This is a genomic window from Paraburkholderia rhizosphaerae (genome assembly GCF_004366595.1).
GTDB lineage: Bacteria > Pseudomonadota > Gammaproteobacteria > Burkholderiales > Burkholderiaceae > Paraburkholderia > Paraburkholderia rhizosphaerae.
On record NZ_SORE01000013.1, the window covers coordinates 173,015 to 214,802 of the forward strand.

The 41,788-nt window shown below is 63.6% G+C and carries 39 protein-coding genes and 1 pseudogene (1 of these 40 only partly in view); 8 read left to right on the forward strand and 32 right to left on the reverse strand.

Annotated features, from left to right (window positions below; all coding sequences use genetic code 11):
- Positions 1–214: the 3' end of a Dps family protein gene (locus BX592_RS18685; RefSeq protein WP_134193284.1), read on the forward strand. Its footprint begins 302 nt before the window's first position; the window shows 214 of its 516 coding nt (coding positions 303–516); its start codon lies beyond the left edge, outside the window; the stop codon is at positions 212–214.
- Between the two features lie 148 nt (positions 215–362).
- Here the strand turns inward: BX592_RS18685 and BX592_RS18690 are convergent, their stop codons facing one another.
- From BX592_RS18690 to BX592_RS18700, 3 genes are read right to left on the reverse strand one after another with little or no spacing between them, the layout of a single operon-like run.
- The gene (locus BX592_RS18690; RefSeq protein WP_134193285.1) at positions 363–1,877 is read right to left on the reverse strand and encodes an efflux transporter outer membrane subunit; all 1,515 of its coding nucleotides are present in this window, start codon (positions 1,875–1,877) and stop codon (positions 363–365) included.
- Complete coding sequence (locus BX592_RS18695) at positions 1,870–3,069, reverse strand: efflux RND transporter periplasmic adaptor subunit (protein WP_134193286.1); 1,200 nt, start codon at positions 3,067–3,069, stop codon at positions 1,870–1,872. Before BX592_RS18695 ends, BX592_RS18690 begins: the two co-directional genes overlap by 8 nt.
- The gene (locus BX592_RS18700; RefSeq protein ID WP_134193287.1) at positions 3,059–6,241 is read right to left on the reverse strand and encodes an efflux RND transporter permease subunit; all 3,183 of its coding nucleotides are present in this window, start codon (positions 6,239–6,241) and stop codon (positions 3,059–3,061) included. Before BX592_RS18700 ends, BX592_RS18695 begins: the two co-directional genes overlap by 11 nt.
- A gap of 466 nt (positions 6,242–6,707) precedes the next feature.
- On the opposite strand from BX592_RS18700, the gene BX592_RS18705 reads away from it, so the two are divergent.
- The 3 genes from BX592_RS18705 (at position 6,708) to BX592_RS18715 (ending at position 10,610) form a co-directional block, all read left to right on the forward strand.
- A complete protein-coding gene (locus BX592_RS18705; protein WP_134193288.1) occupies positions 6,708–7,100 on the forward strand; it encodes a hypothetical protein in 393 nt (130 codons plus the stop codon).
- A 19-nt stretch (positions 7,101–7,119) separates the two neighbouring features.
- Complete coding sequence (locus tag BX592_RS18710) at positions 7,120–9,000, forward strand: phospholipase C (RefSeq protein WP_134193289.1); 1,881 nt, start codon at positions 7,120–7,122, stop codon at positions 8,998–9,000.
- A 179-nt stretch (positions 9,001–9,179) separates the two neighbouring features.
- A complete protein-coding gene (locus BX592_RS18715) occupies positions 9,180–10,610 on the forward strand; it encodes a cytochrome-c peroxidase (protein WP_134193290.1) in 1,431 nt (476 codons plus the stop codon).
- A gap of 177 nt (positions 10,611–10,787) precedes the next feature.
- Here the strand turns inward: BX592_RS18715 and BX592_RS18720 are convergent, their stop codons facing one another.
- The 4 genes from BX592_RS18720 to BX592_RS18735 all read right to left on the reverse strand — a co-directional run bounded on the left by BX592_RS18720 (position 10,788) and on the right by BX592_RS18735 (position 13,030).
- Entirely contained in the window at positions 10,788–11,231 is a 444-nt protein-coding gene (locus tag BX592_RS18720; RefSeq protein ID WP_134193291.1) for a DUF3331 domain-containing protein, read from the reverse strand.
- A 28-nt stretch (positions 11,232–11,259) separates the two neighbouring features.
- Positions 11,260–11,448, reverse strand: a complete 189-nt coding sequence (locus tag BX592_RS18725; protein WP_134193292.1) for a hypothetical protein — start codon at positions 11,446–11,448, stop codon at positions 11,260–11,262.
- A 48-nt stretch (positions 11,449–11,496) separates the two neighbouring features.
- Positions 11,497–12,459, reverse strand: coding sequence for a helix-turn-helix domain-containing protein (locus tag BX592_RS18730; RefSeq protein WP_134193293.1), 963 nt, complete (start codon positions 12,457–12,459; stop codon positions 11,497–11,499).
- A 310-nt stretch (positions 12,460–12,769) separates the two neighbouring features.
- A complete protein-coding gene (locus BX592_RS18735) occupies positions 12,770–13,030 on the reverse strand; it encodes an H-NS family nucleoid-associated regulatory protein (RefSeq protein WP_134193294.1) in 261 nt (86 codons plus the stop codon).
- Positions 13,031–14,086: 1,056 nt separating this feature from the next.
- Here BX592_RS18735 and BX592_RS18740 point away from each other — a divergent pair.
- Positions 14,087–16,186, forward strand: coding sequence for a PAS domain-containing sensor histidine kinase (locus tag BX592_RS18740; RefSeq protein ID WP_243849619.1), 2,100 nt, complete (start codon positions 14,087–14,089; stop codon positions 16,184–16,186).
- The gene (locus BX592_RS18745; protein WP_134193296.1) at positions 16,183–16,881 is read left to right on the forward strand and encodes a response regulator transcription factor; all 699 of its coding nucleotides are present in this window, start codon (positions 16,183–16,185) and stop codon (positions 16,879–16,881) included. Before BX592_RS18740 ends, BX592_RS18745 begins: the two co-directional genes overlap by 4 nt.
- A 36-nt stretch (positions 16,882–16,917) precedes the next feature.
- Here BX592_RS18745 and ptsP read toward each other — a convergent pair whose 3' ends face one another.
- From ptsP to BX592_RS18795, 10 genes are all read right to left on the reverse strand, one after another.
- Positions 16,918–18,912: a phosphoenolpyruvate--protein phosphotransferase gene (gene ptsP, locus BX592_RS18750; protein ID WP_208327917.1), complete on the reverse strand. Its 1,995-nt coding sequence runs from the start codon at positions 18,910–18,912 to the stop codon at positions 16,918–16,920.
- 95 nt (positions 18,913–19,007) lie between these two features.
- Entirely contained in the window at positions 19,008–19,385 is a 378-nt protein-coding gene (locus BX592_RS18755; protein ID WP_134193297.1) for a PTS glucitol/sorbitol transporter subunit IIA, read from the reverse strand.
- An 86-nt stretch (positions 19,386–19,471) separates the two neighbouring features.
- Positions 19,472–20,530, reverse strand: a complete 1,059-nt coding sequence (gene srlE / locus BX592_RS18760) for a PTS glucitol/sorbitol transporter subunit IIB (protein ID WP_134193298.1) — start codon at positions 20,528–20,530, stop codon at positions 19,472–19,474.
- A 36-nt stretch (positions 20,531–20,566) separates the two neighbouring features.
- Positions 20,567–21,121: a PTS glucitol/sorbitol transporter subunit IIC gene (gene srlA / locus BX592_RS18765; protein WP_243849611.1), complete on the reverse strand. Its 555-nt coding sequence runs from the start codon at positions 21,119–21,121 to the stop codon at positions 20,567–20,569.
- Positions 21,122–21,297: 176 nt separating this feature from the next.
- A complete protein-coding gene (locus tag BX592_RS18770) occupies positions 21,298–21,762 on the reverse strand; it encodes a transcriptional regulator GutM (protein WP_166676397.1) in 465 nt (154 codons plus the stop codon).
- 194 nt (positions 21,763–21,956) lie between these two features.
- The gene (locus BX592_RS18775) at positions 21,957–23,408 is read right to left on the reverse strand and encodes an acetoin dehydrogenase dihydrolipoyllysine-residue acetyltransferase subunit (protein ID WP_134193300.1); all 1,452 of its coding nucleotides are present in this window, start codon (positions 23,406–23,408) and stop codon (positions 21,957–21,959) included.
- A 1-nt stretch (position 23,409) separates the two neighbouring features.
- Complete coding sequence (locus BX592_RS18780) at positions 23,410–24,408, reverse strand: alpha-ketoacid dehydrogenase subunit beta (RefSeq protein WP_134193301.1); 999 nt, start codon at positions 24,406–24,408, stop codon at positions 23,410–23,412.
- Entirely contained in the window at positions 24,389–25,453 is a 1,065-nt protein-coding gene (locus BX592_RS18785; RefSeq protein ID WP_134193302.1) for a thiamine pyrophosphate-dependent dehydrogenase E1 component subunit alpha, read from the reverse strand. Before BX592_RS18785 ends, BX592_RS18780 begins: the two co-directional genes overlap by 20 nt.
- A 27-nt stretch (positions 25,454–25,480) precedes the next feature.
- Positions 25,481–26,812, reverse strand: a complete 1,332-nt coding sequence (locus tag BX592_RS18790; RefSeq protein WP_134193303.1) for an NAD(P)H-dependent oxidoreductase — start codon at positions 26,810–26,812, stop codon at positions 25,481–25,483.
- Between the two features lie 322 nt (positions 26,813–27,134).
- Positions 27,135–28,124 carry a sugar-binding transcriptional regulator gene (locus tag BX592_RS18795; RefSeq protein ID WP_208327918.1) on the reverse strand — a complete coding sequence of 330 codons (990 nt, stop codon included), beginning with the start codon at positions 28,122–28,124 and terminating at the stop codon, positions 27,135–27,137.
- A 109-nt stretch (positions 28,125–28,233) separates the two neighbouring features.
- Here BX592_RS18795 and BX592_RS18800 point away from each other — a divergent pair, with 109 nt between their 5' ends.
- On the forward strand, positions 28,234–29,112 hold the full coding sequence (locus BX592_RS18800; RefSeq protein ID WP_134193304.1) for a hypothetical protein: 879 nt from the start codon (positions 28,234–28,236) through the stop codon (positions 29,110–29,112).
- Positions 29,113–29,190: 78 nt separating this feature from the next.
- A complete protein-coding gene (locus BX592_RS18805; protein ID WP_134193305.1) occupies positions 29,191–29,859 on the forward strand; it encodes a hypothetical protein in 669 nt (222 codons plus the stop codon).
- Positions 29,860–29,908: 49 nt separating this feature from the next.
- Here BX592_RS18805 and BX592_RS18810 read toward each other — a convergent pair whose 3' ends face one another.
- The 15 genes and pseudogenes from BX592_RS18810 to BX592_RS18880 form a co-directional block, all read right to left on the reverse strand.
- On the reverse strand, positions 29,909–32,320 hold the full coding sequence (locus BX592_RS18810; RefSeq protein ID WP_243849612.1) for a xanthine dehydrogenase family protein molybdopterin-binding subunit: 2,412 nt from the start codon (positions 32,318–32,320) through the stop codon (positions 29,909–29,911).
- The gene (locus BX592_RS18815) at positions 32,317–32,805 is read right to left on the reverse strand and encodes a (2Fe-2S)-binding protein (RefSeq protein WP_134193306.1); all 489 of its coding nucleotides are present in this window, start codon (positions 32,803–32,805) and stop codon (positions 32,317–32,319) included. The genes BX592_RS18810 and BX592_RS18815 overlap by 4 nt, the downstream gene beginning before the upstream one ends.
- Entirely contained in the window at positions 32,802–34,160 is a 1,359-nt protein-coding gene (locus BX592_RS18820; RefSeq protein WP_134193307.1) for a cytochrome c, read from the reverse strand. Before BX592_RS18820 ends, BX592_RS18815 begins: the two co-directional genes overlap by 4 nt.
- 141 nt (positions 34,161–34,301) lie before the next feature.
- Positions 34,302–34,702, reverse strand: a pseudogene (locus BX592_RS18825) (autotransporter domain-containing protein); the annotation flags it as partial.
- Positions 34,703–34,784: 82 nt separating this feature from the next.
- The gene (locus BX592_RS18830) at positions 34,785–35,969 is read right to left on the reverse strand and encodes an FUSC family protein (protein ID WP_134193308.1); all 1,185 of its coding nucleotides are present in this window, start codon (positions 35,967–35,969) and stop codon (positions 34,785–34,787) included.
- A gap of 154 nt (positions 35,970–36,123) precedes the next feature.
- Complete coding sequence (locus BX592_RS18835) at positions 36,124–36,534, reverse strand: hypothetical protein (protein ID WP_243849613.1); 411 nt, start codon at positions 36,532–36,534, stop codon at positions 36,124–36,126.
- Positions 36,531–37,184: a GNAT family N-acetyltransferase gene (locus BX592_RS18840; protein WP_134193309.1), complete on the reverse strand. Its 654-nt coding sequence runs from the start codon at positions 37,182–37,184 to the stop codon at positions 36,531–36,533. The genes BX592_RS18835 and BX592_RS18840 overlap by 4 nt, the downstream gene beginning before the upstream one ends.
- A gap of 112 nt (positions 37,185–37,296) precedes the next feature.
- Positions 37,297–38,181, reverse strand: coding sequence for a 4-hydroxy-tetrahydrodipicolinate synthase family protein (locus tag BX592_RS18845; RefSeq protein ID WP_134193310.1), 885 nt, complete (start codon positions 38,179–38,181; stop codon positions 37,297–37,299).
- Positions 38,181–38,522, reverse strand: coding sequence for a hypothetical protein (locus BX592_RS18850; RefSeq protein ID WP_134193311.1), 342 nt, complete (start codon positions 38,520–38,522; stop codon positions 38,181–38,183). The genes BX592_RS18845 and BX592_RS18850 overlap by 1 nt, the downstream gene beginning before the upstream one ends.
- Before the next feature lie 167 nt (positions 38,523–38,689).
- Complete coding sequence (locus BX592_RS18855; protein ID WP_134193312.1) at positions 38,690–39,067, reverse strand: DUF6697 family protein; 378 nt, start codon at positions 39,065–39,067, stop codon at positions 38,690–38,692.
- A 68-nt stretch (positions 39,068–39,135) separates the two neighbouring features.
- On the reverse strand, positions 39,136–39,483 hold the full coding sequence (locus BX592_RS18860) for an RHS repeat domain-containing protein (RefSeq protein ID WP_134193313.1): 348 nt from the start codon (positions 39,481–39,483) through the stop codon (positions 39,136–39,138).
- Between the two features lie 30 nt (positions 39,484–39,513).
- On the reverse strand, positions 39,514–40,137 hold the full coding sequence (locus BX592_RS18865; RefSeq protein ID WP_134193314.1) for a hypothetical protein: 624 nt from the start codon (positions 40,135–40,137) through the stop codon (positions 39,514–39,516).
- Between the two features lie 80 nt (positions 40,138–40,217).
- A complete protein-coding gene (locus tag BX592_RS18870) occupies positions 40,218–40,850 on the reverse strand; it encodes an RHS repeat-associated core domain-containing protein (RefSeq protein WP_134193315.1) in 633 nt (210 codons plus the stop codon).
- A 46-nt stretch (positions 40,851–40,896) separates the two neighbouring features.
- Entirely contained in the window at positions 40,897–41,139 is a 243-nt protein-coding gene (locus BX592_RS18875; RefSeq protein WP_134193316.1) for a hypothetical protein, read from the reverse strand.
- A 14-nt stretch (positions 41,140–41,153) separates the two neighbouring features.
- Positions 41,154–41,788: RHS repeat-associated core domain-containing protein (locus BX592_RS18880; RefSeq protein WP_208327919.1), on the reverse strand; the 635-nt coding region annotated here is incomplete at its 5' end.

Below are 41,788 nucleotides of genomic sequence, written 5' to 3' on the forward strand. Positions count from 1 at the left end.
ACGCATTCGCGATAACGATGACGCGTTCGTATCGGCTCAGCACATGCTCGAGGAACTGCGCGACGACAATCTCGCGCTGGCGTCGAGAATGCGCGAAGCGCACGACGTCTGCGACGAAGCTGGCGACGTCGCAAGCGCGAGCCTGCTGGAGAACTGGATCGACGAAACCGAACGCCGCGCGTGGTTCCTGTTCGAGGCGACGCGCACCGAATAACGGCGGACGGTGAGTGAACGAAGCGCGACGCCGCGCGCGTCGCGTCATCCATGAGCAGGCATATCTACGCGGCGCTTGCCGCGGACCGCGCGCGGCACGACGAGAGTCCACCCTCGCGTGCCCTTCCGGTCATGACATTAGCGTCGCGTCACTTTCCCGCGTTTTGCGGCGCGTGCGGGTCCGCCGCCGCAACGAGCGCCGGTGCCGTTGCCGCCTGTTCGAGCTGATCGGTCGACCAGCCGCCGCCTACTGCGTGAATCAGTTGCACATTCGCGCTCAGTTGCCGCGTCTGAATCTGGATGGCCGACACTTCAGCGTCGAGCGCAGTGGTCTGCGCGGTCACCACATCGAGATAACCGACCGCGCCCTGCTTGTACTGCGTGAGCGCCAGCGACAGCGCGCGTTCGGCCGCAGCGGCGGCATCGCGCTGCTGCTGCAACGCGGTGCCGAGATCCGATAGCAACGACAGATTGTCTTCGACCTGCTGGAACGCCGTCAGTACGACGCCGCGATAGCGCGCGCCGGCTTCGCTGGTCGCCGCCTTCGCCGCGTCCAGCTGACCGCGCCGGAACCCGCCGTCGAAAATATACTGCGCGAGTTGCGGACCGATCGCCCAGAAGAAGTTCGGTGCGCTGAAGAAGTTCGCATAGACCGAACTTTGCAGGCCACCCGCGGCCGTCAGCGTAATCGACGGGAAATACGCAGCGCGTGCGACGCCGATCTTCGCATTGGCCTCCGCGACGCGCCGCTCAGCCGCGGCAATATCCGGCCGCCGTTGCAACAGCACCGACGGCACGCCAACCGGAACCGTCGCCAACGGCAGCGACGCAGTCGATTCAGGCAGCGTGAATTCGGATGCGGACGCGCCGACCAGCACCGCAATCGCATGCTCGAGCAGCGCGCGCTGCGCGAGGGTCTGCGACAGTTGCGACTGCGCGGACGACACTTGCGTTTTCGCACGCTCGACGTCGAGTCCCGCGACAATACCGCCGCCGTGCAGCGCTTCGGTCAACTGCAGCGCCTTCGTAAACGCGACGACAGTCTGTCGCAACAACGCGGTCTGCTGATCGAGCCCGCGCAACTGGATGTAGCTATCCGCAAGCTGCACCTGCAAGCTCAATTGCACGGACGCGAGATCCGCCTGGGTCGCCAGCGCTTCATCCTTGCCGGCCTTCACCGAATCGCGCACGCGGCCCCACAAATCGAGGTCGTAGTCGACTTCGCCGCCGAGCGTGATCGCGTTGTAGTTGTTCGGGCCGCCGCTGCGCAATGGCCGCGTCGCCGACTGCCGCTGACGAAACGCCGAAGTCTCCGCGGTCACGGTCGGAAAGAGCCCCGCGCTCACCTGGGTGACAAACGCCTGAGCCTGCTGATAATGCGCGTACGCCGCTTCGAGACCGGTGTTGTTCGCGAGCAGCCGCTTTTCGAGGTCGTCGAGCGACGGTTCGTTATACATGGTCCACCAGCCGTCGCGGTTCAGCTGGTCGCCCGGCTTCGCGCTAACCCACGGCCCGGTGGTCCGGTACTCGGCGGCGATCGGCGACTCGGGCACCTTGTAGTCCGGCGCGAGCGAACAGCCGGCGACCAGCGCCGCGGCGGCAGCGATAAGCGGCGCGCTGCGCGTCAATGTCTTACCGACGGCCTTACCCCCAGCGTTACCCATGGGCCGCCTTCTTGCCAGTAGTCGCGATTTCGACCTTGTCGCCTTCCGCCAGACCGTCTGGCGGTGCATCGATCACACGATCGGTGGGCGCGAGACCGGTTCCGATCTCGACCGAATCGCCCAGATCGCGCGAGATCGTCACGCGCTTATACACGACGCGGCTATCGGCGCCGACCGTCGCAATGCGCAAGCCGTGGCTATCGAACAGCAGCGCGCTGGCCGGCACGCGCAGCGCGTCGGGCGCCACCGGCAGCTTGAACTGCACGCTGGCGAAGCCGCCCGGCAACAGCTTGCCGTCGCTGTTGTCGACCAGCAACTGCACGAGCGTCGAACCGGTCGTCGCATTCACCGCGTCGGCGGATGCCACCACGCGCGCGGCGAACTGCTGGTTCGGATACGCAGGCACCGTCAGCATCGCGATCGTGCCGTTGTGGACGATTGGTGCATAGTTCTGCGGCACCTGCACGTACACGCGCAACTGCTTGACGTCGGACACCTGGAACAGCTCCTGACCCACGCCGCCACTGCCCGCATTGATCAGCGCGCCGATATCGGTATCGCGCGCGGTCACGACGCCGTCGAACGGCGCGACGATTCGCGCGAAGCCCTTGGTCGCAACGAGCCGGTCGAGATTTGCCTGCGCGGCGTCAACCAGCGCCTTCTTCGCTGCATAGTCGCCGTTACGCGTATCGACGTCCTGCTGCGCGACCGCGTCGGTGCCGAGCATCGCGCGCCAGCGCTTCGCGGTGATCTCGGCGAGATCCGCATTGGCCTTCGCAGTCTGCAAGTCCGCTTTCGCCTGCACGAGCTGCTGGTCGAGTTCCGGCGTTTCAATCACCGCGAGCAGCTGCCCCGCCTTCACGTGTCCGCCGATATCGACATTCCACGACTTCAGATAGCCACTCACGCGCGCAAAGATCGGCGCGCGCGAATACGCCTGCAATTGCGACGGCAGCGTCAGCGTCGGGCCATGCGCGTCTTTGACCGGCGCGATGATGCTGACGGTTTGCACCGCTTGCGCATCGGTCCAGTTCGTCAGCTTGTGCGAATCGGACGCGCGCACCGCAAGCCCGGCGCCGACCACGACGACCACCAGCACGACGCCCGCAATGCCGGCCGTGACGAGCCGGCGGCGTGGCGGCGTACCCGCATATTTGGATTCAAAACCGGGTTCAACGGATTCAGACGACATGAGCAGGACCTCCCGAGGCAGATGCCGGGCTTGCCGCGCGCTTGTCGCGCGCGTGAATGAGGCTAAACACGATAGGAACGAAGAAAAGCGTCGCGGTGGTCGCGAAGAGCAGGCCGCCGATCACCGCGCGGCCAAGCGGCGCGTTCTGCTCGCCGCCTTCGCCGAGCGCGAGCGCCATCGGCAGCATGCCGATGATCATCGCGAGCGCGGTCATCAGCACCGGCCGGAAGCGCGTAAAGCCCGCTTCGATCGCCGCCTTGAGCGGATCGCCGTGTTCGGCGAGTCGCTCGCGGCAGAAGCTCACCACCAGAATCGAGTTCGCGGTCGCGACCCCCATGCACATGATCGCGCCGGTCAGCGCCGGCACCGACAGCGTGGTGTGCGTCGCGAACAGCATCCAGATAATGCCCGCGAGCGCCGCCGGCAACGCCGACACGATCACGAACGGATCGGCCCACGACTGGAAGTTCACGACGATCAGCAGATAGATCAGCACGACCGCGCCGAGCAGACCGAACAGCATGCCGCCGAACGCGCTGTTCATCGTCTGCACCTGACCGAGCAGCGCGACACTCGAGCCCTTCGGCAACAACTTCGCGTGCTGCGCGACGATCTTCTGGATATCGGACGCGACCGCGCCGAGGTCCCGGTCCTGCGTCGCCGCGTAGATCTCGACCATCGGCACGATGTTGTACTGGCTCACGACCGAGCTCGTCGCGGTGCGATCGAACGTCGCGAGACCGCCCAGTACCTGCGCGTTCAGCGGCGCACCCGCGGTGATCGGAATATTGCGCAGCGCGGACAGCGAGTCGAGCGTGTATTGCGGCGTCTGCATCACGATCGGGTACGACACGCCGTTCGCATTGTTCAGCCAGTAGGTCGGCGCGACCTGGCTCGAACCGGCGAGGTTCACCACGAGGCTATTGGTCACATCGCGTTCGGTGATGTTCAGCAGCTGCGCGCGCGTGCGGTCGACGTTCACGTTGAAGGTCGGAATCTGCTGCGACTGCTGGATACGCGCGTCGACCACGCCCGGCACCTTGCGGATGTCGCGCAGCACCGCGTTCACATACGTATAGTTGCCCGCCAGATTGTTGCCGCGCACCTGCAGATCGATCGGCGCCGGAGAACCGAAGTTCAGAATCTGACTGATGATGTCCGCCGGCGGGAACGAGAACGTCTCGCCCGGATAGAGACGCGGCAGCAATTCGCGCATCCGCCGCACGTACTCGGCGGTCGGCGCGTGGCCTTCCTTCAGTTCGATCTGGATATCGCCGTCCTGCGAGCCGATCGTGCCGGTGTTGTTATACGCGGTGTTGATACCGCTGACCGGCTGGCCAATGTTGTCCACCACCGTGCCCAATTCGTTCGGTGGAACGATCGTACGGACCGTGTTCTCGATGTTCGCGAAAATTTCCGAGGTCCGCTCGACCCGCGTGCCCACTGGCGCGCGTACGTGCATCAGGATCTGCCCGGCATCGACCGACGGGAAGAAGTTGCGGCCGAGAAACGGCACCAGCAGGAACGACAGCAAGACGAAGCACAGGAACAGGATGATGAACGGCCTGCGGCGCCCGAGCGCGAGGATCAGCAGACCGCGATAGCTCGCGCGCACCCGCTCGAAGCGTGTTTCGAAGCCTTTCTGAAAGCGCCCGAGCGGACCGGACGGCTTGTGTTCTTCGTCGAGGTTGTGCGGTTTGAGCAGATAGTTCGCCATCGTCGGCACAAGCGTACGCGACAGGATGAACGACGACACCATCGCAAAGATCACCGCTTCGGCCATCGGCACGAACAGGAAGCGCGCGACGCCGCTCAGGAAGAACATCGGCACGAACACAATACAGATACACAGCAGCGACACGAACGCCGGCGTGACGATCTGCGCGGCGCCGTCGAGAATCGCATCTTCAACGGGCTTGCCATGCTCGAGGTGCCAGTTGATGTTCTCGATGGTCACCGTCGCGTCGTCCACCAGAATGCCGACCGCGAGCGCGAGGCCGCCGAGCGTCATGATGTTCAGCGTTTCGCCGAGCGCCGACAGCGCGATGATCGACCCCAGGATGGACAACGGGATCGACGTCGCGATGATGACCGTCGAGCGCCAGCTGCCGAGGAACAGCAGAATCATCAGGCTCGTCAGCACCGCGGCGATCACCGCTTCGCGCGCCACACCGCTGACGGCCGCGCGCACGAACAGCGACTGGTCGCCGATCGGGTCGATCTGCAGATTGTCCGGCAGCGCCGCGCGCGCATCGTCGACGTGCTGCTTGATGCCCGAAATGATCGCGAGCGTCGACACCGAGCCATTCTTCAGCACCGACATCAGCACCGAGCGGTGGCCGTTCACGTGCACGATATTGGTTTGCGGCGGCGCGCCGTCACGCACGTTCGCGACATCGCGAATATAGACGGTCGTGCCGTTCACCGCCTTGACCGGCAGATCGCCGATGTCACGAATCACGGACGGCGCGTTGTTCAGCTGCAGCACGTATTCGTGGTCGCCCATCTTGGCGGTGCCGACCGGCGTGGTCAGGTTCTGCGTCGCGAGCGCGTTCGCGACGTCCTGTGCGGACAAGCCGCGTGCCTGCAGCTTCGCCGGATCGACGTCGATCTGCACCTGGCGCGTCTTGCCGCCGAACGGATATGGAATGGACGCACCCGCGACCGTCACCAGTTGCGGACGCAACTGGTTCAGACCCAGGTCGCCGAGGTTCTGCTCGCTCAGGCCTTTACCCGATAGCGCAAGCTGGATGATCGGCACCGTCGACGCGTTGTAGTTCAGGATTAGCGGCGGCGTGGTGGCGGGCGGCAGCTGCTTTAACTGCGTCTGCGCGATGGCAGTGACCTGTGCGTTCGCGACGGCAATATTCACACCCGGCTGAAAAAACACCTTGATGACCGCGAACCCGTTGACCGACTGCGCTTCGATGTGTTCGACGTCGTTCACGGTGGTCGTAATCGAGCGTTCGAAGGTCGACGTGATGCGGCCGGCCATCTGATCCGGCGGCAGGCCCGTGTACTGCCACACGATACTGATCACCGGGATGCGGATGTCGGGAAAGATGTCGGTTGGCGTCTTCAGCGCGGCCAGCGGCCCGATGATAAAAATGGCGATCGCCAGCACGACAAAGGTGTAGGGCCGCCTGAGGGCAATCTGTACCAGGCCAAGCATGAGTATTCCTGGGTGGAGCGGTTACAGGGAGAAGCGCTCGATAACCATTGCAATGCCGCAACACGGCGCGCGGCATCACTACGGTCCGTCGCAACGCCGGAAAACACGACGCCGCGCCGCATGTTCATCACTGCGGCGCGGACAGATCGATGTCGGCATCGTGCGGTCATCGGGTGGACAGTGACCGTTGAACGCAGGCGCGGGGTGGTGCGCTTCACTTTCTTCGAAACGGACCGCGAGTACAGGCCGTTCCCAGTCTCACTACAGATAAAGGACTGGCGACAAATTCTTACCTTATCCTTTCCGCGAAATAAACAAATCATTACGCGACTGGCGTGCTATGCGCCGTGCGAACGCGACACGCATCAACGAATTAAGCGGGAATGTACACAAACGCCAAAAGTCTTGCACGACGAGCCATTCCGCCCGTCACTGCGAAAGATGCTACTGCAACCAGATTTCACCCGTGGCAAGCGAAGCACAAACGTCCGCGGGACCACCGTTATTCCCGATAGAACAGGCGCTTGCGCGAACTTCGCAGGCCGCGCACGCCACCCTATTGCGTGCCGATCCGTTAACAGAGTTTTTTTATTACCGTTTATTTTTTCTGCCCGGCGGCGGACCTCGAAGGCCCGCAGCGCGCGTCGTATTGAATCTGTATGGCGCGTACCAGATAAATGAAAACGAAATGATTCGAAAGGCTTTAGAAACTTTTACGTCTCTAAAACTTAATAAGGCGGTGTTTCAATTCGCGCTGTCTCATCGGATCGGTCCGCAGGCCTGCGACTGTGCCAACGCAACAAAAAAGAATCCCAGTTCGAACCACACGCAGATGGATGAACTGGAACAGCGACGTTGAAAATTGGAGCCCCCCTTCTATGTTTCGCAAAGCGATCCTACCCCTGTCGTTAACGGCGGCGCTGCTCGCGCTCGGCGCGTGCGGCAACGACAACAACAACAGCAATCCGTCAACGCCCGCCGCCCAGGTCAGCCAGCAGGACGCGCTGCCGACGGCGACGCCGATCAAGCACCTCGTGGTGATCTTCGGCGAGAACGTGTCGTTCGATCACTACTTCGCGACGTACCCGAATTCCCAAAACGCCGCTGGTGAACCGCAAGTAGCAGCGGCCGCGAACACGCAGACGGACATCAACACGCTGCAGCATGCAGGATTGCTGGCCCCGAACAATCCGAACGGCAGCGCCACTTCGCCGAACGTCGCTGCGGCTACGGTCAATGGCGTGGCGACCATGCCGCCTAACGTCGGCGGCGTCGCGCTGAGCACCACGTCGTCGCAACCGTTCCGTCTCGACCGCACGCAAGCGAACACGAAGAGCCAGAACCACAGCTACGGTCCTGAGCAGCTCGCCACTGACGCCGGGAAAATGGACGCGTTCCCGCTCTTCACGTCGGCAGGCAGCGTCGTCACCGGCAGCTCGGGCCAGTTCGGCTCCGCCGCGCAGGTGCTCGGCTTCTTCGACGGCAACACCGTCACCGGGTACTGGAACTATGCGCAGAACTTCGCGATGAGCGACAACGCCTGGACCGACACGTTCGGCCCGTCGACGCCGGGTGCGATTGCAGTGGTGTCCGGCCAGAACAATGGTGTCAACCTGTTCAAGACGACGTCCACAACGGACACGAGCCTCGGCAGCCAGGTCACGACCACCACGTCGCCATCGGGCAACGCGATTCCGGATGGCCAGGGCGGCTTCTCGCTGATCGGCGACCTTGACCCGGCCGGCGACGCCTGTACGAACCAGGCCAACAGCGTGGGCTCGACCGTGATGCAGTTCTCGTCGAAGGTGAAGAACATCGGCGACCTGCTGAACGCGAAGAACATCACGTGGGGCGGCTTCATGGGCGGCTTCAACCTCGCCACTGTGAACCCGAACGGCACGACCGGCTGCAAGCGCTCGACGTTCTCGTCGGTGCTCAACAGCGCGCCGACCGACTACGTGCAGCACCACGCATGGTTCCAGTACTTCCCGTCGACCGCGAACCTGACGCACCAGCGTCCGTCCTCGCCCACGATGATCGGCTTTACCGAGCCGACGCTCGACGCGGCGAACTCGACCACCCCGGTTCATCACCAGTACGACATGGATGACTTCTTCTCAGCTGTCACGGCGGGCAACTTCCCGTCGGTCAGCTTCCTGAAGGCGCCGGCAATCGGCGACGGCCACCCGGGCAACTCGGACCCACTCGACGAGCAGCAGTTCGTCGTGAAGGTGATCAACTTCCTGCAGCAGCAGCCGGACTGGAAGAACACCGCCGTGGTTATCGCGTACGACGACTCGGACGGCTGGTATGACCATACGGTGCCGAACATCCTGCACTCGTCGTCCGATACGACGCTCACGATCACCGCAAGCAACAGCTCCGCGAGCCCCAAGCCGGTCTTTCAGGGCGCCGACCAGTTGAGCGGTCCTGGCCAGTGTACCGGCCCGAACGCGACGCCGACGATGGGCGTGAACGGTAACGTCGTGAACGGCCGTTGTGGACCGGGAACGCGCGTGCCGTTCCTGCTGATCTCGCCGTGGGCAAAGGCAAACTTCGTTGACCACACGCAGATTTCGCAGGCGTCCGTTGTGAAGTTCATCGAAGACAACTGGCTCGGCGGTACGCGTCTTGGCAACGCTTCGTTCGATGCAAGCGCGGGCGACATCCGCAGCATGCTGAACACGACGGGCACCAACCCGACGCTGTTCCTCGACGAGAACTTCGGCACGAAGCTCGCTGCTGCGCCGACGAACTGATCTGCAGTGTGAATGTGAAATGCGCTTTCTGCCCCATGCGGCGCCGGGTACCGGTGATCGCCGCATCCGTGGTGGCACCCGGCGGGAAGCGCTGCAAGTCGTAACCGTGTCGAGCCAGTACTTCATGTGCTGGCTCGACATTTTTTTGCTTTTCTGCGTTTCCAACTGTCTAGATCGCCATGAGTCTTCATCCGAACACCCTGCCCGCCGGCAAAGATGCGAAGCCCGGCACCGCTAAACGATCGCTCAAGCGGATTGTGGGCTGGACGCTCGCCGCCGTCGTGGCCGGATGCGTCGCGTTCGCCGCTTATGCGGCGATCTATCCGGAACGGATGCCGCTCGTGATCGGCACCGTCGTCGAAGACGTCACCGGTGCGAATCCACGGCCAGTCCATCTGGTTCTGCCGCCTCAAGCGCCACTGAGCGCCGTCGCGCAACTGGGCCGCGAGATTTTCTACGACACGTCGCTGTCGGCATCGGGCAAGCAGTCGTGCGCGTCGTGCCATAGCCCACAACACGCGTATGGACCGCCGAACAATCTCGAAGTGCAACTTGGCGGACCGCATATGAACGAAGCGGGCTATCGGCCGCCGCCCTCGCTCACCTATCTGTACCGTCAGGCGCCGTTCAGCATCGGCCCCGACCAGAACGACATGGACACCGCGCCGGTCTCGCTGCAGGATCTCGCGGCAAGCGCCGCAGGCGTGCAGCGCGCGGTGAAGACCGCCGGCGTCGCGCCGGCCGCGCCGGCGATGGTGCCGCAAGGCGGTCTCTTCTGGGACGGCCGCGCGAGCACACTGCAGGACCAGGCGATCGGCCCGATGCTCAACCCGGTCGAAATGGCCAATGCGAGCGTCGCGGACGTCGCGCACAAGCTCGTCGCGACGAAGTACCTCGATCAGTTCAAGCTGCTGTTCGGCGATTCAATCGCGTACCGTCCGGAACTGCTGGTGTCGGAGGCGATGTTCGCGGTGGGCCGCTATCAGTATGAAGACGCGTCGTTCCACCCGTTCACGAGCAAGTACGACTACTGGCTGCAAGGCAAGGCGCGCCTCACGCAAGCGGAACTGCACGGCCTGCGTCTGTTCAATGACCCGGACAAGGCGAACTGCGCGGGCTGCCACCTGAGCAAGCCGACCGCCGACGGCCTGCCGCCGCTGTTCACCGATACGCAATACGAAGCGCTCGGCGTGCCGCGCAACCCGCGCCTGCCGCAGAACAAAGACCCGAAGTTCTATGACATGGGTGTCTGCGGCCCCTTCCGCACCGATGTGAAGGATCTCACGCAATACTGCGGAATGTTCCTCACGCCGACGCTGCGCAACGTCGCGACGCGCCATGTGTTCTTTCACAATGGTGTCTATCACGACCTGCAGCATGTGATGGACTTCTATAACCTGCGCAACACGAACCCGGACAAGATCTATCCGAAGAACGCGTCGGGCAAGGTCGAACAGTACGATGATCTGCCGGCGCAGTACCACGCGAATATCGACGTCGCCGACGCGCCGTTCGACCGCAAGCCCGGTGACAAGCCCGCGATGACCGATAGCGAGATTCAGGACATCATCGCGTTCATCAATACGCTCAGCGACGGATACAAGCCTTAACACGACGGATCGCGCAGTACGACCCGCGCGTCGCCCGCGGATGGCGGCGCTTCTCGACAAAGCGCCGGCGTTTGCGCTGGTAGCGTCAGCTGAGCGGCAGCCGTTGAACAAAAGTGAAAATCGCGCCGCGCCGCATCTGCGCTCGTGCGCCGCTCATGCAAACGCGAACGCGAACGCTCAAGCCGACGTAAATCGCGCCTGAACCCCGCTGTGCGGTGCGTCGTTGAGCACCGTCGCGAGAATCATCGCACTCGCGTTGAGCGGCGCCGGGCGGCCGCGGCGCGGCTTGAACACCGCGTCGCCGACCTGGATCGCCCGCCCGCTCATCGCGCACACGCCATTCACCCGGGCGCGCGCCGCGTGCCACAACTGATCGCCATACGAGCAGTGCGTCGCGTCGCGCCATGCGATCGTCGCGGTCGCGGAAGTCGGCCGCTCGATCAGACAGACCTGCGCGTCGAAACGCTCGCCTGCCATCGGCAGCCGGCAGTTCCTGCGCTCGAACTGAACGTGCAGCGCCGCGAGCCGCGTCACCGCCGGGTCGACGCGACCCGACATCAAAGAGAGCAAACCGATGGTTTGCCGCCACGGATCGCACATATTCGCCATCTTGGCCAGCATGGATCACCTCGTCGTCAGGAAGTGCAGCTCAACCCGCCTTGCGCCGCCCGCCGACGACGCACCAGTTCAGAATCTGCGCGTGCCGGCGCGCGGCGATGCGCGGCGGCAGCGTATAGGGCTGCGGTAGCGCCGGTGCAGCCGGTTTGCGATAGACGATCGGCCGCGCGGGCGCCAGCAGCGCGCCGACGACGGCAGCGGATGATTCAGGTTTGCTCATTGTTCTCATCTCCGTGATTTCTTCGTACCGCCGGTCAACCAAACCGGCTCACTGATGACTGACGTTCGTCTTGACCTTCCAGCAATACGGCGTATCGCCGACGAACCGTTTGAAAACAGCGGTGAAATGCGACTGCGAACGAAACCCGCAGCTCAGCGCGACATCCAGCATGCTGTGCTTCGAGCGCGTCAATAGCTGTTGCGCGTGCTCGATCCGGCGGCGCAGCAGGTATTCATGCGGGCGCAAGCCGGTCGCGCGACGGAACTGCGCGGCGAAATGCATGCGCGTGAGCCCCGCGCTTTGCGCCATATCGGCAAGACCGATCGAATCGGACAAATGCGCGTCGATAAAATCGATCGTGCGGCGCATGCGCCACTGCGGCAGCGCCGCCGCTTCACGCGTCTGACGCGCGGCCGCCGTGAAGTAGCGCGACACGAGCCGCGACACGATCGCCACGCACACACTGTCGGTAAACAGCTTGCCTGCCGATGCGTCGGTCGAATGCGACACGGCCAGCGCCTGCGCAAGACGCTCGAGCGTCGGATCGCGCTGGATGCGCGGATCGTCGAGCACGATTTCCCCCGCGTGCGCCTGGCCGAACAGGTCTTCGAAGCATTCGGCCAGCGCCTGCTGCGAGACGAACAGGTGCAGCGCGTCGGCGGGAGACTCGAAACGCACGCTGACCGGCACTGCGGGCGCGGTGACCTGTACCGCACCCGCGGTCACGCGGCCTGACACGATCGTGCGTCCGCCATGCTCGAAAGTGAGCGACGTGCATTTCAGGTTCAGTCCGATACAGTGATAGCCGGCGTGGCCCTCGTGCGACGCCTCGAATTCCCCGGACTCATTGCGGGTCCAGCGCGCGACGGTCATTTCGCCATAGGGCAGCGGATCGTGAGTCTCATCGACCACGGGATAGCGCCAGTGATGCTCGCAATGGATCGGGTTGCCGTTTATTTTGCGCACGGCGTCCGTGGCGATTTCAGTTTGAATAGTCGACAAGGCAATCATGAGCGGCCTGCTCGAAGTGGGTGTCAAGCGATGCGGGAACGTCAATCCCCGCGCTCACTCAAAGTTATCCGAACCGACACCGCCGAACTAGCCCTACAAAGGATTGACACGAGCCACTGTTGGTTTGCCCGACTCATCTGCAGGTTTAGTTTTCTAAACCAATTCGTGTACTGCGCGCATGCGGATTAGCCGCTGCCGGTAGTCGAAGCGCTCCAGCCGTTATCCGCGACTAGCCGCGCGGAGCGGCGGCGCAAGGCCGTTAGTGCGCCGTCTCCGGTCCCCCAAATCCCCCGCCGTGACCCGCATCGCGTTACAGCGCGCGGGTCTGGAAATGCTCAATACTCTGGCCGGCTGCCACCGCGCGCCGCAGCCACGTCGGCATATCGCCCGATCCGGTCCATGTATTGCCGTACGCATCCCGATAGCGAATCGCGTCCGATGCGCGCATATCGTTTGCTAGCGCCTGTTCGAGCGCGTCGAACGTAATACCGGTCTCGATCATCCGGCGCTGTATCCAGCGGATCAGGCGTTCGCGCGCCTCACCTTCCAGCGGTTGCACTGCACAGGTCATGCAGGCTCCTTAATAATTTTGTGCGGTTTGGTCTCGACGCTGTCCGCGACAGGCGCCGGTGGCCTATTCGCGCAGACCAATTCGGAAAGGTTCAAGCCCAAATGTCGGCCTCGCCTCATCGCAGCGCGGTGCGCACATTGCGTCGTCATTGCGGCGAGATTACCGGCAGTCGCGCCCCCTTCCTTTGCCGAACAGCACGTGACGCTTCGAATATGCACGTCCGGCGGTTATGCGCGAAGCCGCTTCGCATCCCGTACGAACCCGGTAATATCTACGTCCGCTCGACATCAATCGTCTACGTTGCGGTTATCGTGGGGTTATCTTGTGGCGCACGGGCATGCGATGTGCCCGATTCGTGCGATTTCGACAAATCATGAATGCCGCTAAACGACGGCGATTACCCAATGACTACACTCAACCCGGCGGGGTATCTGCGCGGCGACGCGCAAATCAACAGGATGCGCAAGGGGACGCGGCGCATCGCGCAGACGCACGCCTTCATGCGTCGCCTCGCGTACTGTGAAGAGACAGCGCGCATTGCAAAATGGCACGGTGTAGCGTCCGCACCAGGCTGGCGCGGGCGGACGGTGAGCGGCATGTAGCGCTGTCGCGGGCCGCGCACGTTGAGCGCAAGCGTGTGCCGCCGCGCGCTGGACGCATGCACACGCGAGTGGCCATTTAAATGCAATCGCGTTTATTCAGCCATGCGGCGCATAAGCGCTGCCTGGCGGTCCGACAAACCGGCCACCGCGGATTTTGTCAAAGCCACTGCGGTATGTCGCGCACACTGCCCGACTTCTCGCCGGGCTCACGGCCATGCTATATATCGCGCTTTTAACGGAAAGCGTCGCCGATTTTCGCGGCTACGCGTCCGCCCCGAATACTTCTATCTCCAGTCACACCGCGCCGGTGCTTCAGGCACAGCTGCGGTGCGCTCTTCATGTTGCCGTGAAAGTCCACAGACGCGCATTTAAACAGGTGCGCCGCCCCGACGCTCGCGCGCTCCGGATCCTCGCAGCGGCGCTCGGGGCCGCTGTGTTCGCAGCCGATGTGCTGATGCCGCGGCATATCGCGCTTGCTGTTCTGTATGTCCTCGTGGTCCTGCTCGTCGCGATGACCGGTTCGAGGCGAACCACGTTGGTCACCGCATCGATCTGCGTCGCGCTGACGCTGCTCGCGCCCGCCCTTTCGCATCTGAGCTGCCTCAACGGCGACGCCGGTGTGCACAGAGCGTTGAGCGTCATCGCGATCGCGGCCACCACGCTGATCGCGCTACGGCATCAAACAAGTACCGCGCGCCTGATCGAGCAGATCCATCTGCTCAACCTGACTCATGATGCGATCGTCGTGTACGACATGAAGGACCGCATCGCGTTCTGGAATCACGGCGCCGAGAGCCTGTACGGATGGCCCGCGCATCGCGCGCTCAGGCAGTCGATACACGAACTCACGCAAACGCGCTTTCCGGCCGCGCCCGAAGAAGTCCGCAAGGTGCTGCTGCAAGTCGGTCGCTGGGACGGCGAGCTCGAACGCACGCGCTACGACGGCAAGGTCATAACAATCGCGTGCCGCCTTGCGCTGTTGCGCGACGAACGGGGTGAGCCGCGCGCGGTGCTGTCAACCGATAACGACATCACCTGCCGCAAGGATTTGCAGGCGCAATTGCAGCGCAAACAGGACGAAATGAGCGCGATGCTCGAAGCGATCCCCGGCATGATCTGGGCGTCGACGCACGACGGCGATGTGGAACCGGTCAACCGTCGCTGGGATGCATTCGATATCGCGCCCGGCAACGGTGCGCAAAACGGCCGCAGCCTGTGGCGCACGCTGGTTCATCCGCATGATCTGCCGGGACTGGAAAACGACTGGCGCGCCGCGGTTGCCGCAGGCTCGGCATTCGAGAGCACCGCGCGTCTGCGCCGCAAGGACGGCCTCTACCGCTGGATGCATATGTGTGCGGAGCCGCTGCGCGACACAGCGGGGCAAATCGTGCGCTGGTATGGCATCAATACCGACATCGAGGAACGCAAGTGCGCGGACGAAAAGCTCGAACGCAGCGAAGCGTTTCTCGCCGAGGGGCAACGGCTATCGCGCACCGGCAGTATCGCGATGAAGCTCCCGGATGGTGAAATGCTTTGGTCGCAAGAGGCGTATCGCATTTTCGGCTATGCTGCGAACGTCGTTCCAAGCATGGATCTGATTCTCGCGCGCACGCACCCCGAAGACGTCGCGCTGGTGCGCCAGAGCTACCGGCAGGTACTCGCGGAAACTCCGTCAATCGATATCGAACACCGGCTGGTGATGCCAGACAGGTCCATCAAACACGTGCATTATGTCGCTCACCTTAGCGCCCGCCAGTCCGGGCGTTTCGAGTATGTCGGAGCCTTGATGGATGTGACCGAAGCCAAACAGACCGAAGAGGCGCTGACCCGCTCGATGGCCGAGCTCGCGCATGTGACGCGCGTCACGATGCTTGGCGAGCTCACCGCGTCGATCGCGCACGAGGTCAGCCAGCCGATCGCCGCGGTCGTCACCTGCGGTCACGCGGCGTTGCGCTGGCTCGACCGGCCGCAGCCGGATCTGGCCGAGGCGCGCGAGGCGATCGACAAGGCGATCCGCAGCGCGAAGCGCGCGAGCGATATTGTGTGGCGGATCCGCTCGATGGCGCAAAAGCGCGATCCCACGCATGCGGAGCTTGACCTGAATGCGCTCGTCGATGAATCGATCGAACTCGTCCTGCATGAGTTGCACGATCATCAGGTCGAGCTCGACATCGACTTTGTGTGGCCGCCGCCACGGATCAACGGCGACCGTGTGCAGTTGCAACAGGTTTTGATCAACCTCATCATGAACGGCGCGCAGGCGATGGTGTCGGCCACCGGCCGCGCGAAACGGATGTGGGTCGCGACGCGCATGATCGATGCGCAACACGCGCACGTGATCGTCAAGGACTCGGGCATCGGCATCAGCGCCGCGCATGCCGAACGGCTGTTCGAGGCCTTTTTTACGACCAAGTCCGAAGGCATGGGTATCGGACTGTCGATCTGCCGTTCTATCGTCGAAGCGCACGGCGGCCAGATCTGGGCCGAGTCGCCGCCCGAAGGCGGCGCCGTGCTGCAATTCACCTTGCCAGTATGCGATGGGAGACAGCAATGAGCAGTGAAGCCGCCAACGAACCCGTCAACGTCGCGGACAATGCAATCGTCTACGTCGTCGACGATGACGAGTCGATGCGCGATGCCGTCAGCACGTTACTGCGGTCGATCGGGCTGAAAGTGCAAACCTTTTCGTGCGCGCAGGATTTTCTCGCCGCCGACCGGCCGGACGCGCCGGCGTGCCTGATTCTCGATGTGCGCCTGAAAGGGCAAAGCGGACTCGCGGTGCAGGAACAGATCGCCGCGCACCAGATCCGCATGCCGATCGTCTTTATGACCGCGCATGGCGACATTGCAATGTCGGTGAAAGCGATGAAAGCCGGCGCCCGCGATTTCCTCGCCAAGCCGTTTCGCGACCAGGACATGCTCGACGCGGTCTCCGACGCGCTCGCCGCCGATCAGGAGCGCCGCGAGGCGGACCTGTCGTTCGCGGGCCTGCGCCGCTGCTACGAGTCGCTGACGCCGCGCGAGCGCGAGGTGATGGCGCTGGTCGCGAGCGGCCTGCTGAACAAGCAGATCGCCGCGGAGATGAAGTTGAGCGAGATCACGGTAAAGATTTACCGCAGCCAGGCGATGAAGAAAATGGAAGCGCGCTCGCTCGCGGACTTCGTGCTGAAGGCGGAAGCGCTCGGCGTGAAGGCCGCGCTCGGCACACCGTCGTTCGTCAGCGTCAGGGCACCGACGCCGCGCATGTAGCGATTCGCGCAGACACACGCGCTACTGCCTGTCCGCTCAACACTCGCTGACGATCTTCTTCGCGCGCAGCACGCAGGCCGGGCTCATGCTCAGTTCGTCGACGCCGAGACCAATCAGCACCGCAATCATGTCCGGCTGCGAAGCCGCCTCACCGCATACCGCGACCTCGATACCGGCCCGGTGCGCCGCCTCGCAGACCATCCCGATCGCGCGCAACACCGCCGGATGGTTGCTGCGATAAAGCGACGCGAGATGCGGGTTCGCGCGGTCCGCGGCCATCACGTATTGCGTGAGGTCGTTGGTGCCGATCGAGAAGAAGTCGACCTCCGGCGCGAGCAGGTCGGCGGTCAGCGCGGCTGCGGGCGTTTCGATCATGATGCCGAGCTTCGGCTCGCCGAACGCGACGCCTTCGTTCTTCAGTTCCCGCGCGCATTCGGCGATCAGCGCCTTCACGCGGCGAACTTCATCAAGGTCGGCGATCATCGGCAGCATCGCATGCACGTTGCCGACCGTCGCCGCGCGCAACAGTGCGCGCAATTGCGGCTTGAACACGTCCGGCCGGTCGATGCACATGCGCACGCCGCGCCAGCCGAGAAACGGATTGTCCTCGTGCGGGAACGCGATGCCGGGCACCGGCTTGTCGCCGCCGACGTCGAGCGTGCGGATCACCACCGGATGCGGCGCGAACGCCTGCGCGACGCGGCGATAGACGTCGGCCTGCTCGTGCTCGCCGGGTAATGAGCGGCGATTCATGAACAACAGTTCGGTGCGAAAGAGCCCCACCCCCATCGCGCCAACCGCGCGCGCGGCGTCGATTTCAGTGGGCGAGCCAAGATTCGCCGCGATGCGGATGCGCCGGCCGGCGCGCGTGACCGGCTCGACATCGCGGTAGACGTCGAGCGCCGCGCGCTGCGCGCGCGCTGCGCCGATACGCGGGGCGAATTGTGCCTGCAGTGCGGCCGGCGGTTCGAGCCACACATGACCAGCCGTGCCATCCACTGCCACTTGCCGCACGCCGCGCAGGCGGTCGTCCGCAACCTGTAGACCGAACACGGCCGGAATGCCGTGCGAGCGCGCGATGATCGCCAGATGCGAAGTCGCGCTGCCGCGCGTGCAGACGAGCGCCGCAATATGCGCGACGTTCGCGCGCGCGAGATCGGGTGCTGTCAGGTCCGACGCGAGCACGATGCACGGCTTCGTCAGACCGGCGAGGCTCATCTGCTGTTGCCCGGTCAGACGCAGCACGATCTGGCGCGTCATGCCATGAATGTCGTCGGCGCGGCTGCGCAGATACTCGTCGTCGATCTTCTCGAACGACGCGGCCAGCGATGCACCGACTTCGAGCGTCGCCGCCACCGCGTCGCGACCGCTTTGCACCCGCGCCCTGATCTCGCCCGCGAACTCGTCGCTCTGTGCGACGCTCGCGAGCGCGTCGGCAATGTCGTCGGTATCGCCGAGCGCGTCGAACTGTTTAGCCAGCGCAGCCAGCGCGTCGTCGAATGCACGCTTGAAGCGCGCCTGCTCGGCGTCGATTTCGTGAGGCTCGATCCATTGGCGCGCTGCCCGCAACGGCTCGGGCAGATACACGTACGCATCGCCAAATGCGAGGCCATCGCTTGCCGGCACGCCGGTTAGCGGCGGCGGGCTGTCCTGCGTGTCGGCGGCCGCGAGCGGCACCGGCGGCGCGGCGGCGTCGGCCTGGCACGCGGTGGCATCTGCCGTTTGCGCGGCCGTCGCGGACTGCACACCCGCCTCCGGCGAAGACAGAAACCGCGCCATCCGTTCGACTGCATCGCTTTCGTCGGCGCCATCCGCACGCAGCACGATCTGATCGTGCTCGCGAATACCGAGCAGCATCAGCTTCACCGCGCTCTTCGCATCGGCGCTGGTCGAACCGTGCAGCACCTGCAGCGAGCACGAGAATTCTTTCGCGAGCTTCGCGAACTGCGTCGCGGGCCGCGCATGCAACCCTTCGCTTACCCTCACCACCACCGCCGTTTCGAGCATCGACTTCACCTTCGCGTCTGACATGCCGTGACCTCACGGCACGGCCGATGGATGCGGCACCCTTGACGAACCATTTTTAACCAACCGCCATTAGCCTGCCCCCCTTCAACGAAACGGAATCAGCGGTCCGCGATCTCGATCACGGTGCCGCTGCGCATGCACGCGAGCAACTGGCCCGTGTCGACCGGCTGTGCACAGATTTCACCGGGACGCTGCGCCTCGTTCGCACCGTTGAAATTGATCACGACGTGACCCAGTTCGCTGACCTTGTTCCACGCGGTCGGCCCGACCGCGGTCACGAACGCGCTGATTTCGCCGATACGCAATCGCGAGCCCGCTAGCGGCGCCTGCTGCCGCGCCTCTTCGACGCGATGCAACACCGAGACTTCCGCGAGCTCGGGCGGCGCGCCGTCCGCGTACAGAATCAGGACCCCGCCTTCGAGCAGCTCCGCTACTTCAGGACCGACTTCCGAAATCACCGTTTTGTAGTAGTGCATAGTCCGTTCCACAGAGAATCACCGTGCGAGCGAGATCGCCGCCGCGGCGGCCACGGCGTTGCACCCGCGGCCCACGCCGGCGGCCATTACAACGCGAAACTCGCGAACCACGCGATCAGCACCGATACCGGCCCCATGATCTGCCGGCTGATCAGCACCGACGGCACGCCGACACGGATCGTGTCCGGCTTCGCTTCACCGAGCGCCATCCCGACCGGCACGAAATCGCAGCCGACCTGCGTGTCATACGCGAACAGCGCCGGCAGCGCCATGTGCGGCGGAATCGTGCCATTGCCGATCGCCGGGCCGATGATCGCCGCGCCGATCACCTGCGCGATCACCGCGCCCGGACCGAGGATTGGCGACAGGAACGGCAGACCGCAGATCGCCGACAGCACGACGAGGCCGATGATGTTGCCGGCGAGCGGTTCGAGCAAATGCGCGAGACCTGTGCCGATACCGGTCGCGTTGATGATGCCGATCAGCATCGTCACGAACGCCATGAACGGCAGCACGTTGCGAATCACCGTATCGATCGCTTTGCGCCCGCTATTGAACAGCACGTTGACGACGCCGCCCATCGCGCGGCCGATCGACGTGATCAGCCCGACGATGCCGCGGCTTTCGCGGCCGCCGGGTTCGTGTGCGTCGTCCGGTGTGCCGGTCGTGCTGATCACCGCCGAGCCCGCGCCGCCCGCCCCCGGCATGACGAGCGCGTCGCCCGGGCTCACCGGCTGACCTGTCGGGCCGGAATCGGCCGCATCGTCTTCGACCACCGACAGGTTTTCCGACAGCACGCCGGACACATACACGTCTTCGGTGATGAACTGCGCGAGCGGCCCGGACTGGCCGACCGGTGTCAGGTTGATGGTCGGAATCTTCTTGCGCGGGTAGACACCACAGCGCGCGGTGCCACCGCAATCGATCACCACCGCGGCCATTTCCGCTTCGAGCGGCGGGCTGCGAAATCCGTCCACCACCGTCGCGCCGGTCAATTCGGCGAGGCGCGTCGCGAGTTCAGGAATCTTGCCGCCGGTCACCGCGACGATCTTGTTGCGCTCCGGCGTCGGTTGAATATAAAGCGGGCCGCCCCAGCCGTTCGGCCCATGCACGACCTTGACGGTCCGATAAGCTCTCGTATCCATCGTCTGTCTCCCCTTCTGTCGATCGGCGTCGAACGGTCACAGCCTGATGTTTTCGCGGCGCGCGATCACCCGCGTGATCGCTTCGGTGAGCATGCCCTTCAGCAGATTCACAAAGAGGCCGACGATCAGATAGAACAGCGCGAGCTTCGGAATCGAAAATGGCAGCGGCTGGGTTTCCGCGAGCTTCGTCAGCCCCGCGGCCACGCCGAGCCAAACGAACAGTTCACCCGGATTGGCGTGCGGAAAGAGCCCGGTAATCGGATGGCACAACGAAACCGCCGAATCGTAGAACGCGGGCTTGTGACGCTCTTCGAGAAACACGCCGAACGTATACGCCATCGGGTTCGTCAGGAAGAACATCGCGAGCAGCGGCAGCAGCGTATAGCGGGTGATCACGTTCTTCGAGAAGAAACGCGCGAGCCCTTGCACGCGATGCTCGCCGATCAGTGCGATCAACGTATAGACGGCTGTCAGCAGCACGATCAGCGTCGGCAGGATGCCGGTGACGAAACCGATAAACACCTTCCCGCCCGCATTGAATACGCCGATAAACGCTTCGGCGAAGTGCGTAAGCCAGTCGAGGATGAACACGGCGACTCTCCCAATAGGTCCAACGTAAGCGCAGAAAGCTCCGTCGAAACGGCTAAGCGGCTAATCGGCTACGGACGGAACCGGATGGTCAGGCTGTCGACTATCGAATCGGTGAATCTGAATCAGTGCATCGTTGAAAGACCGGACTGCCGCGCGAGGCAACGCCCGTTATCGGATCATGCGGCCAAGCTGTTGAGCCGCGCGGCACGGTTATCGGCATCGGCGGCATCGGCGGCATCGCCATTGCCGGTTTGCTGCTGTGCGGTGCGCTGCGCGCGTTCGAGCGCATCCGCCGCGGCGACCACGATGCTGCGGCGCAGGCCCGCACCCGTGAGCCGGATATTGAATTCTTCGATCGAAAGTCCGGAAAATCCGTCGTGCTGACGAAACCGGCTAAAGACGGTCAGACCGGACATGCTGAGAAATTCGCGGACGACAAGCGCGTCGTCGAGCACGACCATCGCAATCGCACCGCGCCCGAACCGGACCTTGCATGCGCCGACGCCGAGAAAGCCGCTGTGCCAGCGGCGTGCAGTGCGCCGCAACGCGTCGCCGTAGCGGCGCATCTGAAACCATGACGCAACCACTTGCATCGCCCAGAACACGGCTAACGCGAGCAACGCTCCACGCACATAGTCCATCGTCGTCTCCTTGCGTTCGCGCGCGACGCGGACGCACATGAACATCATGCTTCCCCAATAATACAATTGTTCATTTTGGACAGCATTGGGGAAAACGCCAGTCAGTCTGTCAGACGTTTCCGACTGGTTGCATTGTCACCCTAATCGCGCGCCGCGTGCACCCCTTGGTTTCCCGGTTATGTTTGTCAGTCACGTCACGTCGCACTCGCGATGGTTTGCGCGACGATCGCGGCGACCTCGTCGCGTGCCTCGAGTTGCGGCAGATGGCCGACTCGCGCAAAACGATGCACCGCGACGCGGCCGGGCAACCCGTCCGCGTGCCGCGCGGGCAGGATGCGGTCCTGCAAGCCCCATATCACGCGCACCGGCATGTTTAACGCGCCAAGCACGTGTCGCAGATCGAGGCTTTGCGCACCGTCCGGAAAAAAAGTATCAGCGAGCGCGGCAAGGCGCGCTCGCACTTCGGCATCGGCAAGCTGCTGCTCGGCGGTCGCGACGAATACGTCGTCCAGTTGCGACGGGTCGGCGAACAGCTCTTTCAGCCACGCCGCGAAACTCGCGCGCCGCGACGCCTGCGTGATGCCGCGCACAAACGCTGCGTTGCTGTCCGGGCCAAGGCCCGCGGGCGCAATCAGCGTCAGCGAACGGATCTTCGTTCGTGCAAGCGGACCGTGCGCCGCGAACGCAAGCGCGACCGCACCGCCAAACGAATGGCCGGCCAGATGGCAGTGGGTGATGTTTTCCGCGGCAAGCGTTTCGTCGACGGCCTCGACAATCTCGTCGATCGAGCCGGCATGTTCCACAGTCGACTTGCCGTGCGCGGGCAGATCGAGCGCGAGCACGCCGGGCGCGGAGCGCGCGGATCGTGCGGAGCGCGCGACGCGATCGAGCGCGTGACAGAACGGCCGCCAGCTGTTGAGCTCGGCGGCGAAGCCGTGCAGCAGCACAAGCGGATCGCCGGCGCCTTCGCGCAGCCAGATACGGTGCAACGGTGAGGCGGAAGAAGGAACGGCCGGGCTCAGCCGTGACGGGGTTGCGGTGGCGATCGTCGCCGTGACTTCGGTCGTGGCTGCGCTCGAGCTAACCGCTGCTGCGGCGGCGTCGGTTGTAGTGGCGGTTACGGTCGCTCGCTCGCGCAACACATCGTGCGCGACGATCCGTCCGTGCGGTCCTGTGCCCGCGACGTCTTCGAGGCGAACGCCGCGTTCTCGAGCAACGCGCCGTGCGGCGGGTGTCGCGCGCAGAGTGTCGCTGCGCTCGATCGATGCGCTCACAACGGGTGGGCCCGAGGTCTCGACCGTAGCCAGCTTTTGGCGCAACACGTCCTCTCCAGACACCGCAGCATCGATCTCGTCCCCGGCCACCGGCTGCGCTTCATTCACCATCGCCAGATCCGCGGCCGCCTCCCCGTGCGCGTAGATCCATGCGACCGGCGTGCCGACCGGCACCGATTCGCCGACCTCTGTGCGGATATGGCGGATCACGCCGCTCGCCGGTGCATCGACCTCCATCGTCGCCTTGCTGGTTTCGATTTCGAAGATCACCGTGCCCGCGCGCACCGTATCGCCTTCGTGCACATGCCACGCCGCAATCATGCCCTCGGTCATATCCATATCGACGCGCGGCAGGATCACTTCGGTCGGCATCTCAATGCCTCCCGCCGACACTGCGATGCGCGGCCGCGACAATATCGTCGACTTGCGGCACCGCAGCCTTCTCGAGCTCCGGGTTATACGGCAGCGGACAGTCGGCGCCGCCCAGGCGGATCACCGGCGCATCGAGATAATCGAATGCGTCGCTCTCACAGACGATCGACGCGATCTCCGCGCCGATGCCGAGTTGCTGCACGCCCTCATACACGCAGATCAACCGGGACGTCTTCTTCACACTGTCGATAATCGCGTCGCGATCGATCGGCCGCACGCTGCGCAGATCGATCACTTCGGCGTCGATGCCCTGCTGCTCGAGCAGCGCAGCGGCTTCGAGCGAGCGGATCGCCATCACCGATGTCGCAACAATCGTCACGTCGCGCCCCGCGCGCCGCAGCGCGGCTTTGCCGATCGGCTCGGTGTAATAGCCTTGCGGCACCGGTCCTTTGCTTTTGTACAGCAGCTTGTGCTCGAAGATCATCACCGGGTCCGGATCGTCGAGCGCGGCGAGCAACAGCCCTTTCGCGTCGTGCGGCGTGCTGGGCTGGACCACCTTGAGTCCCGGCACATGCGCGAACCACGCTTCGAGGCTCTGGCTGTGCTGCGCGGCCGCGCCGGTGCCCGAGCCCGCTGGAAAACGCATCACCAGCGGCACCGATACTTCGCCGCCCAGCATGAAGCGCAGCTTCGCGGCCTGGTTCACGATCTGCTCCATCGCGAGCGTCGCGAAATCGGAGAACTGGAACTCATAGATCGGCCGCGAGCCGGTGAGCGCGGCGCCGACTGCGATGCCCGCGCCGGCCAGCTCCGAAATGGGCGTATCCATCACGCGCTCCGCGCCGAAGCGTTGATACAGATCGCCAGTCACCTGGAATGCGCCGCCGTACACACCGATATCCTCGCCCATCACGAATACGCGCTCGTCGCGTGCGAGCGCGATCGCGATGCCTTCCTGGATCGCCTGCGCATAGGTCAGCTCACGCACGTTCGCGTTCATCGCACGCTCCGGCCGGGATTGAACATTGAGATCCTGTCTGCGTGTACACGTAGCGCGTCAGTTCCGCGCGCGACGGCGCAGCGCTGCTCTGCGCAAACGCGAGGCCCGCTTCGATCTGCGCTTCGACATCCGCGCGAATCGCATCCGCCTGCGCGGCATCGAGCAGGCCATAACGCATCAGTTCCTGTTCGAAGCGCACGATCGGATCGCGTGCGCTCCACGCATCGATTTCTTCGCGAGTCCGATAGCGATTGCGATCGCTTTTCGAATGCCCGCGCAGCCGGTACGTTTCGCATTCGACCAGGCTTGGACCCAGACCGCCGCGCGCCCGTGCGATTGCCTGTTCGCTCGCATCGAGCACATCGGCAAAGCGGTTGCCGTCGACCGTGACGCCGGGCATATCGTATGCGCCCGCACGCTGCGCGATATGCGGCACCGCGGTCGAGCGTTCGACCGACATCGACATCCCATACCGGTTGTTCTCACACACAAAGATGACCGGCAACTTCCAGATCGACGCGAAGTTCAGCGACTCGTGAAACGCGCCCTCGTTGTTCGCGCCATCGCCGAAAAAACACATCACGACCGCGTCGCGATGCTGCTTGCGGATCGACAGCGCCGCGCCGACCGCGATCGGCAACCCGCCGCCGACAATCCCGTTCGCGCCGAGATTGCCGCGCTGCACATCGGCGATATGCATCGAGCCGCCACGGCCGCGGCAATAGCCGGTCTCCTTGCCGTAGAACTCCGCGAACATCCGTTTCGGGTCCGCGCCTTTGCCGATGCAATGGCCGTGACCGCGGTGCGTCGACGTGATGTAGTCGGCGTCGGTCAGCGGCAGCGTCGCGGCAATTGCGCTCGCTTCCTGACCAATCGACAGATGCATCGTGCCGTGAATCAGGCCGCGCATATACGCCTGTTCCGCACTTTCCTCGAAACGGCGCACCAGGATCATCTTGCGCAACGCGTCGCGCAATAACGCGGGATCGTGACGGCGATAGACGGCGGGCGCCGAACCCGGCTCCGCAACGGCAAGCGGTTGCATCGAGGTCTCCTTCGCGGGCTGCGCGGGTTAGGCGGCGACGGCCGCGGCGCCGCGCACCATCTCGTCCTGGCGGCGGCGCAGCGCGACGATGGCCGATGCGCCGTCCACCGCGCAATTGCGGTACGTGAGCAGCTCGCCGCGCCGGATCGGCTGCGTGACGGATCCGTGCTCGATCAGACCACAGGGCACGGCCTGCTGCGCGCGCGCATCGGCGACCGTCATCGCCCACGCGCGATACGTGTATTCGCCGATTGCATCGAGCCGCTCGCCGGGCCGCAGGTCCTTCTTCGCGACCGCGCACACTTCCGCGACCGGCACCGGCAACGGCTCCATATCGGCGCGCCCGTACAGCACCGAACGCGCGCAGGTGAGCGGCACTTCGAGGCTGGTCAGGTGATACGGCCGATAGAACGTGTAGTAAGGGCCCTTGCCGAGCTTCAGGTCTTCCATCCGCTCGCGCAGCCGCGGATGCGCAAGCTCCACGACGACGAACACGCCGGGTGCGACGCCTTTGCCGATCGTGTAGTCGACCACCCCTTTGCGTGACAGGATTCCGCCGTCCGCCTTCGGGCACAGCACGGTGTGCAGCGCGTCGAGCGTCGCGCACGGGCCATGCATGCCGGGCACGTCGGGCACGAGCCCGGTCGCGTTGCCGATCGCGGCCATCTCGACCGCGGTCTTCGAACCGTCGACGAACTCGACGAGCATTCGCGGGTTCATATTGCGGCGCTGCGCTTCTTCGGTATACGCATCAGGCGTCGCATCGATATTGAGCGGATTGTTCTTGCCCTTGCCCGCCGCGATCACCGGATAACCGAGCGCGCTGACGAACTGGATCAGTTCGATGGTCGAACTCGGCTCATCGCCCGCGCCAAGCGAATACACAACGCCAAGCCGCTTCGCCTCGCGCCGCAGATACGCGCCGATCGTCACATCCGCTTCGACGTTCATCATCACCAGATGCTTGCCGTGCTCCATTGCGACGAGACCGATCTGCGCACCGACCGCGGGCTTGCCGGTCGCGTCGATCACGACGTCGATCAGATCGCTCTTGCAGACGAGTTGCGCGTCCTGCGTGATCGCGATGTCGCCGGCTTCGATCGCCTGCGCGAGCGCGCTTGCCGTTTCGACGGTCCGGTAACCGGTGTCCGCGCGATTCGCGACACGCACCGCCGCGCACGCGGCATCGACACGCAGATCGGCGATCGCGCCGATCTCGAGGCCGTGCATCTGACGCACCTGCGTGACGATGTCCGTGCCCATTTCGCCGCTGCCGATCAGTCCGATACGGATCGGACGGCCGCTGGCGGCGCGTTGTTCGAGATCGGCCGCGAGGCCGCCTGGCGTGATGTTGTGCATGAACATGTCTCCGGAACGATGGGATACGGAATGCTCTTGCGTCGGTACATTTGTATTTTATGTTAGCAGTATGTTCACGAAATGGACAAGGTCGCACATGCGGAAAATCGCGCGCCGATGCTCGGGACTAACCCCTGGATGCAGACGAAAAGTGCACGCGTACGCGACATACGATCGCGTACGCGCGCATACGATGCTGTGCAAAAGAGGGATCTGGAACGAACAGAGAAATGGCGGAGAGAACGACCCGCCGCGCTTTTTTAGCCACCGATTTTCAACACCAGCACGCTGGCGGCGGACCGTTGAACGGCCTTGACCTGACCTAACCGCCGCCCGACAGCTTCAGCACGTCTTTCGCGGTGTATTCATCGGTGATCAGCACCGTCGGCTTGAGCAGCTTCATTGCGCCGGCCAGTGCATGAACCTTGCTCGCGCCGCCGGCCGCAAGCACCCGCACCGGTACTTTTTTGATGATGTCGAGCGGCACCGACATCACGCGTTCGTTGATCGGATGGTCGACGAGCTTGCCGTTTGCGTCGAAGAAATTGAACAGCATGTCGCCGACCGCACCCGCCTTCACCACCGACGCGCGGTCCGCATTCGTGATGAACTTCGATTGATGCGACGTCTGATCCGCGCCCGTGCCCGCCGCGCCGAGCAGTACTGCGTCGAGCGATTTCGCCAGTTCGAAAATATCCGCGAGACCGCAGCGCTCGATCAGCGTCTGCCGGGTCGCCGCGCTATCGACCAGTAGCGGCGCGGTCATCAGATAACAATCGGCCTGGAATAGCGTCGCGAGCCGCCACGCGAATTCGGCCGGATTGAACTTGCGCGCCTTGATAATGCCGCCCAGCAACGACACGACCGACAGCCGGTCGACCGCGCGCTCCTCGATAAACCCGAGTGAGCTGACGAGTGTACGACCCCAGCCAACGCCAATCCGCATATCCGCACGCACGAGCGTTGACACGTAGGCGCCGGTCGCCGCCGCGATCGGCAACGTCGCATCGGCGCCGCGCGCGGACAGCGGCACGACGATCGCCTCGTTGATGTGGAAGCGGCTTTCGAGCAGACGCTCCGCCTCCACGCATTCGGCGAGGCGATCGCCGATCGTGATCTTCACCTCGTTGCGTTCGCGCGCGGCGGCGAGCAGACGCACCACCGTCACGCGTCCGACCCCGAGCTTCTGCGCGATTTCGTTCTGCGTCATTTCCTCGACGTAGTACATCCACGCTGCGCGCAAACGCAGACGCCGCGTCGGATTCTGCTCGTCGGCTTCAACGCCGGCAGTGGAAATATTCGCCTTCGGCAAGCTCCGCTCCTATCATTAAAAAGTCGGCATCGACGCTGAACAGTTGTGCTATCTTAACTTCAAATGTTTCACTATTGAGGCTTCTTCACGGGGTTTCATCGAGACAGCCATGGAGACGAAATCGCTGCTGCCGCAGCAACTCTCCCGAGACATCAGTCAGCTCGGCATTGCGCTAAAAGATTGCGCGAGGCAGCTGCGCTACGCAGCCCGCAACGTGCCGGGTCCGCTACGCGGCGAAGGGCCACGCACATCGCACACGGCGCATCCGGCGCCTGCGCGGCTCGCTTCGCCGCTGTCGTCGCTGCCGCCGTTGTCGCTCGAATCGGTCGCGCATCTCGCGGACGATCTGCTCGAAAGCGCCGAATCGTTAGCCGGTCACGCGGTGCCGCCGCTGCAGGATCACTGGAAATCGCCGGTACCGCTTGCGTCGCTGACCACGTATCTCGGTGCGTCGAGCAGCGACACAAAAGCGCAGCGCAAATTCTCGATGTCGTACTACGCAGCCGCCAAGCGGATGATCATGCAATGCGGCGCCACCGATGTGCTGATCTTCGAACATCGCGTGAGTCACGCGCTCGATCACGCGCGCGCCGCGCTTGCGAGTGCCCGTGAACGTTCGATCCAGTCTTCGTTTGCGGGCGGCACGACCGCGGCGAGCGCGCTTGCGCGGCCATGCGCGCAGCTCGCGGCATCGCTGATCGACCTGCAGCCGATTCGCAGCACGCGCTTCGATACGCTGCCCGATGTGAGCGCGCCGTGGTGGCTCGTCACCGAACCGAACGCGTATGTGTTCCTGATGTTGACGGTCGCATCGCTATGCAAGGAAGCCTGTCCGAACGGCATCGTCACCGAGCCCGACGCGGTGCTACGCTTTTTCGCCGATGTGATCGGCGCGCGCGAAACGGCGCTGCGGACCGCATTGAAAGAGCGTGACCGGATCGGCGCGCTCGCCGACGAGATCGGCCATATCGTGTCGCATCTGTGCTGATTGCTCGTGGTTCATTCGCTGTTTTGCTGATTCGCCGATCGCTGGAAGCGGGCCAGCCTGCCCGCAAAGGAGCCGCGCATGTTTCAGGCGCCGCGCAACAGCCACGTGCAACCGCCGCACGCATGGGAGCACGTGCAGAAACTGACGCTATGCCGCCAGCTACTGCAGCAATGCTGCGACGAGTATGGCGCGCGTCACGGCATTCGCATCGAGATCGACAGCCGCCAGTTCACGGCCGCGTTCTTCGCATGGATCGATGCGCTCGCGTATAACGACGACTACCGTCAACGCAACCCGCGCGACTTTTTCCAGTTCGCGTACGGCGTGCTGCTGCGCGATCTGCTACACGAGAAGGCGGTGCGGGTCGTCGGGAATCCCGTGGAAAACCCCGTGGAGAATCCGGTTGAATCTCGGCTCGACACTGCGGGTGAACACATTGCTGCGCAGCCGCCATCGCCAGACGATCTCGCGCACTGGTGGCCAGTCGGCTACATGCTCACGTACTTCTGCATCGGCATGTTGAAGCGCACGTTGCGCGAAGAGTGCGAACTGTCGCTGGAACCGTCGGATGCACTGTCGCAGCCGGCGGTCTGGCAGTCGTTTCGCGAGAACATCGTCGAGGAGCCGGCACTCGCGATCGCGTACTTCGACAAGTTCATGGGCATCGAGCCGAACTGGCGTGAGCCGGGCTTCGTCGCGAACCGGCCCGGCTCGGCGCGGCCTCTGAAAAGCGTACGGTCCGTGTAAGCGCGCGGCGGCGCGAGCGGCAAACGCGCCCACTCGCAGCGCACCGCGCTTACGCCAACGCCGCTTTCAGACGTGCTCCCGCGAGCGGCATATCGCGTATCCGTGCGCCGGTTGCATTGGCAATCGCATTCGCGAGCACCGCCGCGGCCGGACCCTGTGCCGCCTCGCCGACACCGAGAAACGGCAACCCCGGCCGGTCGATCAGATGCACATCGACGCGTTTGGGCACCGACGAAAAGCGCATGATCGGGTACGTGCTCCAGTCGTAGCTCGTGATGTGCCGCGTATCGAAGGTAGTCTGTTCATACAGCGTCCAGCTGGTCGTCTGCAGGATGCCGCCTTCGATCTGATTGCGCACGCCGTCAGGATTGACGATCTGACCGCAGTCGACTGCGGCCACCGCGCGCTCGATATCGACGCGGCCGGTATCGCGGTCGATCGCGATCTCTATCGCAATCGCGCAATACGCCATCAGGTTCTTGTACTTCGCAAACGCGAACCCGACACCACGCGATGTGCCGCCGACTCCGATGCGCGGCGGCGTCGCCGTATCCGGCACGCGCTTTTGCCAGCCGAAGCGCTGCGCGGCAAGCTGGATCACATCGCGTGCGCGCGGATCGTCGAGATGCTTGAGACGGAACTCGACCGGATCGGCCTGCGCAACAAGCGCGAGCTCGTCCATCAGGCTTTCGATCGCGAAGATGTTCATATGCGCGCCCAGCGAGCGCATCGCCGACACGCGGATCGGCATATCGGGAATGAACTGGCTCACCACGCGCAGGTTCGGCACGCGATACAGCGGAATGCTGTTGCGATCGCCGCCGCCTTCGGGCATTGGAATCGGCTGCGGCGGCGCGGGTGTGAAGGGTTGCGCGAGCAACTGGGCGGGCAGCAGGCGGCCCGCGTTCTCGATCCGGTTATTGTGCGTGTTGCTCCATAGCTCATAGCGCCAGTCGACGATCGTGCCGTTCGCATCGAGCGATGCGCTCGCGTGCGTCGTCATCGCCGGGCCGAACGGCTCCCATGTGTGCTCCTGCTCGCGCATCAACTGCACGCGGATCGTGCGGCCCGGCAACGCGCGCGCGATCAGCGCGGCATCGCCGGCGACGTCGTCGGCGCCGTTGTGACCATAGCAGCCGGAGCCTTCGACATGAATGCAGCGCACCCGGTCCTTAGGCAGCGACAGCATTTCAGCGAGCCCCGCGCGCAGCGGAAAAACCCCTTGCGTGTGCGACCACACCGTCAGCGAGCCATCGTCGAAACGCGCGAGCGCGCACGATGGGCCGATCGACCCGTGCGTCATATACGGCTTGCTGTAGCGGACGTCGAGCGTATGCGCGGCGGGCGCCACGTCGCCGGTCTGATCGGCGACCTTGATTTCCCGCGCGGGCAGCTTGATCAGCGTTTCGTGGATCGTCGCCGGGTCCGGCAGCGGCGGCCCCGCGTGCCATTGCGCGGCCGCCGTCAGCTCGCGCATCGCGACGATCGCGCGCCATTCATCGTCGGCGACTACCGCCAGATAGCTGCCGTCGCGCACGACTTTCAACACACCGGGCAAGCGCTCGACGCGCGCGCTGTCGACCGATACCAGCGTCGCTCCATAGGCGGGTGGACGAACCACGCGCGCGTGCACCATGCCAGGTAACCGCATATCCTGGATGTAGCTTTCGCCGCCGGTGACCTTGCCGGGAATGTCGACACGCTGCAGCGTGTGGCCCACCACATGGAACCGCGCAGGTGGCTTGAGCGGCACGCCGGGCCGCGCATCCTGGTGCAGGTTGGTGCCGCGCACCGCGTCGCCGTACGACAGACGACGGCCATCCGCCGCGACGATCTCGCCGTGTTGCGTGACGAGCGTCGCCACATCCACATGCAGTTGCGCCGCGGCGGTTTGCAGCAGCAGCGCGCGTACTTGCGCGGCCGCGTTGAAAATCGCAGTGCCGCTATCGGCAACTGAATGACTACCGGCTGTGTAACCTTCGTTCGGCGTTTCTCCGGTATCGGCGGTGATCAGCGTGATGGTGTGCGGCTCGATGTCGAGCTGTTCGGCCGCCAGCTGCAGAAACGCGGTGCGAATGCCGGTGCCCAATTCCGCCTTGCCGGTGCAGACCGTCACTTTGCCGGCGGGGTCGATGCGAATCCATGCATCGAGTTCCGGCGTCGTCTTCAGGCTGCCTGGCAGCTTCGGCGCCGTGGCGGTGAATGTGCCGGCTTCGGTCGTGGTGGTGGTGGTCTGCGCGAACGCGTCGCGCGATCGCGGCAGTAGCGTGAAGCTGACGATCAACGCGCCCGCGGTCAGGAAGCGGCGGCGGTTTGCATCGGGCACGGTGTCACGCGTCGTGTCGTGCGAGCGATGCAGCGCATCAGGCGCCGCCGACGATGCGGCGTTGCGCGTTGCATCTCGCGTTTCATCCGGCATCGAATCCGGCCATGTCGCGCCGTCCCACCCGGCGTCTTTCATGATTGCGCTCCCGCGCCCGCGCGAAACACGCTCGCCTCGGACGCCGCTTGCCGGACCGCCGCGACGATCCGCATATGCGTGCCGCAGCGGCACAGATTCGGCTGCAGATGCTCGCGAATCTGTTCGTCAGTCGGCGCGCTCACGCGTTCGAGCAACACCTGCGCGCGCACGACCATCCCGGCGATGCAGTAGCCGCACTGCGCGGCCTGCTGATCGATAAACGCGCGCTGCAAAGGCCCCGGATGCTCGATACTGCCGAGCCCTTCGATCGTGCGCACCGGCCGATCGCCGCATGCGATGACCGGCAGCAGACACGAGAACACCACCTCGTCGCCGACGATCACCGTGCAAGCGCCGCACTGTCCCAGGCCGCAGCCGTACTTCGCGCCATTCAGTTGCAACTGGTTGCGCAGCACATAGAGCAGCGGCGTCGACGGGTCGACGTCGACGGTATGGAGCACGTTATTGACGGTCAGCGTAATCATGGTTTTGCGGTCTCCTTTCGAATGCGCGCGACCGCAGCCGCGTCGAGCCCCGGCCACGGCCCGCGCGCGCTAAAGCGCGCACGCGTGTAGTTCGCGAGATCGGCGATCTGCGCGTCGGTGAAGGTTTGCGCGAACGACGGCATAAAGTGCGCGGCATCGCTGCCGTGCCAGTCGATGCCGTCGAGCATCATCCGCACCGCGTTGCGCGGGCTGTCCGCGTTCACCGCGGTGCCCTGCGCGAGCGACGGACGATCTCCCTGCGTCGACATCGGCGCGGCGATGCTATGGCAAGAAGCACACGCGGCGTTGAACAGCGTCGCGCCGGTCGCGAGTGCCGCCGGCGGTGCGAGCTGCTCGAGATCGGCGGGCCGCGCAGGCGCCGCAGTCGGTGTCGCCGCAGTGGGCGTTTGCAGCGACATCACGTAGGTCGCGATCGCATCGACATCCTCGAGCGGCGCCTGGGCGAGCGACTGCGTGACCGGCCGCATCGGCCCGGCCGCGGCGCCGTGCTGGCTTGCGAAACCGGTACGCAGATAGGAGACCAGTTGCGCTTGCGTCCATGGAGTCGGCGCCTGCGACAGCTTCGTCAACGCTGGCGCATCCCAGCCTTCGAGCGTGCCGCCCGCGAACGGTGCATCGCGCTTTTCCGCGCCAAGTTTGTTAAGCGGCGTGTGGCATGCGGCGCAATGCGCGACGCCATTCACCAGATAGCGGCCGAGTTGCCATTGCACCGCATACGCGCTGGCCGCGTTCGGCGCGTTGCCCGCATCGGCGCGTGGGTCCGACGCCGCCGACGGCGCGCTGGCCGGCACCGCGACTCCTTGCTCAGGACCGCGCTTCAGATACAGCATGTTCCAGCCCGCCACGAGCGGCCGGAAATTCAACGGGAACACCAGGTGATTCGGCGGCGCCGTCGCTTGCACCGGCGCGCGCGACATCATGAACGCATAGAGGTCCGCGATGTCGCCATCGGTCATCCGCGTGAAGTGCGGATACGGAAACGCCGGATATAGCAGATGCCCGTCGCGCGACACGCCATCGCGCAGCGCGCGCCGGAATGCGTCGAGCGACCAGTCGCCGATGCCGGTTTGCATGTCCGGCGTGATGTTAGTCGCGTAGATCGCGCCAAACGGCGTCTCGAGCGGACGTCCGCCCGCGTACGGCTTGCCGTGCGCGGACGTATGGCAGACGATGCAGTCACCGAGCGCGGCGAGGCGCGCGCCGCGCTCGATCTGCGTCGCATCGGCTGAACGCGACGGCGGCGCGCTCAGCGGACTGATCACGGGCTCCCATGCCCGCGACAAGCCGGCTGCGGCGCCCAGCGTGACCGCAACAAAGACGATCTTCCCTTTCATCAGGCCTCCAGCCACGGCCTTGTGACTGATCGGCGGCCTGCCTTTCAGCCAGCCTCCATCACAACGCCGCCGCATATACGATTGACCCGTATGATGCGGCCTCTGAATAAAAGTTGCTCGGCGCGCGTTCAGGTCAACCGTTCACCAGCTATAGCGATACCCGACCTGGCCGAAAATCTGCCGGCGATACGTCGAACGGCGTCGTGCCGACGGTAGTCGTGCCCGGCGACAGGAAGTCGTGCAGGATATTCGCGGAGAAGTAAGGCGTCGCGCTGCCGGTCTTCGAATCGTTCGACAGGTTCGCATCGAACACACGGAAGCCGATGCGGCCGCGCAGCGCGTTGGTGGCGTTCGACGCAATGTCGGACACGCTGTCGGAAAAGCCATTCAGATGCAGGTACTGATAGAGCAAGCTGCGCCTGCGGCTCGATCGCGATCGCTGTCGACGCAATCGCGTACGGCTTGCCGACTTCGCCTGATGCGCCCGCGCCGAAACCGATCCGCGTCGCGCGCAATGCACCGTCCTGGTGGCTAATTGGCCCTTCGGCCTAAGACAAAGCCGGATTAGCAGACCAGCGTGCCGGTTCGTTTCAAGAACCGCGGTTCCGTGCCGCATCGCCTCTTTTACTTCTGCTCGCGATTGGCTCTCAATGGAAAAATCAGCAGTGCGGCCGCGAGTCCGAGCACGCCGCCAATCAGCGTCTCCCATGCGCGCGCAAAAAGATAGGAAACCGAGTGAATGCCGTTCGCGGCCAGTGTCACGATCAGGATGAACGCGAACGCGGCACAGGCAATGTCATAGCGATCGGGCAACGCCATCGCATAGATGATCATCGCGAGTGCCGCAAGCGACCACACCACGAGCGGCGCATGCTCGGCTAACGGCAAGCACACGAGACCCAGCGGCACGCCGACCAGCGTGCCGATAATGCGCCGGCGCGCGCGTTGAGCAGTGCCGCTCGCGGAGCCGGCGACGACATACGTGCAAGCGGTGATCGCCCACACCGATTCCTCGAGCGCGACAAGCTGGTTCAACGCGATCACCACCGCCGCGCCAACGGCTGCCTGCAAGCCCATCACAAACTCCGGCGGCCAGCGCCGCGCGAACCCGGGCGGCACCGCCGGAACCGGCGACAGCGCCGCCAGCAATGCCGGCCGCTCAGCGGGTCCGCTCAACAGCCGCGGCACGATCGAGCCGAGCGCGGCGATCAGCACGGCGACGCCGATCGTCTGCAGATCGGCGGGGACGAGATTCATGCCGTATGCGTAGAGTTGACCCAGATAGATCTGCGAGCCGATCCCGCCGCCAAGCAGGCCAAACCGTTTCAGGTAACCGACGCAGAACGCGCCGCTGATCAGCGTGATTTCCGGACCCACGCGTCCGACGCCGGATAGAAGAGGCAATAGTACGACATAGGAGGCCGCGCCGACGCCCGTTGCGACGCACAGCAACGCAAGGTCGCGGGTCGACTCGGCGCGCGTGGTGCTTGCTTCCGACACGCTCGCCCAGAATGCGAAGCTGCCGGCGAGCGTCGCGAGCAACGCACCCTGGTGTACGTCGCGCGTGACGTCGTGCAGTGCGCCGAGTGCAGCCGCCAGCCCGTACGCGGTGACTAGTCGCAGCCCCTTTACGCGGCGATGCGTGCCGGGGTCGACCCGCTCGAGCCACGCAAGCGCCGCCTGCCATGGCTGCACGACGCAACGCCGCAGCCAGGCAAGAACAGCAAACTGGCCCGCATCGGCGCGCGTGGCCTGCGCACCGTCGCCCGGGTGCGGTTGCGCTGCATCGACCTGCTCACGATCGTCCATGACGACACCGCCGGTGACGGACACAGTGTCTTTATAGACGGTTTGCACATGATGCGGCAATGACCCGGAGCCGCGCACCGGCGCGTTTTGCGCATACCGCCGTCGCGATAACGCACCGGCAGCGCATACATTCGCTGCGCCGGCTACCGCAGGATCAACGGGGACGTGGCGGGTTGCCGGCCGGCGCCGCAAACGCAGCGGGATTCAGCTCGACATGCAGAATCACTAGCCAGCGCTTCGGGCAATCCGCGCCAATCTGCAGCGCGCGCTCCTTGCCTTCGGTGATCTTCACGAAGCCCTGCTTGCGCGCGTCGGCGAACGCGCGGCGCGCATCAGCCTGCAGCCACAACGTCAGCAACCCGCAAGTCATACAGCTGAACAGCCACACCGTCTGGTGGGGCAGCGTGGTGTCGATCCGCTGCGCAGCATAAGTGAATACGGTTGTCAGCACCTGATTCACCGCAAAGGCGATCGCGATCACCTTGCACATGCCGCGCAGCATCATCAGCGGTCGCGCGACCATCACCAGCGTTGCGTTGCGACCGGTTCGGTTGCTCGGGTTCATGCTGCGCGCGGAAAGGTCGGGACCGGCAATTCGAGGCGTCGCGACCAGCTTGCCAGCGTGCGCGCGGCGACCGGCGGCTTGCTGAGAATCGCGCTGTCGTAGTCGCGCTCCGGAAAGCGCACCACATCGATGATGCGAAAGCCTTGACTGCGATAGAAGTCGAGCAGGTGCGCGGCCGGATACGGCGTATCGAGCGCGAGCTGCGCATAGCCGCGTGTCGCCGCCCAATGCCCGGCGAATGCAATCAGCGATTTGCCGATGCCGCGGCTTTGCCATGCCGGTTCGACGCCGAACTGACGCAGCGTCGCGACGTTCTCGACGCGATAGTGGTCGCAAACCGATTCGGCGTCGCGCGCATTCAGCGTCATCGTGCCGACCACCTCGCCGCCGCAGACCGCGACGAAGCAGTCGCCGGCCTGCGCCCGCTTGCGCGTGGCGGACGGCGCCTGCGCGACACACAGACAGTTCAGTCCCATCATGCCGAGCCGCGCAAACGCGCGATGCAGCATCGCGGTCAATTGCTCGTAGGAGTCGCGCGCCGGATCGAAGCGCCGCAGTTCGACGCTGCCCGGGCCGCTGCCACGCTGAACGGTTGCAACGCGGGAAGGATTGCTTGTTGGGTTTCCTGCCGCTGCGCGTTCTTTCTGCATTGATACCTCCAGACTTCGATTGACGTCCGAAGTCCCTGACTTCAGTGGTTCGTTGTTCGATTTCCCGTTGGCGTCGCCGCTCGCGCGCGACGCCGCGCGCTCGTACAGTCCGCTAGTGCGTCGCGCCCAGCGTCTGCGCGCGCAAATCCTGCAGCGCGTCGCGCGCCTGGCGAAGGCGCTCGACCAGTTGCGCGGACGCACGCGTGATCGGCATGCGGGTTTCGTCCGTAAGCGGATGATCGAACGCGAGCATCGCCTTGATCGCAGCCGGATTTGGCGCGGCGAACAACAGCCGCAGCAACGGCACGAGGTTCGCGAAAAGTCGCCGTGCATCGTCTTCGTGGCCGCCACGGTGCAGTTCGTGCACTTCGACCAGCAGGTCCGCGCACACATGCGCGCTCGCGAGAATGCCGCCCGCACCGCCTGCATCGAGCGCGTCGATGAACGCGTCGTCGGTTCCGCACAGCACGTTGACCGGCAGATCGCGCAGCGCGCCGAAGTGATCCTTCACGCATTCCTTGATTGCGACGATGTTGTCGAACTCGAGCAGCCGGTCGACGGTGTCCGGCGCAACCTTGACGCCGGTGCGATGCGGCACGTCGTACAGCACGATCGGGCGCTCGGTTGCGCACGCAACCTGCTCGAAATGCCATTGCACACCAGCCTGATCCGGGCACAGGTACGCAGGCGGGGACACCAGGTAGCCGGCGCAATTCCAGCGCTCGTAACGCTGCAGCTCACGGACTACATCGCGGGTGTCCAGACCGCCGACGCCGACCAGCACCGGCAGACGGTCACCCGCTACATCGAGCAGCGCCTGCAGCACCGTCAGCCGCTCGCTTTCGGACAGCAGCGCGGCTTCGCCGGTCGTACCGAGCGCGACGATGCCGCTGATCTCGGTATGCAGGTAATAGTCGACGAGGTGTTGCAAGCCTTCGACATCGACCTCGCCATTGCGGAACGGCGTGACGATCGGCAGCCAGATACCGGAGTACATCAGTGCGCCTCTTTTGACGGGCTGTTCCGTTTGAGCGAACCGATCAGCGCATGCGGCACCGATGCGATCAGCGTATGCAAGGTGAAATCGAGGTCTTCGGGCGCGATTGAGAACATCACGCGCACGCCGTCACGGACGACTTCCGTGCTGACGACATAGACGCCGAGCGGCGAGTGCAGCAGTGATTTGAGTTGCGAGCGCGCTTCGTCTTCCGTATCTCGAAGCAGGGTGACCGGCAGGAAGGCGCGCGACAGCGGGAAGGGGATGACGTTGTTGCGTGGGAGGGGCCGTGCAAAGGAACGTACGGAATCGGGGACTTCGGACGGTTGGGAGAGAGCCATGATTAGCGGTGAATCCCGCAGTAGTTGATCAAGACAGATACGAGATTAGTCCTGCGGGTATAAATGCGGTGCAAAAAAGCGGCAGTCGCGTGAAAAAATGCCGTGACGGACAACGACTCCCATGACGGACGCGACTGCCGGCAACGCAAGCGCTTTGCAAGCGCCTCTTAGCACCGTTTTAACTTGATGACACGCGAAATCTGGCCTACGGTGAAACTGCTGTTACGCGCGTAGGGTTCGCATTCGAGCGGCGCGGTCAACGACTGGTCGGTCGCGTACTGGCCGACGTAGCGGAAACGGTCGGTTTCCGCGCGGATAAAGACAGGAATCGCGCCGTCCTGTTTCGCGAGCGTTCGGCCCGCCGCGCGCGCGGCGGCACCGCTGTTACAAAGCACCACGTCGGGCGCCTGAGGGTTCAGGTCCATACGCAGACACGCGGCAACCACTTTGCCGCGTTTGGTCGGCAAGAAGGCCTGCTTGCTTCCGCCGCACACCGTGTGAATATATTCGCGAGAATATTCCTTGCCGATTTCGAATTCGTCCATAAAGGCCTCCAGAAAACCGCACGAAGCGATGCCGCTTCAGCGGAGGCCAAGACAATAGCGAAATACGTCTAAAACGCCTGTAAATTCGGTGACGGGTGGAGTAAAGGATTGGTATTTTTTAGTTGCGTGGTCTTCTGCGTGGCCTGGTCAGATGACTGACTGTTGTTCGGGCCGGAGACGGATGCGCCACTCATTTCGCCAGACTCGCCGTGCCGTTTTCCAGCAGCTGCACCCGGGCGTCGGTAACTGTCGTACGTCGTCGCCACGTGGAAGCCATCCGGCCACGCGATATCCGTCACGTTGCCCGCCGCATCGCGCGTGTAGCGCAAGGTGCGCCCCGCCGCGCTGGTCTGCGTCAGCTGCCCCAACCGGTCGTAGCTGTTCGTGACCGTATGTTCTGTGTGATCGCCGCGCACCCGCCAACAGTCGAGATGCCTGCTGCTTGACTACCTGGTTTTACCGGACATTTCTCCAGTGGTTTGTCGAACCTTGGCTTCCCATCCCCGGTTCCATGAATCAATGCGCCAGCGGTAATAAAGACCAAGCCCTCCAAGCCTCAGATTGCTGACGTAGTAGTCGCCTATACGTAATGTGTCGAACTCTTCATCACTAACGGGTACGTTCGATATGGTCGATTGACCATCGTTAAGATATACACGAGGTGCGTCCCGTCTCCGTGGCTCCATTCTCTCTATTCTCCCTGCGGCCAAACGTACATCCTTTGCAGCGGTTATTGCATTGACGAAACCTACATAGCCAATTCCCAACCCAGAAAACATAAATAACCCAAATATCGCCAACAGCACAGCACCAATTGTTCGCCATTTGCTCTTTCTCACCAGAAATTTCCTAAACGATTTCAGCAAAAACAAAAGCAAAAATACGGGAAAAAAAACAACCAAAGCGATTTCGATCTCTTTGAACGAGGCGGGTCGGTCTACGAGCGTTCCAATTGCAAGCGCACCTATACCGTACGTCGTGAAAAAAGCGGTCAACAGAAAGTTCCACTCGTCGCGGCCAAGACGACGGTCGCGTACCAGCTTTTTAATAAGGAAACGTATCTTCTGCATATCAGCTCGAAATATGAATCCCACCCACCCCTCCTCGAACGGCTCCGGGAGACCATCTGCCCGGAGCATCCTGTGCATGCTTACCTGAAACCCGAAGACGATGAATGCTGTGATTTGCCCACGGTAGTAGTGAACAACGTATTGGCCAAGCCATATGCTGCGCCTGAGTAAACCGTGTCGATAGTACTGACCGCCTTGGAACTGGCACCGCTGACTTTGCTGGCTGACGATAGTGCAGTACCGATACCTGGCGCCGCGCTGAGTACACCACCAAGAGCGATGCCAGTCACTGTTTGAGCATTCAAGGCATCTCCGTTCAGTCCCGCCTTGACAGCTTCGCCACCCGCGCCGAGCGCAAATAATGAGCCCGTTTGCAGTTTTGCAATTGTCGAAACGACAACTTGCCCCGTATTCACGGCGAGTTGTTCAGCCATCTGAGCTGCACGACCACCGACTGGTCCGGCTAAAGCTCCAACGCCAAAGTCAACGAAAGCATTTTTGGTAAGTTTTTCGACATCCCTCTCCCCGGTTACCACACTGACTCCAAACCCGATAACGGCGTTCGTAGCCCCCATGATCAGATTGACCGCGACCTTGCCATCCGGATCGACGAAATTAACCGGGTTATTCCCCACATACGCATACCAGTTCAGGTCATCCTTGTACCCCACCGGATCGGTCTGCAGGAATCGCCCGAGCGTGGGCGAGTACATCCGCCCTTGTAGTAGTACAAACCCAGCAATCCGAAATGATCAAAGGTTAGGCCTCAATCCATATATGACAGTTTTCGTAATGATCTTCTATAGTACCAACCACCGCTTCGTACTGCCCTAGGTCCCTCAAATCAAATTCGACGTTAAACTTCGTGATTTCCATCCGCTCAACATCGAGACCTTCGGTGCTAACCCCCCCATTTATCCACAATCGAGCATCTTTAACGACTGCTTGAATTCTTAAAAACCGCTCCACCCCAGCCCTGCTTTTTGCAAAAAAAACGTCCATAGATTTACTCGACATTAAAATGGCGACTCGCCAGTGCCGCGTACTCCATTTCGCCAGATGTGAATATGGGGAACCATCTCACCGTGAGAATGACTAACATCGTAATCTAGAAGAGGCTTCCCGTCGTCTCCGTATCGTCTGCCGTCACCCGTGAGTGGATGTACATAATAGCTTCCCGGGTCACCGTTTTTCGGACGTCCCCGTTGCGCAACTACAATAGCGCTGGCCACCTCCGACTGCGGCGTAGCGATCACGGCACCATCAAGCTTCGCTCCCCCCGTTGCCGGCTGAGCAGCAACATTCGCTGAGGCGGCTGAAGATGCATTCGCAAACGATCCAGACAACGACGCAATCATCCCGCTGGGATCCGTCAGATTGACCGGATTGTTTTTGACGTATGCGTACAGGTTCAGATCATCAGCGTACCCCACCGGATCGGTCTGCAGGAATCTTCCAAGGTTTGGCGAGTACATCCGCGCCTTGTAGTAGTACAGGCCCACTGGCGCCAGGTACTGCTGCCCCGTGTACCCGAAGCGCGACGCCAGCGTGCCGCCCGTCTCCCCGAACGGCCCATACCCCTGACCACCCGTCGTCACCCCATTGCCATTCGCCAGCGCCACCACACTGCCCTGCTGGTTCGCATACACCC

Bases quoted from the DNA above. Each gene is read 5' to 3' on its own strand.
- BX592_RS18845 (WP_134193310.1), bottom strand. From the start codon at position 38,181: ATGTACTCCGGTATCTGGCTGCCGATCGTCACGCCGTTCCGCAATGGC.
- BX592_RS18770 (WP_166676397.1), bottom strand. From the start codon at position 21,762: ATGGACTATGTGCGTGGAGCGTTGCTCGCGTTAGCCGTGTTCTGGGCG.
- BX592_RS18695 (WP_134193286.1), bottom strand. From the start codon at position 3,069: ATGTCGTCTGAATCCGTTGAACCCGGTTTTGAATCCAAATATGCGGGT.
- BX592_RS18840 (WP_134193309.1), bottom strand. From the start codon at position 37,184: ATGCAGAAAGAACGCGCAGCGGCAGGAAACCCAACAAGCAATCCTTCC.
- BX592_RS18850 (WP_134193311.1), bottom strand. From the start codon at position 38,522: ATGGCTCTCTCCCAACCGTCCGAAGTCCCCGATTCCGTACGTTCCTTT.
- BX592_RS18725 (WP_134193292.1), bottom strand. From the start codon at position 11,448: ATGAGCAAACCTGAATCATCCGCTGCCGTCGTCGGCGCGCTGCTGGCG.
- BX592_RS18800 (WP_134193304.1), top strand. From the start codon at position 28,234: ATGGAGACGAAATCGCTGCTGCCGCAGCAACTCTCCCGAGACATCAGT.
- BX592_RS18815 (WP_134193306.1), bottom strand. From the start codon at position 32,805: ATGATTACGCTGACCGTCAATAACGTGCTCCATACCGTCGACGTCGAC.
- BX592_RS18855 (WP_134193312.1), bottom strand. From the start codon at position 39,067: ATGGACGAATTCGAAATCGGCAAGGAATATTCTCGCGAATATATTCAC.
- BX592_RS18870 (WP_134193315.1), bottom strand. From the start codon at position 40,850: ATGTACTCGCCCACGCTCGGGCGATTCCTGCAGACCGATCCGGTGGGG.
- BX592_RS18710 (WP_134193289.1), top strand. From the start codon at position 7,120: ATGTTTCGCAAAGCGATCCTACCCCTGTCGTTAACGGCGGCGCTGCTC.
- BX592_RS18720 (WP_134193291.1), bottom strand. From the start codon at position 11,231: ATGCTGGCCAAGATGGCGAATATGTGCGATCCGTGGCGGCAAACCATC.
- BX592_RS18745 (WP_134193296.1), top strand. From the start codon at position 16,183: ATGAGCAGTGAAGCCGCCAACGAACCCGTCAACGTCGCGGACAATGCA.
- BX592_RS18755 (WP_134193297.1), bottom strand. From the start codon at position 19,385: ATGCACTACTACAAAACGGTGATTTCGGAAGTCGGTCCTGAAGTAGCG.
- BX592_RS18805 (WP_134193305.1), top strand. From the start codon at position 29,191: ATGTTTCAGGCGCCGCGCAACAGCCACGTGCAACCGCCGCACGCATGG.
- BX592_RS18790 (WP_134193303.1), bottom strand. From the start codon at position 26,812: ATGCACAACATCACGCCAGGCGGCCTCGCGGCCGATCTCGAACAACGC.
- BX592_RS18715 (WP_134193290.1), top strand. From the start codon at position 9,180: ATGAGTCTTCATCCGAACACCCTGCCCGCCGGCAAAGATGCGAAGCCC.
- srlE (WP_134193298.1), bottom strand. From the start codon at position 20,530: ATGGATACGAGAGCTTATCGGACCGTCAAGGTCGTGCATGGGCCGAAC.
- BX592_RS18875 (WP_134193316.1), bottom strand. From the start codon at position 41,139: ATGGACGTTTTTTTTGCAAAAAGCAGGGCTGGGGTGGAGCGGTTTTTA.
- BX592_RS18820 (WP_134193307.1), bottom strand. From the start codon at position 34,160: ATGAAAGGGAAGATCGTCTTTGTTGCGGTCACGCTGGGCGCCGCAGCC.
- BX592_RS18830 (WP_134193308.1), bottom strand. From the start codon at position 35,969: ATGGACGATCGTGAGCAGGTCGATGCAGCGCAACCGCACCCGGGCGAC.
- ptsP (WP_208327917.1), bottom strand. From the start codon at position 18,912: ATGTCAGACGCGAAGGTGAAGTCGATGCTCGAAACGGCGGTGGTGGTG.
- BX592_RS18740 (WP_243849619.1), top strand. From the start codon at position 14,087: ATGCCGCGGCATATCGCGCTTGCTGTTCTGTATGTCCTCGTGGTCCTG.
- BX592_RS18775 (WP_134193300.1), bottom strand. From the start codon at position 23,408: ATGCCGACCGAAGTGATCCTGCCGCGCGTCGATATGGATATGACCGAG.
- BX592_RS18835 (WP_243849613.1), bottom strand. From the start codon at position 36,534: ATGAACCCGAGCAACCGAACCGGTCGCAACGCAACGCTGGTGATGGTC.
- BX592_RS18690 (WP_134193285.1), bottom strand. From the start codon at position 1,877: ATGGGTAACGCTGGGGGTAAGGCCGTCGGTAAGACATTGACGCGCAGC.
- BX592_RS18785 (WP_134193302.1), bottom strand. From the start codon at position 25,453: ATGCAACCGCTTGCCGTTGCGGAGCCGGGTTCGGCGCCCGCCGTCTAT.
- BX592_RS18865 (WP_134193314.1), bottom strand. From the start codon at position 40,137: ATGCAGAAGATACGTTTCCTTATTAAAAAGCTGGTACGCGACCGTCGT.
- BX592_RS18810 (WP_243849612.1), bottom strand. From the start codon at position 32,320: ATGAAAGACGCCGGGTGGGACGGCGCGACATGGCCGGATTCGATGCCG.
- BX592_RS18700 (WP_134193287.1), bottom strand. From the start codon at position 6,241: ATGCTTGGCCTGGTACAGATTGCCCTCAGGCGGCCCTACACCTTTGTC.
- BX592_RS18730 (WP_134193293.1), bottom strand. From the start codon at position 12,459: ATGATTGCCTTGTCGACTATTCAAACTGAAATCGCCACGGACGCCGTG.
- BX592_RS18735 (WP_134193294.1), bottom strand. From the start codon at position 13,030: ATGACCTGTGCAGTGCAACCGCTGGAAGGTGAGGCGCGCGAACGCCTG.
- BX592_RS18780 (WP_134193301.1), bottom strand. From the start codon at position 24,408: ATGAACGCGAACGTGCGTGAGCTGACCTATGCGCAGGCGATCCAGGAA.